At 64.8% G+C, this 44,021-nt stretch carries 36 protein-coding genes; 20 read left to right on the top strand and 16 right to left on the bottom strand.

Annotation, left to right across the window (positions count from 1 at the left end):
• Positions 1-147 precede the first annotated feature (147 nt).
• From SAS01S_RS11530 to SAS01S_RS11520, 3 genes are all read right to left on the bottom strand, one after another.
• Positions 148-879, bottom strand: coding sequence for a TIGR02186 family protein (locus SAS01S_RS11530; protein WP_066808029.1), 732 nt, complete (start codon positions 877-879; stop codon positions 148-150).
• Between the two features lie 146 nt (positions 880-1,025).
• Positions 1,026-1,940 (bottom strand): sulfite exporter TauE/SafE family protein, encoded by a 915-nt coding sequence (locus tag SAS01S_RS11525; RefSeq protein WP_066808024.1) that lies wholly within the window; start codon positions 1,938-1,940, stop codon positions 1,026-1,028.
• A 134-nt stretch (positions 1,941-2,074) separates the two neighbouring features.
• A complete protein-coding gene (locus SAS01S_RS11520) occupies positions 2,075-2,659 on the bottom strand; it encodes a TetR/AcrR family transcriptional regulator (RefSeq protein ID WP_084238873.1) in 585 nt (194 codons plus the stop codon).
• Between the two features lie 223 nt (positions 2,660-2,882).
• On the opposite strand from SAS01S_RS11520, the gene SAS01S_RS11510 reads away from it, so the two are divergent.
• Positions 2,883-3,758: an alpha/beta fold hydrolase gene (locus SAS01S_RS11510; protein WP_218016289.1), complete on the top strand. Its 876-nt coding sequence runs from the start codon at positions 2,883-2,885 to the stop codon at positions 3,756-3,758.
• Between the two features lie 42 nt (positions 3,759-3,800).
• Positions 3,801-4,217, top strand: a complete 417-nt coding sequence (gene arr / locus SAS01S_RS11505) for an NAD(+)--rifampin ADP-ribosyltransferase (protein WP_066808019.1) — start codon at positions 3,801-3,803, stop codon at positions 4,215-4,217.
• Between the two features lie 50 nt (positions 4,218-4,267).
• On the opposite strand, the gene SAS01S_RS11500 is transcribed toward arr, so the two are convergent.
• Both SAS01S_RS11500 and SAS01S_RS11495 read right to left on the bottom strand, forming a co-directional pair.
• A complete protein-coding gene (locus tag SAS01S_RS11500; protein WP_066808018.1) occupies positions 4,268-4,771 on the bottom strand; it encodes an SRPBCC domain-containing protein in 504 nt (167 codons plus the stop codon).
• Positions 4,758-5,114 carry an ArsR/SmtB family transcription factor gene (locus tag SAS01S_RS11495; RefSeq protein ID WP_066808017.1) on the bottom strand — a complete coding sequence of 119 codons (357 nt, stop codon included), beginning with the start codon at positions 5,112-5,114 and terminating at the stop codon, positions 4,758-4,760. Before SAS01S_RS11495 ends, SAS01S_RS11500 begins: the two co-directional genes overlap by 14 nt.
• 188 nt (positions 5,115-5,302) lie before the next feature.
• Between SAS01S_RS11495 and SAS01S_RS11490 the strand changes: the two genes are divergently transcribed.
• The 5 genes from SAS01S_RS11490 to SAS01S_RS11470 all read left to right on the top strand — a co-directional run bounded on the left by SAS01S_RS11490 (position 5,303) and on the right by SAS01S_RS11470 (position 13,964).
• A complete protein-coding gene (locus SAS01S_RS11490; RefSeq protein WP_245656861.1) occupies positions 5,303-7,948 on the top strand; it encodes a TonB-dependent receptor in 2,646 nt (881 codons plus the stop codon).
• Between the two features lie 234 nt (positions 7,949-8,182).
• On the top strand, positions 8,183-11,032 hold the full coding sequence (locus SAS01S_RS11485; protein ID WP_066808010.1) for a TonB-dependent receptor domain-containing protein: 2,850 nt from the start codon (positions 8,183-8,185) through the stop codon (positions 11,030-11,032).
• A 250-nt stretch (positions 11,033-11,282) separates the two neighbouring features.
• Positions 11,283-12,437 carry a patatin-like phospholipase family protein gene (locus SAS01S_RS11480; protein WP_066808009.1) on the top strand — a complete coding sequence of 385 codons (1,155 nt, stop codon included), beginning with the start codon at positions 11,283-11,285 and terminating at the stop codon, positions 12,435-12,437.
• Entirely contained in the window at positions 12,434-13,168 is a 735-nt protein-coding gene (locus SAS01S_RS11475; protein ID WP_066808007.1) for an acetoacetate decarboxylase, read from the top strand. Before SAS01S_RS11480 ends, SAS01S_RS11475 begins: the two co-directional genes overlap by 4 nt.
• Positions 13,169-13,181: 13 nt before the next feature.
• Positions 13,182-13,964, top strand: coding sequence for a 3-hydroxybutyrate dehydrogenase (locus SAS01S_RS11470; protein ID WP_066808005.1), 783 nt, complete (start codon positions 13,182-13,184; stop codon positions 13,962-13,964).
• Here the strand turns inward: SAS01S_RS11470 and SAS01S_RS22810 are convergent.
• Entirely contained in the window at positions 13,925-14,074 is a 150-nt protein-coding gene (locus SAS01S_RS22810; protein ID WP_169804948.1) for a hypothetical protein, read from the bottom strand. The two genes, SAS01S_RS11470 and SAS01S_RS22810, sit on opposite strands and share 40 nt — an antisense overlap.
• 71 nt (positions 14,075-14,145) lie before the next feature.
• On the opposite strand from SAS01S_RS22810, the gene SAS01S_RS11465 reads away from it, so the two are divergent.
• A complete protein-coding gene (locus SAS01S_RS11465; protein ID WP_066808003.1) occupies positions 14,146-14,787 on the top strand; it encodes a DUF2306 domain-containing protein in 642 nt (213 codons plus the stop codon).
• Positions 14,788-14,911: 124 nt separating this feature from the next.
• Positions 14,912-15,133 carry a hypothetical protein gene (locus SAS01S_RS11460; protein WP_066808001.1) on the top strand — a complete coding sequence of 74 codons (222 nt, stop codon included), beginning with the start codon at positions 14,912-14,914 and terminating at the stop codon, positions 15,131-15,133.
• A gap of 202 nt (positions 15,134-15,335) precedes the next feature.
• Here SAS01S_RS11460 and SAS01S_RS11455 read toward each other — a convergent pair whose 3' ends face one another.
• Both SAS01S_RS11455 and SAS01S_RS11450 read right to left on the bottom strand, forming a co-directional pair.
• Positions 15,336-17,699 carry a TonB-dependent receptor gene (locus SAS01S_RS11455; protein WP_066807999.1) on the bottom strand — a complete coding sequence of 788 codons (2,364 nt, stop codon included), beginning with the start codon at positions 17,697-17,699 and terminating at the stop codon, positions 15,336-15,338.
• A gap of 165 nt (positions 17,700-17,864) precedes the next feature.
• Positions 17,865-18,383, bottom strand: coding sequence for a GNAT family N-acetyltransferase (locus SAS01S_RS11450; RefSeq protein ID WP_066807997.1), 519 nt, complete (start codon positions 18,381-18,383; stop codon positions 17,865-17,867).
• Between the two features lie 98 nt (positions 18,384-18,481).
• Here SAS01S_RS11450 and SAS01S_RS11445 point away from each other — a divergent pair, with 98 nt between their 5' ends.
• Complete coding sequence (locus tag SAS01S_RS11445) at positions 18,482-18,889, top strand: hypothetical protein (protein ID WP_157082780.1); 408 nt, start codon at positions 18,482-18,484, stop codon at positions 18,887-18,889.
• A gap of 44 nt (positions 18,890-18,933) precedes the next feature.
• On the opposite strand, the gene SAS01S_RS11440 is transcribed toward SAS01S_RS11445, so the two are convergent.
• Positions 18,934-20,061, bottom strand: a complete 1,128-nt coding sequence (locus SAS01S_RS11440) for an MBL fold metallo-hydrolase (RefSeq protein WP_084238877.1) — start codon at positions 20,059-20,061, stop codon at positions 18,934-18,936.
• A 500-nt stretch (positions 20,062-20,561) separates the two neighbouring features.
• On the bottom strand, positions 20,562-21,134 hold the full coding sequence (locus SAS01S_RS11430) for a Panacea domain-containing protein (RefSeq protein ID WP_066807989.1): 573 nt from the start codon (positions 21,132-21,134) through the stop codon (positions 20,562-20,564).
• A gap of 403 nt (positions 21,135-21,537) precedes the next feature.
• Here SAS01S_RS11430 and SAS01S_RS11425 point away from each other — a divergent pair, with 403 nt between their 5' ends.
• The 5 genes from SAS01S_RS11425 (at position 21,538) to SAS01S_RS11405 (ending at position 33,836) form a co-directional block, all read left to right on the top strand.
• Positions 21,538-22,824, top strand: a complete 1,287-nt coding sequence (locus tag SAS01S_RS11425; protein WP_066807988.1) for an NAD(P)/FAD-dependent oxidoreductase — start codon at positions 21,538-21,540, stop codon at positions 22,822-22,824.
• A 732-nt stretch (positions 22,825-23,556) separates the two neighbouring features.
• On the top strand, positions 23,557-29,361 hold the full coding sequence (locus SAS01S_RS11420; RefSeq protein ID WP_066807987.1) for an alpha-2-macroglobulin family protein: 5,805 nt from the start codon (positions 23,557-23,559) through the stop codon (positions 29,359-29,361).
• A gap of 205 nt (positions 29,362-29,566) precedes the next feature.
• Positions 29,567-31,792, top strand: a complete 2,226-nt coding sequence (gene pbpC / locus SAS01S_RS11415; RefSeq protein WP_084238867.1) for a penicillin-binding protein 1C — start codon at positions 29,567-29,569, stop codon at positions 31,790-31,792.
• Positions 31,793-31,890: 98 nt separating this feature from the next.
• Complete coding sequence (locus SAS01S_RS11410) at positions 31,891-32,346, top strand: hypothetical protein (protein WP_066807985.1); 456 nt, start codon at positions 31,891-31,893, stop codon at positions 32,344-32,346.
• Positions 32,347-32,675: 329 nt separating this feature from the next.
• Positions 32,676-33,836 (top strand): serine hydrolase domain-containing protein, encoded by a 1,161-nt coding sequence (locus SAS01S_RS11405; RefSeq protein WP_169804947.1) that lies wholly within the window; start codon positions 32,676-32,678, stop codon positions 33,834-33,836.
• Here the strand turns inward: SAS01S_RS11405 and SAS01S_RS11400 are convergent.
• Positions 33,752-34,729: a GlxA family transcriptional regulator gene (locus SAS01S_RS11400; RefSeq protein WP_066807981.1), complete on the bottom strand. Its 978-nt coding sequence runs from the start codon at positions 34,727-34,729 to the stop codon at positions 33,752-33,754. The two genes, SAS01S_RS11405 and SAS01S_RS11400, sit on opposite strands and share 85 nt — an antisense overlap.
• Before the next feature lie 108 nt (positions 34,730-34,837).
• Between SAS01S_RS11400 and SAS01S_RS11395 the strand changes: the two genes are divergently transcribed.
• The gene (locus SAS01S_RS11395) at positions 34,838-35,131 is read left to right on the top strand and encodes a hypothetical protein (protein ID WP_066807979.1); all 294 of its coding nucleotides are present in this window, start codon (positions 34,838-34,840) and stop codon (positions 35,129-35,131) included.
• Positions 35,132-35,241: 110 nt separating this feature from the next.
• On the opposite strand, the gene SAS01S_RS11390 is transcribed toward SAS01S_RS11395, so the two are convergent.
• Complete coding sequence (locus SAS01S_RS11390) at positions 35,242-35,703, bottom strand: RcnB family protein (RefSeq protein ID WP_066807978.1); 462 nt, start codon at positions 35,701-35,703, stop codon at positions 35,242-35,244.
• A gap of 264 nt (positions 35,704-35,967) precedes the next feature.
• Positions 35,968-36,459: an outer membrane protein assembly factor BamE gene (locus tag SAS01S_RS11385; protein WP_066807977.1), complete on the bottom strand. Its 492-nt coding sequence runs from the start codon at positions 36,457-36,459 to the stop codon at positions 35,968-35,970.
• A 126-nt stretch (positions 36,460-36,585) separates the two neighbouring features.
• On the opposite strand from SAS01S_RS11385, the gene SAS01S_RS11380 reads away from it, so the two are divergent.
• Together SAS01S_RS11380 and SAS01S_RS11375 are read left to right on the top strand one after the other, a co-directional pair.
• Entirely contained in the window at positions 36,586-37,089 is a 504-nt protein-coding gene (locus SAS01S_RS11380; protein WP_066807975.1) for a ubiquinol-cytochrome C chaperone family protein, read from the top strand.
• The gene (locus SAS01S_RS11375; RefSeq protein ID WP_066807973.1) at positions 37,086-37,607 is read left to right on the top strand and encodes a YceD family protein; all 522 of its coding nucleotides are present in this window, start codon (positions 37,086-37,088) and stop codon (positions 37,605-37,607) included. The genes SAS01S_RS11380 and SAS01S_RS11375 overlap by 4 nt, the downstream gene beginning before the upstream one ends.
• 13 nt (positions 37,608-37,620) lie before the next feature.
• Here the strand turns inward: SAS01S_RS11375 and SAS01S_RS11370 are convergent, their stop codons facing one another.
• The 3 genes from SAS01S_RS11370 to SAS01S_RS11360 all read right to left on the bottom strand — a co-directional run bounded on the left by SAS01S_RS11370 (position 37,621) and on the right by SAS01S_RS11360 (position 41,469).
• On the bottom strand, positions 37,621-37,914 hold the full coding sequence (locus SAS01S_RS11370) for a DUF6968 family protein (protein WP_157082779.1): 294 nt from the start codon (positions 37,912-37,914) through the stop codon (positions 37,621-37,623).
• A 13-nt stretch (positions 37,915-37,927) separates the two neighbouring features.
• Positions 37,928-38,464, bottom strand: a complete 537-nt coding sequence (locus SAS01S_RS11365) for a SixA phosphatase family protein (RefSeq protein WP_066807969.1) — start codon at positions 38,462-38,464, stop codon at positions 37,928-37,930.
• Between the two features lie 284 nt (positions 38,465-38,748).
• Positions 38,749-41,469 (bottom strand): ATP-dependent DNA helicase, encoded by a 2,721-nt coding sequence (locus SAS01S_RS11360; RefSeq protein ID WP_066807967.1) that lies wholly within the window; start codon positions 41,467-41,469, stop codon positions 38,749-38,751.
• A 59-nt stretch (positions 41,470-41,528) separates the two neighbouring features.
• Here SAS01S_RS11360 and SAS01S_RS11355 point away from each other — a divergent pair, with 59 nt between their 5' ends.
• Together SAS01S_RS11355 and nhaA are read left to right on the top strand one after the other, a co-directional pair.
• Positions 41,529-43,109, top strand: a complete 1,581-nt coding sequence (locus tag SAS01S_RS11355; RefSeq protein ID WP_066807965.1) for a lysine--tRNA ligase — start codon at positions 41,529-41,531, stop codon at positions 43,107-43,109.
• A 132-nt stretch (positions 43,110-43,241) separates the two neighbouring features.
• Positions 43,242-44,021, top strand: a 780-nt coding sequence (gene nhaA, locus SAS01S_RS11350; protein ID WP_084238863.1) for a Na+/H+ antiporter NhaA, incomplete at its 3' end; no start/stop codon positions are given.

The raw sequence follows: 44,021 nt of genomic DNA, 5'->3' as shown, positions 1-44,021 counted from the left end.
TCTTCTTTCTTCTTTTGTCGTGCCGTTCGCTTGAAAGAAGAAAGAAGACCCTCACCCAACCCTCTCCCGCTTGCGGGAAAGGGCGAAGAGGTCGCGGGTTTCTCTAGGTTGCGCCCCGGGACAAGCCCGGGGTCACGGCGGAAGATATCAAACCCGCCGCGCGATATACCCAGCGCTCCAGCCGAACAGCACCGACAGCGCCACCGCGACCAGCCCATAGGCGATCGAACTGCGCTGCGCCGATCGCGCCACGAACCGCTCGAACCCCGATTTGCGGATGTCGATATCCTTGGTCGCAACCGCCAATATGTGCCGGTCGCGGATCAGGAAGGTCTCCGCGGTGAAGCGGCCGACCGGCACGCGCGCGGGAATATTGACGCGGGCGCGGTAGAGCACGCCGTCGCTGATCTCGACCGCATTGGGCTGCTCGTAATAGAGGCCGGACCGGCGCTTGAGGTCGACCAGGCCGCGCGCGAAGCGGTCCTGCTCGTCCTGCGGCGCGCTCGACGCCGGCGACAATTGCAGGCTGTCGAGCCCGAGTTCGTAGATTGCGCGCGTGCGGCCATCGACCACCTGGTCGATCGGGCGCGACGACACCATGCCGTAGAAACTCGGTGCCGAGCGATAGCGCAGCCGCGAGGCATTGACCCAGATACCGGCGATCTTCTCCTTTTCACGCACCAGGATCGATTGGGTCGGCCCCTTCACCACCACGACGATGTCGGTCGGCGCATCGTCGTCAGGCAGCCGCCCGCCGGGATAGAGGATCGCCCCGAACAGCAGCAGGTCGGCGCCGGTGAACGAATAAGCGATCTCGATCTGGCGCTGCGAGACATCGGGGACCAGCACTGGCTTCGATACCGGCTTGGACTGCCCCATCAGCAGCGGCGCGATCAGCAGAGCGAGCGCGACTGGTTTTAGTTTTGCCGCACCGGCCCGCTCGCCCACTCGGCCTCCCAACGGAAGTATCATCTGGGAGGCCGGGTGGGGGAGCGGGCTGGCACCGCGATGAATAAGGCGCGGCCTCACGACAGTTCGACCGAATAGATTTCATCTGGCCGCCAGCCCAATCCGATCGCGATGCGCAAGCCGACCAGCAAGACGAGCACGGCCAGCGCCAGGCGGAGATATTCGGGCTTCACCCGCGCCGCGAAGCGCGCGCCGAGTTGCGCGCCGGTCACCGATCCGATCAGCAGCAGCACCGCGAGCACGATATCGACCGCCTTGGTCGTGGTGGCATGGACCATCGTTGCCCAGGCAGTGACGAACAAGGTCTGGAACAGGCTGGTGCCGACCACGACCTGCGTTGCCATGCCGAGCAGATAGATCATCGCCGGGACCAGGATGAAGCCGCCGCCGACGCCGAGCAGGATGGTCAGGATGCCGACCCCGAAACCGAGCAGCAACGGCGCCAGCGGCGAGACGTAGAGCCCCGAGCGATAGAAGCGCATCCTGAGCGGGAGGGCGGCGACCAACGGATGGTGGCGCCGCTTGCGCGCGGGCGGCGGCGCTCCGCCGCGCGCGGCGAGGATGTACTGGATCGATTCCCTGGCCATGGTCGACCCGATCCAGCCGAGCATCACCACATAGATGACCGCGATCACCGTATCGATCTGGCCGGTCCGCTGGAGAAGGCGGAAGATCCACGCGCCGACTCCCGATCCGACGAAGCCGCCCGCGACCATCAGCCCGCCCATCTGGAAATCGACCCCACGCCGCTGCAGATGCGCGAACACGCCGGACACGCTCGCTCCGGTCACCTGGCTCGCCGACGAGGCCGCGGCGACGGTCGGCGGGATGCCATAGATGATCAGCAACGGCGTGGTCAGGAACCCACCGCCGACCCCGAACATCCCCGACAACAGCCCGACGAACAGCCCGAGCGCGACGATCACCAGCGCGTTGACCGACATGTTGGCGATGGGGAGATAGAGATCCACGGGGCTACGTTAGACGCAGGTTGTGGCGGGTGGAAGGCGGTTGCGCCGCGGGGAGAGTGGGATGGCTATTTCGCCGGAAGCGGCCGGGCGGCTTTCTGCCAGGCGGTCGCCGAAGCGGACGTTTGCCGTTGATCCTAACGAATGCCCGAAATGGCCGGCTGCGCTGGGCCAGGATCCTGCGCGCACAGCCCGTCGAGGTAGAAATCGAGATGGCGATGAGCAAGCGACCGCTCCTCGTCCGATGGCAGTCCCACCGCCAACGGCCGCGCGAACCGCGTCAAGCCGAACACGATGTCACGCTCGGACAGATCATTGCGGAGAGAACCCTGCCGCACCGCGCGGTCGACCATCGATTCCATGAGCATAGCTGCCCGGGCGCGGAGGTCGGGCCAGTCCGGTTTCTCCAGCAGCGGATGGAGAATGTTCACCGCGCCAATGCCGTTATCCAGGGCCATGTGCATATATTGGCGGAGTGCGTCGACACCGTCGGGAACGGTTTCGATCAGGGCCTCTCCGGCACTGATGCTCTTTTCCAGCACGTGACGAGTGGCGGCGTGAAGGAGCGACTGCCGATCGGGGAAGTGCCGGTAGAGCGTTCCGATGCCAACACCGGCGCGTTCGGCGACCGCGTCTCGCGCCGGCTCGCCGCCAACTTCCAGAACCAGTTCGACGGCGACGTCGATCAGCCGTTGCCGGTTCTTTCGCGCATCAGCCCGCATTGCGCACCCGCGGCCGGTCTCCCGCCGATCTCCTTGACGGCTCCATAATCGGAGGATATTCCTCCGTTTACTTGAGTGTCAAGTCGAGACCGACGTAAATCACCCTATCGGATCGACGCGAACGGAGAGCGCGATGGATCGCAGGCTGTTTATTCAATCGTCTTTTGTCGCCGCCGGAATCCTTACGTTGCCCGCGGGGGCATCGGGCCGCGGCAGGAAGGGCGTGTCGACCAGATTGGGTGCGGCAGAGTATCACGCGTCGCGACGCTATGTTTCCACACGATTTGGCCGCATCGCCTTTGTCGAACGCGGCCGCGGTCCCGCCGCGCTCTTCATCCACGGCTTCCCGCTCAGCGGCTTTCAGTGGCGCGGCGCTTTGGAACGCCTGGCAAGCCAGCGGCGATGTCTCGCGCCGGACCTGATGGGGCTAGGCTATTCGGAGGTGGCCGAGGGGCAGGATCTTTCCCCTCGTGCCCAAGCCGACATGCTCGTGGCGTTTCTCGACCGGCTCTCCGTCCCGGCCGCCGACCTGATCGCCAACGATAGCGGCGGCACCATTGCGCAGCTTCTCATGGCCCGGCATCCCCGCAGAATTCGCACCGTCATTCTGACCGATTGCGACGTTCACGAGAACAGTCCGCCCCCGCAAATGCGCAATTCGATCCGGCAGGCTCGCGACGGCATGTATGACAAGAAGATCGAGCGGCATCTGAGCGATCGATCCTATGCCAGGTCTCCGCAAGGCATTGGAGGCGGGGCCTATGCCGACGCCGCGACTTTCAGCGACGAAGCGATCGACTACAGCTTCCGCCCGCTCATCGCCTCGCCGCTAAGAAGAGCCCAGCTCAACCGCTATTTGACCGTGTTCGACCCCAATCCGCTTGTCGCGATCAAGCCATTGCTCGAACGCAGTGAGGCGCCGACGAAGATGCTTTGGGGAACCTCCGACCCGCTGTTCCCGATCCAATGGGCGGAGTGGCTCGATCGCACCCTGCCCAAATCCCGCGGCGTGCGTCTTGTCGACGGTGGCCGATTATTCTGGCCGGAGGAGCACCCGGATCTTCTCGCCGCGGAAGCGCGAACCTTGTGGTCGATCTAGCAACTGCGTTCGGTCGAGCCGACGCAGCCTGAGGAGGTATTAATGTACGCCAGGGACGTCCCACCGGGGACCATCTTCTATCATGGCACCAAGGCCGAACTCGATGTCGGAAGCCTCATCAGACCGGGCTTCGGAAGCAATTTCGTCGAGCGCGGGCTGAAACATGTCTATTTCACTGCGACGCTCGAAGCGGCCACCTGGGGTGCCGAGCTCGCCAAGGGCGAAAGCCGCGCCCGCATCTACGTGGTGGAGCCGACCGGCCCGTTCGAGGACGATCCGAATCTGACCGATCAGAGGTTCCCCGGCAATATGACCGCATCCTACCGCTCGGTCGATCCGCTACGGATCACCGGCGAGGTCGAGGATTGGATCGGCCATCCCCCCGAGCAGCTCCAGGAGATGAAGGATAGTCTCGCCCGTATGAAGCAGGAGGGCAGCGACACGATCATTGAAGACTGAGAGCAACATGGCTGGCGGCATGGGGCAGGCGAGGAGCCGGCGGCCGCCATTCATGCTCCTCCCGCGCCGGCGTCCAGATCGGCAAGGATCGCGTCGAGCTGCCGCAACTGCTCGCCCCAGCCGCTGGTGCTGCCGGAAGCGATCGCCTCGTCGAGCGATTGCTTGGAGGGGTAGAGGTCGCGAACCGTGACAAGCGTCTCGCCGTCGCTTTCCTCGAAGGTCACCGTGGTGACCGGCCCGTCCTGATCGCCTTCGTCATTGGTCCAGACGATGCGGGCGTCCGGAACAACGTCGAGATACCGGCCGAAAAAGGTCATCGTCTGATCCGAAGTCGGGTGACCCATCTCCAGACGATAGGTGCCGCCGGTGCGGACATCGGCTTCGTAGGAGATGATGGTCACCCCGAACGATGCCGGCGCCCACCATCGTTTGAACAAATCGGGTCGCGCCCAAGCCTCGAACACGTGCCGCGCCGCGCCCCTGACGGTCCGCGTGACGACCAGTTCGCGGTCGGAGGTTCGCTCCACGGCGGTTTCACCATCAGTCAGGCGCATCCTTTTCCTCCTTCGCTCTCAATTCCCCGACAATCTCATCCAGGACATCGAAGCGCGCCGCCCAGAGTCGGTGGTGCTCTTCCATCCAGGCTATCTCGGCCTCGAATTTGCGGCGGCCCAACTTGCAGGTCCGTACCCGCCCGACTTTTTCCGTCGTGACGAGCCCCGCCTGCTCGAGGACGCTGACGTGTTTCTTCATGCCCGTGAGAGTCATCTCGAAGCTCTCGGCCAAGGCAGAGATCGATGCGTCCGCCCGCGCGAGCCGCGCCAAGATGCCGCGCCGTGTGGCATCGGACAGGGCCGAGAACGACGTATCAAGGCTGGCGGGCTTAAGCTGAACCATATGGTTCAGTGTTTAGATGGAAAGGTCTTGCTTGGCAAGCGTTGGCTTCAGCTCTTCGGCTGCCGCGTCGTCACTCGAAGCTATCCGCTGTCACGCGATCGCAACCGAAACGACGCGAAAATGGCATCATGCGAAGGCACACGCGCCTCGTTCTGCAGTGCAGCAACGTCCACAACAAAGGGGCCGCCGTGATCCGTTCCACTACCAGCTTGTTCGCGCTTGCCGGCGCGCTGTTCTGCGCCGATGCGGCGTCCGCGCAGACTGCCGTGGCGGACGCGACCACGACGCAACCCGGCGATGCCCAGCCCGCCAGCACGCAGCCCGGCGCGCAACCCGACGATGCCCAGCTCGACCCCGCGGCGACGATCGTGATCACCGGCCGGTCGACGCGCTCGTCGACCGAGCTTCCTGGGACCGAGATGCAGAAGATCCTGCCCGGCGTCTCGCCGCTCAAGGCGATCCAGACCTTGCCCGGCGTGCTCTACATCACCGCCGATCCCTGGGGCTATAACGAGCAGAACGCGCAGATCTTCATCCACGGTTTCGCCGCCAACCAGCTCGGCTACACGATGGACGGCGTACCGCTGGGCGACCAGAGCTATGGCAATTACAACGGCCTGTCGCCGCAGCGCGCGGTGATCTCCGAGAATGTCGGTCGCGTCGTGGTGTCGACTGGCGCCGGCGATCTCGCCACCGCGTCGAACAGCAATCTCGGCGGTACGGTCGAAACCTATTCGTCGGCGCCGCTCGACAAATTCGGTATCCAGCTCGGCCAGACCGTCGGCAGCTTCGATACGTCGCGCACGTTCGTGCGTATCGATACGGGTGCGTTTGGTGTCGACGGCAACAGTTCGGCCTATGTCTCGGCGGCGCGCCAGCATGCCCGCGCCTGGGATTTCAACGGCACCCAGGGCGGCTATCAGGCCAACGCCAAGTTCGTCAACGACCGCAAGGCCGGCAAGCTGACGCTCTATTTCGACTATAACGACATGACGCAGCCGAACGAGGACGCGACCACTTTCTTCAGGCCGTCGGCCGGCGGCACCGCGACACCGGTCCAGCTCTATACGCCCTATACCAAGCCGTTCTTCTATCCGGACCTGGCGACCTACCGGACGTCCTATCTGAACGCGTTCGGCAATTCGCCGGCGGCACAGGGCAGCAATTACCGCAATTATTATTCGGACGCGCAGCGCACCGACTATCTGCTCTACATGCGCTACGACGCGCATCTGTCGGACCGCGTCACCTGGTCGACCACCGGCTATTTCCACCACAATGACGGCGCCGGCGTGGTTGCCGGCCCGCTCGGCCAGTCGATCACTACCGCGCAACCCTATCTCGACCCCAATTATGCGGCCGCCGTCGCGGCGAAATGCCAGTTTGGCGCCAACGGCAATGGCGTTCGTCCCGCGGCGTGCGCGACGATGACCGACGCCCAGGCGCAGGCGGTCGGCGCGGCCCTGGTCGCGGCGACCGGCGGTTCGGGGCTGATCACGCGCACCACCGAATATCGCATCGACCGCGGCGGCATAATCTCGGCGCTCAACCTGGAGGTCGGCAACCACAAGATCGAGCTCGGCGGCTGGTTCGAGCGCAACAGCACGACGCAATATCGCCGCTGGTATGCGGTCGATATCAACAATCCCGCCTCGAGCACGCCCTATATCCGCCCGCTCGACGCCAAATCGCCCTTGTTCACCCAATATCAGGGCGAGGCGCGGATCAACGAATTGCAGCTCCACCTCCAGGATAGCTGGCAAGTGACCAGCAAGCTGCTGGTCAACGCCGGCTTCAAGACCAGCGCGCAATGGGCCAATGGCTGGTTCCCGGTTCAGCCCAAGGCCGGATCGCTGTCGGGCCTGGCCGGCGGCCTGCCCCAGGGCAGGATCGATACCAAAAACTGGTTCCTGCCCGCGTTCGGCGCCAATTATAATTTCAACGGCCACGAACAGCTCTATTTCAACGTCCAGAAGAATCTGCGCCAATATCAGGCCTATCTGGCCGGCGGCGGCGGTCCCTGGTTCACCGGCAGCCAGGCGGCGTTCAACGCCTTTGCCGATCAGGGCAAGCCCGAGAGCAGCTGGACCTATGAAGGCGGCCTGCGCACCAGCCGCGGCTTCGGCAACGGCATCGGCTTCGACGCGCAGGTCAATTATTATCATGTCGTGTTCAACAACCGCCTGCTGGCGATCTCGACCAATCCGGGCGGCATCGCCGGCAGCGGGATTACCGGCGGCACCTCGATCCTGGTCAATGTCGGCGACGTCCATACCGACGGCGTCGATGCCGCCTTCACCTTCCGCGTCGGCCGCACCTTCTCGCTCTACAACGCGACCTCCTATAATCTGTCCAAATATCAGAGCGACTACAGATCGGTCGCCACCACGGGTATCGGCGCCGCCACCGATACGTGCCTCGGCGGATATCTGATCGGCGGTCCGAACCTTGCCGCGCATCCCGAAAATGCCGGCATCGTGCCGACCTGCGGCAAACAGCTGCCCGGCACGCCGAAATGGATGAACAAGACCGTCGCGACTGTGTCGGTCGGGCCGTTCGAAGCGCAAGTGATCGGCGATTTCGTCGGCCGCCGCTTCGCCACCTTCACCAACGACGCCAGCGTGCCGTCCTATTTCCTGACCTCGCTGCGGCTCGCCGCAAAGGTGCCGGACGGCGTCCTGCCACTGCGCAAATTGGAAGTGTCGCTCAACGTCACCAACCTGACCGACCGCAAGGGTGTGTCGACCCTGTCGATCGGATCGCCGACCAACAGCTATTCGGCCTATCCGATCGCGCCGCGGCAATGGTTCCTGACGCTGTCGGCGGCGTATTGAGGCGGCGGTAAGAACGGATCGCGGGCAGGGTTTCGTTCCACGAGGCCCCGTCCGACGATCGGCCGTATCGCCGGAAAGCGACCGACAGTCGCCGTTGCTCAACCAACACACCTCCGGAGGGATGTGTAGGGTGAGCAGCGGCCGAATGCGTTTGTTCTTGCGCCTAGTTCCGATTTGGTCCCTTTTGCCGTCACAGGGGAGCGATGCTCGAAGGCCGCAAAGGGAGACGGCTCAATGAATCGCATACACATCACACAACGCACCACGGTGGCTACCTTGGCGCTGATCGCTGGTCTGTCGGCAATGCCGGCATTTGCCCAGGATACGGCTGGCAGCCCCACAGCAGCGTCCGCCGCCGAAGACGAAATCGTCGTCACCGGGTCGCGCATTCGCCGTAGCCCATTGGATAGCGACAAACCCGTGGTCACGGTCGATGAGGCCGCGATGGCCAAGACCGGCCTGAGTTCGGTCGCCGATGTGCTGCAACGTCTGCCCAGCGCGGGCGGCGGCCTGAACACCAAGGTCAACAATGCCGGCAATATCGGCGGCCCGCCCGACGGCACCGGCGTCAGCTCGGGTTCGGCCGAGATCGACCTGCGCTATCTTGGCGCCAAGCGCACGCTGGTGCTGGTCGACGGATTGCGCTTCGTCAACGGCTCCGCCGCGGGCGGGATTCCCGCCTCGGTCGATCTCAACGAGATCCCGACCAACATGATCGAACGGGTCGAAGTGCTCCAATCGGGCGCGTCCCCGCTCTACGGGTCGGACGCGGTCGCCGGGGTGGTCAACATCATCACGCGCCAGGCGCAAAAGGGGCTCAAGGCATCGGCGCAATTCGGCACCTATCGCCAGGGCGATGGCCATACCACCGACCTCCAGCTAAGCTACGGCATCCAGTCGCCGTCGACCGGTACGTCATTGGTGTTCGGCGGAACCTATACCAAGCAGGAAGCCGTCAGCACCGCCAATCGCGCGATCTCGCTATTCCCGACCGCCGGCATCACCTCGTGCGCAGTGCCGACCAGCGGCTGCAGCAGCGCGATCCCCAATGGCCGGTTCGACGTGCTCGGCCAAAGCTTGACGCTGGTCGCGCCGGTGGTCGGGCGCAAGCCGGTCTATCCGACCGATTTCCGGGACTATACGCTTGCCGACCGGTTCAATTTCGCGCCGTATAACTATTTGATCACGCCGAACGAGCGGATCGGCGGGTTCTTCAACTTCAAACAGGAATTGTCGAGCTCGGTCAATTTGCGGGTCAAATTGGTCTACAATCATCGCCATTCGACCACCGAGGCGGCGTTCCTGCCGCTGTTCATCGGCCCCGATGCCGGCAACGGCAATCTGCTTGATACGATTTCGGTCGACGCCACCAACCCGTTCAATCCGTTCGGCGTGACCTTGTCGTCGGGCGCCGACGGCACGCCGGCCAATTACTCGACCATCCGGCGTCGCTTCGTCGAAGGCGGCCAGCGCGTCTTCACGCAAGACGTCAACACCTTCTCCGGGACCGTCACGGTCGACGGCTCGTTCTTCCTCGGCAGCAAGAAATGGTATTGGGATGCCAATGCCGTGGTCGGGCTGAACGACGCCCATCAGATCTTCACCGGCAACCTCAACGCCGCCAAACTCGCCCGGGCGCTGGGTCCCGTCGCGAATTGCACCGGAGACTGCGTGCCGTTCAACGTCTTCGGCGGCCTGGGGTCGATCACTCCGGCGATGCTGAACTACGTGACGTTCGACGAACGCGACAAGAGCACGCAACGGCTGTACGATTACACCGCCAATCTGTCGGGCGAGCTGTTCGACCTGCCCGCCGGCCCGGTCGGAATCGCGATCGGCTACGAACATCGCGTCCAGAAAGCGAGCTACGATCCCGATCCGGTGATCGTGGCGGGGCTCGGCGCCGACGTGCCGACCAGCCCGGCGCGCGGCGGCTTCAATGTCGACGAAGTCTATGGTGAGCTTCGCGTGCCGATCCTGGCCAATACGCCGTTCTTCTATCGGCTCGAACTCGACGGTGCGGTCCGCCATTCGGACTATTCGTCGTTCGGCAGCAGCACGACCTTCACCGCTTCGGGCCTGTGGAAACCGGTCGCCGACCTGCTGTTCCGCGGCGGCTATGCCGAAAGCCTTCGCGCGCCCAGCATCGGCGAACTCTATGCCGGCCTGTCGCGCAGCGACGCGACGATCAACGACCCCTGCACCAGCGGCGCCGGCGGATCGTTCCAGACCAATGCGACGGTCAGGGCGAATTGCATCGCCAATGGCGTGCCGGCCAGCGGCAGCTATGCCGACCCGACCGGCGGACAGCTCGGCGTGTTTTCCAAGGGCAATACCGCGTTGAAGCCGGAGACCGCCAAGACCTGGACCGCGGGCGGCGTGTACAGCCCGTCCTGGGCGAAACCATGGTCGTCGGCGCTGAGCCTGGAAGTCAATTACTATAATATCAGCCTGAAGAACGCGATCGACTCGGTGCCGGCCTCGCTCACCCTAGCGCGGTGCGCGTTCAACGCCGACCCGGTCAGCTGCTCCGCGATCAAGCGCACGCCCAGCGGCACGATCGCGGGCATCAGCGCGGGCTTGCTCAATCTCAACGCGATCAAGACCGACGGGCTCGACGCCACCTTCATCTATCGCTCGCCCAAGGTCCGCGGCGGGACGATCGGGCTGTCGGCCAATGCCGCCTATCTGCTGAAGTACAATGTCGCGCCGCCATCCGCGCCGGTCCAGGTCTGCGCCGGGACCGAACGCTGCCTGGCGACCGATCAGGCGTTTCCGCGCTTCAAGCTGAACAGCACGATCGACTGGTCGTCGCCCGCCTTCGGCGCATCGTTCACCGCGCGCTATATCAGCGCGGTGACCGAAGGGAACGGACACGTCATGTCCGCGACCTTCTATGGCGACGTGCAGCTTTACTATTCGCCGGCCTGGATGGATCATAACATGCGGCTGACGGTCGGCGTGAACAATGTGTTCAACAAGAACCCGCCGGTCTGCGCTACCTGCGACAGCGCGAACTTCGATCCGACCACCTACGATATCCCTGGCCAGTTCGGTTATGCGCGGCTGTCCTACGGTTTCTGATCGTAAATGACGGTGACGGGCGCAACCGCGCCCGTCACCGTAAACTCCTGGAGCCAGTGGCGTTGCAATTCTCGCCTTGACGGCGCGACGCGATGGGGCGGCTCGTAGCGGTTTGGGCGACCGGTTAGGCATGGCCGATGACGGCCCAATCTCTGTTGCAGCGCAGCATCAGCATGGATATGGTGCGGCGCATTGCATCCCCGAAATACCGGCTCCGTCTCGAAATCGACCTCAAGCCAAAACGCCAGCGATGACCGATCAACTGATCGCGATGATCCTGCAGGGCGGCGGCGCGCTTGGGGCCTATCAGGCTGGGGTATTCGAACACATTACGGCGAACGGTTTCGTGCCTGACTGGGTCATCGGGACATCGATCGGCGCCATCAACGGCGCGATCATCGCCGGGAACGAGCCGGATCGCCGGCTCGATAAGCTGGTGTCGTTCTGGCAGGCGGTGGGACCCGCGACGTCCTGGTTCGATTTATGGACTCCCAATGGGTGGGCGGAGATGCTCAATCCCTTCAATCCGGTCCTGACGTCGCTCTCCAAGAACCGGGCGGTCTTGTCGGCGATGACCCAGGGGATTGACGGTTTTTTCAAACCTCGCCTGCCGTTGACTGTCGATCTTTGCACGCCGGTCGCGCTCGACGAAGCTGGGTTCTATGATACCTCGCCGCTCCACCAGACGCTGTTGGACCATGTCGATTTCGACTATCTGAACGACGGTCCGATACGATTGAGCGTGTGCGCCGTTAACGTCGAGAGCGCCGCCTTCACGGTGTTCGATACCGCCAATAAAGCCGATGGTCCGATCGGCCCCAAGCACATCATGGCGAGCGGAGCGCTGCCCCCGGCCTTTCCGCCGGTCTTGATCGGCGGCCATGCTTATTGGGACGGCGGCATCTATTCGAACACGCCGCTCGAAATACTCCTCAACGACGAGCTCGATCGCGACGCGTTGGTGTTCCTGGTCGATCTCTGGGACCCGACCGAGCGGTTGCCCACGACCATGTCGGATGTGATGGATCGGATGAAATCGATCCAATATACCGGTCGTACGACGGCGCAAATTCAGGTTCGCAAGCGCATCGAAGATCTGCAAAAGGCGGTTCGTCTTCTCGCGGAGCAGATCCCTCAGGATCGCCTGGCTGATCCCTCCGTCGCCGCACTTGCCGCCAAGGGGACGGATCGTACCGTCAACGTCATTCGCCTGATCATGAAGGCGCTGGAGGGCGACGATCAGTTCCGCGATATCGATTTTACCGCCGCTACAGTCGATGCGCGTTGGGCAGCCGGCAATGCCGATGCCGCCCGGGCATTGCGTCACAAGGCGTGGCTCAAGCCGGTGCCGCCCCATGCGGGCCTCGTTATCCACGAACTGGACCAGCATGAGGAAATCAGATGACCGAAGACGACGTCCGGAACGGCTTTGCGATGCCGATCTACAATCCGGCCTATCCGCCGGGGCCGTATCGGTTCGTCGATCGCGAATATCTTATCATCACCTACCGCACCGATCCTGCGGTTCTGGAAAAAGTCATTCCAGCACCGCTCAAGATGACCGAGCCGATCGTCAAATATGAGTTCATCAACATGCCCGATTCGACCGGATTCGGGCATTATTGCGAGTCCGGCCAGGTCATCCCGGTGAGTTTCGAGGGAGAGGCGGGGAGCTACGTCCATTCGATGTATCTCGATGACCATCCTCCGATCGCCGGTGGTCGCGAATTATGGGGGTTTCCCAAGAAGCTGGGCAATCCCAAGCTTCAGGTCGACAAGGATGCGCTGGTCGGGACGCTCGATTATGGCAGCGTGCGCGTCGCCACCGGCACGATGGGCTTCAAGCACAAGGCGCTGGACCCCGATCCGATCATCACGTCGCTCGGCGGCCCCAATTACCTGCTGAAGGTCATTCCGCATGTCGACGGGACGCCGCGGATCTGCGAATTGGTGCGTTACAGCATGACGGATATCAGCCTGAAAGGCGCCTGGTCCGGCCCTGGCGCGCTCACGCTGGTCGATCATGCCTTGGCGCCGGTGTTCGACTTGCCAGTCCTGGAGGTTCTGTCGACCGTCCACATCATCGCCGATCTGACATTGCCGCTTGGCCATGTCGCCCACGACTATCTCTCTTGATCTAGGACAGACCATGACATTGCAGGGCAAGGTAGCGCTCATCACCGGTGCCGCGAGCGGGATCGGCAAGGAAATCGCGCTCGAATATGCGAAGCAGGGCGCGAAGATCGTCATCGCCGACCTCAATCTCGACGCCGCGACGGCCGCCGCCGCCGAAATCACCGGCGCCGGGGGCATTGCCATGGCGGTGGCGATGAACGTCACCGATGAAGCCCAGGTCGACAAGGGCGTTGCCGACACCGTCGCGGCTTATGGCGGGATCGATATCCTGATCAGCAATGCGGGCATCCAGATCGTCCACCCGATCGTCGATTTCCCTTATGCCGATTGGCAGAAGCTGATGGCGATCCATGCCGATGGCGCCTTCCTCACGACCCGCGCGGCGATGCGCGCAATGATCGCCGCCAAGCGCGGCGGCGTCATCATCTATATGGGATCGGTCCACAGCCACGAAGCATCGCCGCTGAAGGCGCCCTATGTCACCGCCAAGCATGGCCTGATCGGATTGGCCAAGGTGGTCGCCAAAGAGGGCGCCGAGCACGGCATCCGCGCCAATGTCATCTGCCCGGGCTTCGTCCGCACGCCGTTGGTCGACAAGCAGATCCCCGAACAAGCCAAGGAGCTCGGCATTTCAGAGGCCGATGTGATCAAGAACGTGATGCTCAAGGAAACCGTCGACGGCGAGTTCACTACCGTCCAGGATGTCGCCGAGACCGCCGTTTTCCTGGCGGCCTTCCCGTCGAACGCGCTGACCGGTCAGTCCATCATCGTCAGCCATGGCTGGTGCATGCAATAGGCCATCGGGATCGCCGTCGTATCGGTGGGATCACTTATGTAGCTGTTCCAGCCAATGCCCGGCGCAGCCGGTCGTGCCATCTTCGGATTGGGTAATTGCGTGCGCCGCACGTGACTCCCCTCGCCGCCCGAAATATCGTAACTGATGCGTTACGATCACGGGCTGGAAGGGGGAAGCTTCCATGGCAAGCAGCGCGCGGCAGCCGGCATCGGCGAACGACTGGCTGAAATTTTCCTTCTTCGCGCTGATCGCCTTGTGCTTTCTGGCGGTGTTATGGGTCGACGACCGGTTTTGGTTCGATCCCGGCGATCCCCATGCGCGGCGCGTCCTCGCGTTCCGATCGTTGCTGATGTTCCACGGCCTGATGGGGCTGACGGCGTTGATCGCGGGTACGCTGCAAATGTCGAGCCGTATCCGGACGCTCAAACCCGCGCTCCATCGCACGCTGGGCAAGGTCTATATCATCGCGGTCTGCCTTTCGGCACCGGTCGCGATCTATATCGGCGTCAGCGCGCTGGAACCGGCCAGCATCCATGTCGAGCAAGTGTTTCAGGTCGGACTGTGGCTGATATGCGCGCTGGTCGCGTGGACCTGTGCCCGGCTCAGGCTGATGCAGCAGCACCGCGACTGGATGATCCGCAGCTACGGGTTTACGCTCGTTTTCGTTCTCAGCCGCGTGCCGGATATCTTCGTCAGCCATTATAGCGATCAGTTCCTGTCCGACATGCTGTGGTCGCTGATCGTCTGCGCATTGATCGCGCCGGAGATCATCGCGACCGCGTCAGCGATCAGGCGCGCTTCGGTGCGCAAGCGGCCGGCATAGACGAGCGTCACGCTGCACGGTTTGATCGCGGATAGCGCCGTTCGCGCCGGCGGCGAGCCGCATCGCTCTTGCAACCATCCTGGGGTGAATTACGTTTACAACACACCTCATCAAGGAAGACCGCATGTTCCGCAAAGTCGCTCTCGTTGTTGCATTGGTCGCCGGTACCGTCACGGCCACGCCCGTTCTCGCCAAGGGATGCATCCGCGGCGCCATCGTCGGCGGAGTTGCCGGTCACTATGTCGGCCGTGGTCATGCCCTCGCGGGAGCGGCCGCGGGATGCCTTGTCGCCCGTCACCACTTTGCGCAGCAGGCCAAGGCCAAGAAAGCCGCCGCGCGGCAGTGATGGCGCGCATCTCCCACCCGTCATGCTGAACTTGTTTCAGCATCCACGGCCCACCGGGCGATTGCGGTGCCAGCGGTGCGGTGGATGCTGAAACAAGTTCAGGATGACGGGGACAGGAGTTGGGCCGACGCGATTACCGCGCCGGCCCGCCAAAGCTCAGACCGCGGGCTATCCGCCCGCGGCCTGTCAGCCCAGTCCTAGCTCAGCGGAACGAACCGCTGAGCATCACGCCGACCACGCGCGGGTCGTTGTAGATGCCCGCGCGATAGTTCGACGTGTCGATCGCGCCGATCAGGTTCTTGGTGTTGGTCAGGTTGCGGGCGAACACCGCCAGCTCATATTTGCCCCAGGCATAGCCGACCTTGCCGCCCAGTTCGTAATTGCCGTCCGCGCTATATTCGACCGAGCGATAGAGCACGAAGTTGGTCTTGCCCTGGATGTTGAAATCGCCGGCGACGAACAGCTTGCTCTCCCCGCCCAGCGGCAGATCATACCGCGCGCTCAGGTTGATGTTGTAGTCCGGTGCGTTCGGGAACGGGTTGCCGTTGATGTTGGCGTAATAATTGTTGCCGATCCGCACCGTCGGATTGAGCACCGTCTGCGACATCACGCCGCCCGCCGCGCCGACCTGGGCATAGACGTTGGGCGCGTTGATCTCGGTATGCAGCAGGCTGAGGCCGAGATTGACGCGGAAGTTGTTGGTCGGCCGCGCCTCGAGCTCGGCCTCGACGCCGTATCCCTTGCCCTTGTTGCCGTTGAACAGCACGCCGTTGCCGTTGCTGTCGTTGCCGTTCAGCTGGATGTTGTCGATATTGTAATAGAAGCCGGCGACGTTGAGATGAACGCGATCATTGGCGAACGCGGTCTTGATACCGGCTTCATAGCTGGTGTTCTTTTCCGAATTGGCGGTCGAATAGGCCGAGTTGAACACCGCCGAGCGGCCCTGCACGGTCGGGCCGCGGAAGCCGCGAGCGTAGCGTGCATAGAAGCTCACGTCGTGATCCGGTCGCCACAACAGGCTGACGTCCCAGCTGGGCTGGGTGTCGGACAGCCGGCAGTAGGTCGCCGCCCCGCACGCATAGGACGAGGTCGGCGCGGTGGCCGGCACGGTCAGGTTGGCGAAGTTGGGATGGAGCAGCAGGTTGGTGCTCCGGATGTCATTGGTGACGCGCACGCCGCCGCTCAATGTCAGCTGATCGGTGAGCTCGTAGCTTGCCTGGCCGAACGCCGCCCAGCTGGTGTTGACGTTGCGCAGCAGGACGAAGTTCTTCGGGTTCGGCGCGGTGCCGAGCGAATTGTTGGTCAGGAAGAACGAACGCTGGTCGAACTCGGTGCGGTCGCGCGCATCGAAATAGATGCCGCCGACCTGCCATTTGAATCGGCCGGTATTCGGGCTGGCGAGGCGGAGTTCCTGAGTCCATTGGTCGAGCCCGCGCAACCGGCCTTGCGACTCGCCGCACCCGGCGGCGCAGATGTTCGGCGTAACGCCGCCGAAATTGGCCGCCGCGCCGCCGTCGGTGTCGCCACGGCTAAAGCCCGAGGCATGTTCCCAGGCGGTGATCGAGGTCAAGGTGGCGCCGCCGAAATCGTAATCGGCCTTCACCGACACGCCCTGGTTCTTATAGGCCTGCGGGTTGTTCTGCGCTTCGTCATACGAGACGACCGAGCGGTCGAACGACGCGGGCACCGCGTTGGTGCCGCGGACGATCGACCCGCGATAGAAGATCGAGGCAGTGCCGGTATAATCGCGGACATGGCCCGAGACGCGCAGGCTGAACGCGTCGCTGGGCTTGAACAGCAATTGCAGGCGCACGTCCTTCTCTTCGAAGCCGCCCATCACATTGTGGCCGGGGACGGTGCCGTCGTCCGACGGGCCGGTATAGACGTTGCTGATCCAGTCGTCGCGACGCTGATACAGGCCCGACAGGCGGAAGCTGATCGTGCCGTCCTTGGTCAGCGGGCCGCCGATGCCGGCATCGGCATTGACGCTGTTATAGGTGCCGTAGCTGAGCGAGCCCTGGCCCTGCCAGGTGGCGGTCGGCTGCGCGCTGTCGAACTTGACGATACCGGCGGTCGTGTTGCGGCCGAACAGCGAGCCCTGCGGACCCTTCAGCACTTCGACCTGCGCGATGTCGAACGCTGGGTTCGACTTGAGCACGACATGCTCCTTGACCACGTCGTCCTGGATGATCGACACCGGCTGCGAGGCGCCGAGATAGAAGTCGATATTGCCGAGGCCGCGAATGTAGAAACGCGGGAAGATGCGACCGGTGGTCGATTCCACATACAGCCCGGGCACCTTGCCCGACAGCGACAGCAGGGTATCGGCGCCGGCCGCCTGGAAGTCGTGCAGCGCTTCGGGCGCCATCGTCGACACGGCCACCGGCACGTTCATCGTGCTTTCCGAGCGGCGCTGCGCGGTGACGATGATGTCGCCATTGTCGCTCGCGCTGTCTGCCGCACTATCGGCGGTCGGCGTGGCGGCGGTCTGCGCGGCGGCGAACGGTACGGTCGCGATGGTAGCGGTGCCGACGAGTAGAAGCGCGGCGAAATTCTTATAATTCATGATGATAATCCCTTTGCGCGGCGCTGGTTATTGGTTTTGGCGCCCCTCGGATGTGCGCCGTGGCCGCGAATTGTGACGACAGTGCGTCAGAAGGCGCGATCGTGGCGGCAGGGAACCATGTCGGCCGGCAAGTGCGGCAACAGAGCAACAGTCGGGTGCGGGTGCCTAGGGACGCAATTCCTTGCGGTAGGTGAGGAAAGTGGCGGGCACTCTCAGGGGGTGGGGATAGGGCCGGCTGTCCGCGGTTCGCCGGTATCCCCTCCGTTCGTAATAAGCGATCAGGCGCGACTTGTGCTGGAGCACCTCGATGACCGCATGGCTCGCGGCGAAAGCCTCGACCGCCGACCTTTCGGCGTGGCTGAGAAGCTGGCCGCCCAGGCCTTCGCCCTGGAATGACGGATCGACGCTCACCAGGCGAATTTCGCACTGTCCCGGCGCCACCGCCACGACGAGCGAGGACCCGACGATGTGTCCCGCCACCTCGGCCAGCGACAGGCGCGCATCGGGTGCACCGATCAGCGCCTCCAGATCGCCGCGGCTGACCCGCTCGCCCTCGGGCAATTCCCCTTCATGCGACCAGCTCGCCGAGGCGGAACGCCCGCGATAGGCGCGCTGGATCACCGCCTGAAGCGCGTCCAGGTCGGAAAGCTCGGCCGGCCGGATGATCAGGGGAGGACTGGCCATATGAGGCAGGTTAGCGCCCGTGCGTTAGTGAAGGGTTATTGTCCTTCTTCGTAGATTGTTAGAGCCTTGGCGGCTATCGGATAGGCGTGGATCACAATATGTTAGAGATGTTGCGGCGGTTGCATGACGACATATTGGCCAAGCTCGACGCGCTGGAGGCACTGACCAGCTTGCCGCAGCCGCCGATGGATCGCTTGCCCGCGCTCAGGCAGGCGCTGACCCGCAGCAGCCGGGCGCGGACGATGCTGCTCGAGCGCGCCTATGGCCAGCTGATCGCGGAATGCCCTCCTGCGAAGAAAGCCGCGCTGGAAGTGCTCAAGACGAGCGGCAAGGACAATTTGATCACCTCGACCCAGCACATCGGCTCTTGGACCTTGCGGCAAATCGCCGACCGCTGGCCGGAATATTGCGCCGCCTCGACCAGGATGCGGGCGGATATGCGCCAGCGGATCAGGAGCGAAAAGGACCTGATCTATCCTCTGCTTGCCGAACAGAAGGGTGGGTAAGAGCCTCTGTTCGCGGACCTGAACCAGGGCATGAAGATCACGCGTCAGGCCCGGCGGCCGGGTTCCTCGAACAGGAATTTCGATCCGACATAGGAACGGACCACCTTTTGCGGCATCAGGCGCAGCGCTTCGGCAATGAACACTTCGCCAGTGCAATGCATCGGGATCAGGTACGTCGGATCGATCCGCGCGAATTCCGCCACCGTGCGGCGCGCTTCGTCATCGGTTCTTGGGCGCACGAGGTGAAAGCCGCCGATCACGGCATGGACCTTTTGAATACCGGAGACCGCCTGTGCGCGGCGCACCGTGTTGATCACGCCGCGATGGCTGCACGACGCGATCACGACCAGCCCCAGCCCCTTCACGGCGTAACAGGTCGCCAATTCATGCTCGCCATCGTCGGGCAATTGCGTCGCGGCGCGCTTGGCCGGCGCAAGCCCGGCACGGTCGCAGCCGACGCCCGGACGCATCTGCGTCGGGATGGCGGCGCGTTCGAAGCTTTCGAGCGGAATCACTCCGGTGGTAAAGGCTTGATCGGCGATGATCGCGGGCTCCGGCCGGATGCGGACATCGTAGCCGGCTCTTGCCAGCGCCTTGCGATCGAGCGCGCCCATGATCGGCGGCGGGTCGCCGATCTGCGCGACCCGCTCGCAGAACGTCTCTTCGCCGCCCACCGTCAGCGGAACGCGGCGCGTGCCCTTGGGGGCGGTCTCACCGAACAAGCCGGCAAATCCGCCATAATGATCGAGGTGGCCGTGGCTCAGTACCGCGGCATCAATGCTCCGCGGGTCGATGCCCAGCAGCGAAAGGTTGTTGGCAAGCGTCTCGCGCGAATAGCCGAAGTCCACCAGCACTCGACGCGATTGACCCGAGCGCTGCGATTCCGCGAGGATAGAGAGCCCGAACTCGCCCAGCAACGCCCGGGGCAGCATGCGCGCGACCTGCGGCCCGCCATTGCCGGCTCGGATCACTTTCATGCCCGGCAAGTCGAGATTGGGCAGGAAGGGGCCAAAAGTCGCGGCGTCGTCGATGACCTGCAGGGCGAGTTTGTCCACCTCCGGCACGACCAGCGGAGGCGCCTTCCCGGCTGCCCGAAGCGGCCCGTTCAACAGCCCGATCAGTCCCGCGGCCACGACCAAGCGACGCGACACGACACCTGTTGCATTGGACATCCCGTGCCCTCCCGGCGGACGGACTAGCACATATTTGGCCATCCTCCACGGCCGCCCTGGGTCGGAACCCAAACCGAGGACGCACTACGACGACGGGTGCAGCAACCCCTGATTAGAAATTTGGGGATTTATGCACTTGGCACGGTAATTCCCCTGCAGCGGCTAGGTTTCAGAAAGGGGTTGGGTCATCGTACTCATCCCATGGATCACCGTATGCCATGTCCCCAGGATCCGACATTGCAACGTGCAGTTTGATAACGGCCTGCCGCTCCAGATCGACCGTAAAAAGGAGGCGATAGGCTGGGATTGCTTTGACACCCTTGATGCGAAGCTTGGTCTTGAAGATCCGTATGTCCGACTGCTCCGTAATCCGCGGAGCGGCCAAGGGGTTGCGGTGGAGGAACACGTCCAGCCACGCAATTGCATTATCTACCTCAGCATAGCCTCCACACTGTAGGACCGACTCGTCATAGGAGTCATGTTCCTCAATGTTCCAGCCGCTAGACCCGTAGCCCCCATCCGTGTTTGTCATTGAGGCTCCGGGCGTCGGCAATATCGGAAGGTGTTGCGCGTTCGTTCGACAAAAACGCGACCTCGTAGGGAATGTACTGGCGATCTGCGAGTATATGCCAAGCGACTTGGTGGCTTTCCTCGCTAATGTCTGTGGCAGTGCGCCCCGACAACTCAGCAATGACCATATCTACGATCGCCAACTCACCCTTCGTGAAAAGGGAAACGTCAGCCCCCCTTAGCGGCACGGTACGATGCCGGGTGTAGTTGCCTGCAGGAACCTCTACGATCTCTATAGCAGACTCCTCAACGAGGTCCCTACGTACCTTACGAAGCTGAACAGGCGCCGGGCCACGATCCAGCCGGAAATATGCCGCGCCGGTCAAGGGCATGCCCAGCCGCTCGTAAGCGCGCATGTCTGCATAGAACATGATTTTATTGAGCATTGTGGCCCCAAACTGGGGATCGTTTGCACACTTCTCTGACACATAGATAAGCAACTCACGGAACCGCTCCGGCCCATGAGGAACGTCAATCGTATAATTTACGTCCTTGTCGCTCATCGACACCTCGGAAAAACATTTATCACAAACGCTTGACAAAGCCTAACTGTTTCGTCCGCGGTTGGGCGACTCGCTCCGCCGAATCCTCAGACTCGCAAGATCGGTTTGTAACTGAGGGTGCTTTCCCCAACACCTGCCTATGCAATGTCTGCCGGGGGCGGCCCTAACACCGGATTACGGTGACGGGCGCAACAACACCCAATTAGAAGTGAGAGTTAGGGATACATGCACGCGTTCCTGGACAGCCTCGCTAACATGTCGTGCGCGCCATCACTCCAATCCGAACTGGTCACGAAGCAGGCGTGGCTTCTGGCGCCGCCGGTAATGGGCTGCTCGCTCCCGCCATCCTATATAGATGCAGCCATGGTCCGTGATCGGACATCGAGGTAAGCGGAGGCAACCGATGACTGTTCGTACGAATAAGGTGAGGCGGCACCGCGTCGTCATCGTCGGGGCGGGCTTTGGCGGTCTATGGGCAGTAAAATGCCTGAAAGGCGCGCCGGTCGACATCATTCTCGTCGATCAGCGCAACCACCATCTGTTCCAGCCTTTGCTCTACCAGGCCGCCACGGCGGCGCTGGCGCCGTCCGAGATAGCGTGGCCGATCCGATCGATGCTGCACGATCGCCGCGATGTCACGACCATCCTCGCGACCGTGACCTGCGTGGATATGGCGGGTCGTGCCGTGCAGCTCGCGGACGGTAGCCAGATTGCTTATGACACGCTGATCCTCGCGACCGGCGCACGGCATGGCTATTTCGGCCATGACGAGTGGGAAGAGTTCGCCCCCGGCCTCAAGACGATCGAGGACGCCACGGCCATCCGCGGCCGTATCCTCGCAGCCTTCGAGGAGGCGGAGCGCGAAACCGATCCCGTTCGACAGCAGGCCTTGCTGACCTTCGCTATCGTCGGCGCCGGTCCCACCGGCGTCGAGCTCGCCGGGACGATCGCCGATCTTGCCCATGATACGCTGCCGCGCGACTTCCGCGCGGTCGATACGCATCGTACCAAGGTGCTGCTGGTCGAGGCCGGGCCCAAGGTGCTCAACGGCTATCCCGACGAGCTTTCCAACTATGCGAAGAACGCGCTGGAAAAGCTCGGCGTCGACGTCTGCCTAGGCGCGCCGGTGACGCAGATCGAACGGGGCGCGATCACGTTCGGCGATCGGCGGGTCGAGGCGCGGACGATCGTCTGGGCCGCGGGCGTGCGCGCCTCGCCTGCCGCGGAATGGCTGGGGGCGGCGGCCGACCGCAACGGCCGGATCATCGTCGAACCAGACCTCAGCGTGCCCGGCCATCCGGAGATTTTCGCCATTGGCGATACGGTCTCGGTCAAGGCGCCCGACGGCTCGCCAGTGCCGGGGATCGCGCCGGCCGCCAAGCAGGAAGGCGCATTCGTCGGCGAGACGATCCGGCGGCGGCTTACCGGCAAAGCCGAGACCGGGCCGTTTCGCTACCATCACCAGGGCAGCCTAGCACAGATCGGCAAGGGCAAGGCGGTGATCGATTTCGGGCGGATCAGGCTACGCGGCGCGATCGCCTGGTGGCTGTGGGGAATCGCCCATATCTATTTTCTGGTCGGCGTCCGCGCGCGGCTCAGCGTGGCGCTCAACTGGCTATGGATTTACACGCGGAATCAGCGTGCTGCCCGGCTCATCACGCGGCCGAATGGCGAAGCCGCGATCGATTGATGCCGCTTTCATCCTAGACTTCCCCCGACCTGAATTACCGTCTCCGTGCTCACGAAAAGCCACGACATAAGGGGTGTATGAAGCTCGCGGCCCGTTTCGCGGTTCTGGCGCTGGCACCTTCACCGGGATTACCGTGATAGCTTACTAAATGACCGAAGCTTCACGATAGCGCGCTGCCATAAACGCTCGGCCAAGTCAGATCCGGTGTGTTTAGTAAACTGTCATCGAAATGCTCCCCCGAGCGCCTTGTGGAGCCGATGGATCCGGTTGCGACGGGGGCGCTTGCCGAAGTTGGGCGCATCGCGGTTGCGAGTTTGTCGGCGGGTTAGTTCGGGCCACCATCGCGGATGATGGCAACCCATAGTCGTGTGGCAATTCCGCAGGTTACAAACCTGCCGTATTTTTGGGGCCGCGAAACGCGCGATATAGACCAAGCACGCAACCGGCGAGAGCGACGGTCCAAGCATATTTGTGGCCCCACCACCGGGCCGGATCATTGCGATCGGGGTAGGTCAGGGTAACCAGTATCAGCATACAGAATGCTGAAAGCAGGCCGTTCCAGTCCCGGACCTTCATTCCGACTTATCCGCAGGCTTATTCTTCACAATCTTGCCCAACCTCTCATCACCTAACATTGATCGTCTGTCCTAACGCCGCTTTCATACTAGACTTCCCCCTAACCTTCGATACCCTCCGCCCGGCTCACATGAAGCCACGACAGAAGGGGGATGTATGAAGCTCGCGGCCCGTCTCGCGGTCCTTGCGCTGGCGCTTTCACCGGCGCTCGCCTTCGGCGACAATTCCCCGCACATCACCGTCGCCACGCCCGGCGTCGGCAACGGATCGATCGAGCGCTTCACCGCGCGCTTCAGCCAGCCGATGGTGGCGTTGGGCGATCCGCGCGCGCCTGCCCCCTTCGACGTCACCTGCACGGTCAATGGTCAGGGGCGCTGGGCCGATCAGCAGACGTTCGTCTGGGAATTCGCCAACCCACTGCCCGGCGGCACCAAATGCGAGTTCAAGGTCAAGGCCGGGACCAAGAGCGTGTCGGGCTATGCGCTCAACGACAGCAATACCTACACGGTCGACGCCGGCGGGCCGATGGCCAAGGCGATCTTGCCGGGCGAGAATAGCGACGAGATCGAAGAGGGTCAGGTCTTCCTGATCGCCGCCAACCTGCCGGCGACGCCGCAATCGGTCGGCGCCAATGCCTATTGCTCGGTCGCCGGCCTCGGCGAGAAGATTCCGGTCGACGTGCTGCCGCCCGACACCGCGGGCAAGCTGATCGCCGAGATGGGCACCGACAATAATTACGCGGTGCAGAGCTTCCTGGAGAGCGGCGGCCTGCCCGCGACGGTGCCGGCGAGCGAGGCCGATCGCGCCAAGACCTATCAGGGCGTGACCGCGCTGCGCTGCCGCCGGCCGTTGCCGCCGGGGCACGACATGTCGCTGGTCTGGTCGGGCAAGATCGCCAGCGCGAGCGGCAAGCCCGCGGGGACCGATCAGCGCTTCGACTTCACCGTGCGCAAGCCGTTCGCGGCGCGGTTCGAATGCAGCCGCACCAATGCCCAGGCCGGCTGCAACCCGGTCGAGAAAGCCTATCTGCGCTTCACCGCGCCGATCCCGACGTCGCTCGCCAAACAGGTCAAGATCACCACTGCCGACGGCACGGTGATCGCGCCGGTGTTCGACAAGGACGAGCAGAAATCGGCGACGATCAGCGACATCACTTTCGCCGCGCCAATGCCCTATTCGACCACTGCCAAGGTCTCGATCCCGGCGGGGGTGAAGGATGAAAGCGGGCGGACGCTGACCAATGCCGAGCGCTTCCCGCTCGATATCCGCATCGACCAGGCGCCGCCTTTGGTGAAGTTCGCCGCCGGCTTCGGCATCCTCGAGGCCAAGGAAGGCGGCGTGCTGCCGGTCACGGTGCGCAATGTCGAGCCGGCGCTGCAGGGCCAGAACCTCAATATCGGCGGGCAGACGCTGCGGGTCGAGGGGTCGGACGGCAAGATCGCCGAGTGGCTGCGCACGGTGAACTCCGCCGACGACACCAATATCGAGGATATCAAGAAGGGCGATGAGGTCGTCGGCCATATCCAGAATACCGGCGCAACCCCGATCCTGACCGGCTCTAACGCCGGCGCGTCGATGAAGATCGGCCTGCCCGGCAAGGGCAAGGATTTCGAGGTCGTCGGCATCCCGCTGACCAAGCCCGGATTCTATGTCGTCGAGCTGGCCAGCCCGGTGCTGGGGCAGGCGCTGCTCGGCCGCAAGGCGCCGCGCTATGTCGCGACCGCCGCTTTGGTCACCAACATGGCGGTCCATTTCAAATGGGGGCGCGAGAAGAGCCTGGCCTGGGTGACCAATCTCGACACCGGGCTGCCGGTCGGCAATGCCGCGGTGGCGGTGACCGACAGCTGCACTGGGCAATTGCTCGCCAATGGCACGACCGACAAATCGGGCGCGGTGTTCATCCCCGCGGGCCTGCCGCAGCCGGAGACCTATGGCGGCTGCGACAATGATTATCAGAACCATCCGCTGATGGTGTCGGCGCGCGCCGGCGACGATTTCAGCTTCACCCTGACCGATTGGGGCGAGGGTATTCGGCCGTACGATTTCGACCTGCCTTATGGCTATTCGGCGTCGGGCGACGTGTTCCACACCGTGTTCGACCGCGCTTTGGTCCGCCAGGGCGAGACGATCCACATGAAGCACATCTTGCGCCAGCCCAACGGCGCCGGGTTCGCCCTGGCGCCGGGCTTTACCGGCACGCTGCGGCTGTCGCATCGCGGGTCGGACACCAATTTCGACTTGCCGCTGACGATCGACGCCAATGGCATCGGCGAGACCGAATGGACCGCGCCGCAGGGCGCGCCGATGGGCGATTACGATATCTCGGTGATCGACGGCGACAAGACGATCGCGACCAATCAGTCGTTCAAGGTCGACGAGTACAAATTGCCGACGATGCGCGCGACCGTGACCGGGCCCAAGGAGGCGGCGATCCGGCCCAAGTCGCTGCCGCTCGATCTGTTCGTCGGCTATCTCGCGGGGGGCGGCGCGTCGAACCTGCCGGTCGAGATGCGCGTCGGCTATTTCGGCCGCAGCGCGACTCCCGACGGCTATGACGGCTATACGTTCGGCGGGACCGATGTGAAGGAAGGGACCAAGCCGCTCAACGGCGATGGCGAGGAGGAAGAGACCCCGCTGCCGCCGACCCAGACCTTGCCCGCGACCCTGGGCAGCGACGGCACCACGCGGACCTCGGTCGACGTGCCGCAGGTCGACCAGGCGACCGACATGCTCGTCGAGATGGACTATCAGGACGCCAATGGCGAGGTGCTGACCGCGTCGAAGCGCATCCCGATCTTCCCCTCGGCGGTGCAATTGGGCGCCAAGACCGACGGCTGGCTGATGAAGCAGGACGATCTCAGGCTGAGCTTCGTCGCGCTCGACACCGACAACAAGCCGAAGAAGGGCCAGGCGATCAGCGTCGCGCTCTACAGTCGCCAGGTGCTGACCGCGCGGCGGCGGCTGATCGGCGGCTTCTACGCCTATGACAACCAGATGAAGACGACCAAGCTCGGCGGATCGTGCAGCGCGACCACCGACGAGCTTGGCCTGGCCAAATGCACGATCGACCCGGGCGTGTCGGGCGAAGTCTATATTGTCGCGACCACGCGCGATGCCGACGGCAATGTCTCGCGCGCGGTGCGATCGGTATGGCTGGCGGGCGATCAGGATTGGTGGTTCGGCGGCGACAATGGCGACCGTATGGACGTCGTCCCCGAACAGCAGACCTACAAGGCCGGCGAGACCGCGCGCTTCCAGGTGCGCATGCCGTTCCGCGAGGCCGAGGCGCTGGTCACGGTCGAGCGCGAAGGCGTGTTGTCGAGCTTCGTGACCAAATTGTCGGGCGCCAATCCGGTGGTCGAGGTCAAGATGCCGGGCAGCTATGCGCCCGACGTGTTCGTCTCGGTGATGGCGGTGCGCGGGCGCGCGCAGCCCGGCGTGTGGAGCTGGTTCCAGGGGATCGGCAAGGCCTTGGGCTTCACCAGCGCGCCGAGCGAGGCGCAGGAACCGACCGCGTTGGTCGACCTCGCCAAGCCGAGCTATCGTCTCGGCATCGCCAAGGTGAAGGTCGGCTGGGAAACGCACCAATTGGGCGTCACGGTCAAGGCCAACAAGGAGCGCTATGCCGCGCGCGACACCGCGACGGTCGACGTTTCGGTCAAGGACCCCGACGGCAAGCCGGCGAAGACCGCCGACGTGGCGTTCGCCGCGGTCGATCAGGCATTGTTGCAGCTTGCGCCCAACGACAGCTGGAACGTGCTCGACGCGATGATGGGCGACCGGCCCTTGTCGGTGCTGACCGCGACCGCGCAGACCCAGGTGGTCGGCAAGCGCCATTACGGCAAGAAAGCGGTCGAGGCCGGCGGCGGCGGCGGCGGCGATCTGTCGGGATTGAACCGCGAGAATTTCCAGCCGGTATTGCTGTGGAAGGGGCGCGTGACGCTCGATGGCAGTGGCCATGCCCAGGTGCCGGTCCCGCTCAATGACGCGCTGACGAGCTTCAAGCTGGTGGCGATCGCCACCGACGGCGCGCAATTGTTCGGCACCGGCAGCGCCGATATCCGCACCGCGCAGGATCTGTCGGTCTATGCCGGCCTGCCCAGCCTGGTCCGCACCGGCGACAGCTATGCCGCGGGCTTCACGCTCAGGAACGGCTCGGACAAGCCGATGACGGTGACCGCAGAGGTCGCGCTCGAGCCGCAGATCGCCAAGGGCAATCCGATCACCGTGACGATCCCGGCCGGCGGTGCCGCGCCGATCGCGTGGAACCTGACCGCACCGGCACAAGGCGGGCAGCTCAAATGGACGGTCAGCGCCAAGTCGTCGGACGGCAAGGCGGTCGACAAGATGACCACCGTCCAGGACGTCGTCCCCGCGGTGCCGACCGAGGTGTGGGCAGCGACGCTCGCGCGGGTCGGGCCCAATACGTCGATCGCGATCACCCCGCCCAAGGGCGCGCTGCCCGGCTTCGGCGTGGTCGACATCAAGCTCGACGACAGCCTCGCCCCGCCGCTCGAGGGCGTGCGCCGCTTCATGGCGCTCTATCCCTACGATTGTTTCGAACAACGGCTGAGCCGGATCGTCGCACTGGGCGACACCGCGGGCTGGGGTCAGCTTGTCGGCGAGATCCCGACCTATCAGGCCGACGACGGGCTGTTGCGCTATTGGCCGCAGGCGTCGCTCAAGGGATCGGAGGCGTTGACCTCGTACGTCCTCGAACTGACCAGCGATGCCGGGCTGCCGATCCCCGAAGCCGCCAAGACCAGGATGGTCGAGGGGCTGAAGGCAGTGCTGGACGGGCGCTTGCGGCACGAGGATTATGGGGACGTCCGGCTGCAGCGGCTGAACGCGTTCAACGCGCTGGCGCGGGCGGGGGCGGCGACCCCGGCGATGCTCGGCCAGATCGGCATCACCCCGCAGGAAATGCCGACCTCGATGCTGTCCGACTATATGGTCGCGCTCGACAAGGTGTCGGGGCTGGCCAATGCCAATGCCTTGCGCGGGACTGCCGAGAACGTGCTGCGCACGCGGCTGGTCTACGAAGGAACGCGGCTCGATCTGTCCGATCAGTCGAACGCGCCGTGGTGGCTGATGTCCTCGGGCGACGAAGGTGCGATCAAGGCGGTGATCGCGACGCTGGGCCGGCCGGGCTGGAACGACGATGCGCCCAAGATGATGGTCGGCGTGTCGCTGCGCCAGCAGCGCGGGCGCTGGGATACCACCACCGCGAATGCCTGGGGGACGATCGCGGCGAAGAAGTTCGGCGGGCTCTATCCGGCGAGCGCGATCATGGGGACGACCAGCTTGAGCTTGGGGCAGCAATCGGTCCTGAAATCCTGGCCGCTCGCCGCCGACGCGCGCAAGGCGAGCTTCGCGTTGCCGGCCGTCCAGACGCCGCTGCTGCTGCGGCAATCGGCAGGCGCGGGCCCATGGGCGACGGTCCAGGTCTCGGCCGCGGTGCCACTGACCCAGCCGTTGTTCGCCGGCTATCGCGTGTCGAAGAAGGTCGAGCCGGTCAGCCAGCGGGTGAAGGGCCAATATAGCCGCGGCGACGTGCTCAAGGTGACCTTGCTGGTCGAGGCCACTGCCGAGCGCAATTGGGTAGTGGTCAACGACCCGATCCCGGCGGGCGCGACTCTGGTCAGCGATCTCGGCGGCCAGTCGCAGATGCTGGCCGGACAGGAACAGGCGGGTGGCGGCTCGCGGTTCAGCGTGACCGACAAGGACGGCAAGGTGTGGGATGTCCAGGCCGGCGTTTCGCCCGCTTATGTCGAGCGGCGGCGCGATTCGTGGCGCGGCTATTTCGACTGGGTCCCGCGCGGCAATTTCGCCATCGTCTATCTGATGCGGCTCAACGGCGCCGGCACGTTCAGCATGCCGTCGACGCGAGTCGAGGCGATGTACTCGCCGTCGATCAATGCGCAGCTACCCAATGCGTCGATGACCATCGCGCAGAAGTGATGGGTGCGGGGTGTCGTCACTTCACTCCCCTCCCCTTTAGGGGAGGGGCTGGGGGTGGGGGAGTGCCCCAAGCGAGCCGCATTTGGATAGCCCCCACCCCAACCCCTCCCCTGAAGGGGAGGGGTTTAAGGTCAACGTTCCTCTTCACCCGGTTCCTTTACAGGGCGGGAAGATGTGAAGCACGCTTCCCTCCGGACATCACACGATGAGCCGATGGGGAGAATGGCTGCGCGTCGCCTGGACCCGCGCCCGCGCAATCGAATCCCGCGTCGACGACGGCATTGCTGCCGCCGGGCATTGGCTAATCGACCACCGCCCGCGCACCCGCGCGCACTGGATCGTCGCGATCCTCGGCCTGCTCGTCGTCGCCGGCGGGGTGATCGACTATCTGACCCTTCCCCCGCCGATCCCGACCTATCGCGACGTCCGCGCCGGCTGGAAATCGTCCGAGGCCTGGCTCTACGATCGCCACGGCGTGCTGATCGATTCGTCGCGGGTCGATTATGCCCGGCGCCGGCTGGCCTGGGTCGCGCTCGACAAGATCGCCCCATCAACCCGGGAGACGCTGGTCGCAGCGGAGGACCATCGCTTCTACAGCCATTGGGGAGTCGACTGGCTGGGCAGTCTGGGCGCGCTGCGCGACCGGATCGAGGGGCGCAAGTCGCGCGGCGCCTCGACGCTCAGCATGCAGCTCGCGGGCTTCCTCTCGCCCGACCTCGCACGGCCCGGCGCACGCTCCTGGCTCGACAAGATCCGTCAGATGCGCGCCGGGATGGCGGTCGAGAGCGTCTGGGGCAAGGACGAGATACTCGAAGGCTATCTCAACCTCGCCGGCTTCCGTGGCGAAGCGCAGGGGATCGGCGCCGCGGCGCTCGGGCTGTTCGGCAAGACTCCCGACGCGCTAAGCCGCGACGACGCGCTGATGCTCTCGGCGCTCCTGCCCGATCCGCAGGCAGGCGCGGGATCGGTGGCGCGGCGCGCCTGTTTGCTCAGTCATGAGAAGGATTGCTCGCGCTTCGAGGGCGAGGCCTATTCGATGCTCGGCCCGGCGCGCAGCCTGGCGCTCGATCCCGGCCTCGCGCCGCACCTCGCCAACAAGCTGCTGACCAAAGCGGGGCTGCGCGTCACCACCACGCTCGACGCCGATATCCAGCGCACCGCGATCGCCGCGCTCAAACGCCAGCTCGAGGGATTGGGCGGCAGCCGCGCGCGCGACGGCGCAGTGGTGGTGCTCGACAATGCGACCGGCGACGTGCTGGCTTATGTCGGCGGGATCGGCGGCAATTCGACCGCTCCCTCGGTCGACGCGGCGGGGGCCTACCGCCAGGCGGGATCGACGCTGAAGCCATTCCTGTACGCCGAGGCGATCGAGAAGGGATATCTTACCCCCGCCTCGATCCTCGACGATTCGCCGGTCCAGCTCGACACCGCGTCGGGGCTCTATGTCCCGCAAAATTACGACAAGGGGTTCAAGGGGCCGGTGTCGGCGCGCTCGGCGCTGGCGGGGTCGCTCAACGTACCCGCGGTGCGGACCCTGCTGCTGATCGGGGTCGATTCGTTCCGCGATCGGCTGTGGGACACCGGCTATCGGGGGCTGGTCGAGGACGGCGATTATTACGGCTTCTCGCTCGCTTTGGGATCGGCCGAAGTGACCCTGCTCGAACAGGCCAACGCCTATCGCAGCCTCGCCAATGCCGGACGCTGGGCGCCGGTGCGGATGACGGCGACCGACCCGGTCCCGGCGTCCAAGCCGATCACCACGCCCCAGGCCGCCTGGATCGTCGCCGACATGATGGCGGATCCCAATGCGCGCGCGGTCACCTTCGGGCTCGATTCGTCGCTGCGGCTGCCGTTCTGGGCGGCGGTGAAGACCGGCACGTCGAAGGCGATGCGCGACAATTGGTGCGTCGGTTTCTCTGATCGCTACACCGTCGCGGTGTGGGTCGGGAATATGGAAGGCGACCCGATGCGCGCCGTCTCCGGGACCAGCGGCGCGGCGCCGGTCTGGCGCGATGTGATGCTCGCGCTCCATGCCGATCGCGCGAGCAAGGCACCGCCGATGCCAGGCGGGGTGGAGGCGCGCGCGATCCGCTTCGCCGACAATATCGAACAGCCGCGCCGCGAATATTTCCTCGCCGGGACGGGCATGAACGTGGTGACGGCCGCGCCCGACACCTCGCGCCGCCCGCGCATCACCAACCCGGTGTCGGGCAGCGTCTATGCGATCGACCCCGACATCCCGATCGACCGCCAGCGCCTCGCGGTCGCGGTGTCGGGCGATGCGGTCACGCATCGGCTGGTGCTCGACAAGCAGGATCTGGGCGACGCCAGCACCGCGCCGCTGATCCTGCCCGGGCCGGGGCGGCACCGGCTGGCGTTGCTCGATCTGTCGGGAAAAGTGGTCGATCAGGTGATGTTCACGATGCGGTGAAGGTTGTCTCCGTAGCCGCGGCCGGACCGACCCGGAATGGCGGGAAAGCAGCTTATGACCCGATGGCGGTCATTGACGATCGACGATAGACCAGAACCATGCGGAACCTCCGTCTATCGTTCGTCCTCTTAGTGGCCCGCTACGGTTGCAGCGGGTCGCAATCGGCGATCACCAATTGTGCCGACGCTGCCAAACCCGCGCTGGTGATCGAAAAGTGTTTTGGGGGTAATCTGCAAACCGGTCATTACCTTGGCGATGTCGCCTGTTTCCCGTTTAGCGAGCCGCAGCGATTTACGGGCATCTGGCATGTCGAACTGGAAGGGTCGTTCTTCGAGGCGCCGTCAGCCAACGGGATTCACCCTCGCAACGTGTGGCTGGACGTGGCCAATCCGCCGAAAGTAGCCCAGGCTTCCATGCAAGGCGATGCTCCGCGAGATTTCGCGGTCGACTTGATCGGACGGCGGTCGCTCTGCGCCGGGATGTTCGGTCATATGGGGGTGATCCCCCACGAGATAACGGTGGAGACACTGACCTCCATTCGGCAAGTTCGTTAGAGACTGAGAGCGGCTGAGGGGCTGCTTGCGGTCGAACCGGATATCGTGGTCAGATTGCGATGAAGAAACGGGGCATCCGGGCGGGCATTGAAAACGCCCGGACGCGCCGCCTTCCACTGGGAGCTTACCGGTAGAAGCGGTTTATCACGCGCAGCACGACGCAGGAGAGCATTTGCATGAGGACAATGAGGACGGGAGGCCTGGGCCGCCGAGATATTCTGACCGCGGCGGCGGCGATCCCGTTATTAGCGCTTGATGCCGCGCCGGCTGTGGCCGCGGCTGCGCGCGGCGCGGATTCAAGCCCTGTACTTGCCGACTTCGAGCGCCGCGTGCGCGCAACCATGGCCGCGGAGTCGATCCCCGGCATGACCGCGGGATTCGCGCGAGGCGCTACGCAATGGGTGCGCGGCTACGGTTATGCCGATCTGGAAAACAAGGTGCCGGCGACCGCGATCTCGGCCTATCGCTATGCCTCGGTGCAAAAGCCGATGACGGCGGTTGCGGTGCTGCAACTGGTCGAGCGCGGCAAGATCGATCTCGATGCCGATATTCGCGAGTACCTTCCCTATTTTCCGAACAAGGGCCACCGCATCACGCCGCGCCAATTGCTCGGTCATATCGGCGGCATCCCCGATTATGCGAGCGAGGCCGACGAGCACCTCACCGAGCATAAGACTACGCGCGAGGCGATCGCGCTGTTCGCCGATCGTGCGCTGATCGCGGAACCGGGCACCAGGTTCAAATATACCAGCTATGGCTACAATCTGCTCGGCGCGGCGATCGAAACGGTCTCCGGCAAGGCCTATGGCGACTATATGCGCGAGCATATCTGGGGGCCGGCGGGCATGGCCTCGACACGGATGGAAGATCCGGCTGCCCTCATCCCCAACCGGGTGCGCGGCTATCGCTTTGTCGACGGCCAGGTGCGCAACTCCCAGTTCGTCGACGTCAGCAGCCGATTTGCCGCCGGCGCCTCGCGCGGGACTGTGCCCGACCTGCTGCGGTTCGGCACGGCATTGTCCGAAGGCCGCCTGATCGGCCCGGCCAGCATGACGCTGATGCGCACGCCGATGCGGACCCGCGACGGCAAGATCGCGGGATTCCCGCGCACCGACGGCTATGCGATGGGCTGGAGCGTACTCGGCCAGGGCAAGGATAGCCTGCTGTTCCACGATGGCGGCCAGCCGGAGACGCGCACGATGCTGATCGTCGATCCCCAGGCGCGCCTGACGGTCGCCAGCGCGCAGAATTACGAGCGCGACATCCATCCGCCGTTGGCCTTTGCGCTCTATGCGGCGGCGACGGCAAGGCGTTCCCGATCAAACCGGCCTGAGCCCGGGCGATCTCGGCGACGCCGGCGCATCGGCCGCCGGCGAATCCGTCTCGAACGGCCGCGTCGCTCAGGTCAGCGCAGATCGGCGCGTAGCTCTCGCACCCCGCGCCCCAGTCGTTCGCGCAGCAACGTACGCAGCGTCGCGCCGTCGACATAGCCGACTTCCGCCGCAATGGCGTCGAGCGCGAGGCCGCTGCCATGGAGCAAGGACTGCGCACGTTCGACGCGCAGGTCCTGGAAATACGCGAGCGGCGAGCGGCCGAGCACCGCCTGGCAGCGGCGTTGCAGCGAGCGCGGGCTGGTCGCCAGTGCGTTCGCTGCCTTGTCCAAGGAGAAGCCCTGCCGGAGATGCTCGCGCGCCCAGCGTTCGAACCGAAGGATCAGCGGGTCGGCCTGGGCGAGATGATTGGGGATGATGTACGGCGCCTGCGACGACCGGATATCGGCGAGCAGGTAGCGCGACACGACCGAGGCCAGCTCCGGGCTCGCTTGGCGGATCAGCCACAAGGCCAGGTCGAGATGTCCCATCGCCGCGCCGGCCGTGGCGCCGATATCGGTCGGCAGCAACATGCGCGATTCGTCGAGCAATATCTTGGGGTAACGCTGGCGGAACAACGGCGAGAGGAACCAGCTCGTGGTTGATTCGCGACCATCGAGCAATTTGGTTTCGGCGAGGATGAAGGTGCCGATGCACGACGCGGCAATCCGCGCGCCATCCTGGTTCCACTGCCGCAATTGCTCGACCGCGCGCCTGACATCGGGGCGCGCCAATGCCGGGACCAGAAGCTCTGGGGTCGGCGCCCTGAGCGCGGGCACGACCACCCAGTCCGGCTTTAGGTCCGGCGTCACCGGCGCGACCGGGACGATCAGCCCCCCGCTCGACCGCACTTTCCGGGTCACGCCGACGATCGTGAGGTCGAAGGGCGCCTTGTGGGCAGGGGTCGCCGCATCCTGGCGGCTGGCAAGATTGTTGGCGACGCTGAAAGCATCGAGCACGGCGGAGAGCCCGATGTCGAACGCGCCGTTGAGCGCGAGTACCACGATCCGCATGGCGTAAATGACCTCAAAGTTGTCAGTTACGACAATACCGCGACGGCGCGTGGCTGCCTAGATGTCTCTCCGTCGATCACTTGCGATCGACCCTTCAGGAGATTCCCCATGAAAATCCTCGCCATCGGATCGATCGTGAACCCGCCGACCGAAGAACAGCGCGAGCAAGCGTTGCTCAAGGAAGTGCCGCACACGCTGCAGCTCTATCTCGACGGCGTCATCGACCAGTTCTGGTTCCGCCACGACAGGATCGGTCCCGTCTTCCTGATGAACGTCGAGACGGTCGAGGCGGCCAAAGCAGTGACCGACAAGATGCCGATCATCGTCGAAGGTTTCGCGGCCTACGAATTCATCCCGGTCGGCCCGCTCGCGCCGCTCGGCCGGCTGATCCAGGACAAATGAAGCAAGGCGCCATGCCCGCGCGTCCGTCGCGGCGCCATGGCGCAGACAAAAAAACGGGGCGTCCGGGCGGGCATTGAATTCGCCCGGACGCCCCGCCTTCCACTGGGAGCTTACCAGTAGAAGTGGTTGATCACGCGCAGCACCACGCCGCGACGCGTGTCGATCAGCAGGACGTCGTCATAATGGCGCACCCAGCGCTGGCCGTAGCCGGCGGGCGGCAGGCGATAACGCCAGGGATCGTTGATCCAATAGGCCGAGCCCCAATAGCTCGGCGCGATGCGCACGCCGGGGCGGAACGCGTAATAGCGGAACGGGGCCCGCCAGGCGCCGCGCGAATAGATGCCGCGATTGCGGTTGCGCCAGTCGCGCCAGTCATTGTCGCCCCAGCGGCGGTCACGGTCCTCGCGCCAGTCGCGGCGGTCCTCGCGTAGCTCGCGACGGTCGCGCTGCAGGTCGCGGCGGTCTTCGCGCAGCTCGCGCTGATCGTGGCGGACTTCGCGCCAGGATTGCGCTTGTGCCGCGACCGGCATCACGGTCGCCGCGATCAGCGCGGTGAGGATCAATTTACGCATGATCGTCTCCTTCTTTTCCGAAACGGCATGTCTCCAGCGCCGCCATGCCGAGGAGGATTAAGATGGCAACGCTGAACCCGTCGCGAACGCCTCGGTCAGGTTACAGCAAGGATTTGGTGAGGTGACCACCGCGTGTGCCAGGAACCTACGTCACCCCGGGCTTGTCCCGGGGTCCACCGATCCGCAAGCTGAGGGTTCTCGGCACGGTGGATGCCGGCACAAGGCCGGCATGACGAAATAGATGAAGACCGGAAAGGCGGCCTTTTACGGCTGGCTGTCGTCACCGCCGCCGGTGCCCGCCCCGGCCGCGCCGACCGAGCCGATATTGCCGAACAATTCCTCGAAGAAGCTGCGCTTGCGGCCGAGCGTCGGGGTAGTCTTGCCGTACGGCCGCACCGACGCAACCTGATCCAGGCCCGTGCGCGTAATGTTCGACACAACGCCCTTCTGGTCGAACGCGATCTTGAGCGTCAGCTGGCTCCGCGCCTTGGGGTTCAAATAAGCGAGGTTGCGGCTGTCGCGCGCGACATAATACCATTCGCCCGAATTGAACTGGCTGGCGAAGCTGGGCTTGCCCAAAGTCTGGAGCACCGAGGCGCGATTGTCGACGCCCGGCTGGACCGAATTCACCAGGTCGGCATCGATGATATAGCCCTGGTGCGAGCGCAGCGAGGTGCAGCCGCCGGCGAGCGCCACAACCGCGATTGCCGCGGTCAGGCCGCCAAACCGACCAACCATCCGGACTGCCTTCACCATTCGATACTCTCCGTGCGCCGACGCCAATCACCCGGCGCATTTGCATCGCGCGCCGTTCGCCTCAATATGCGGGGTGGGCGGACGGCACAAGGCCGCCGCCGCATACGGCCCCTAAAGGCGAGATTGATGGGTTTTTTCGACAGGTTCAGGGCGAAACGTGACGAAACCGCGGCGCTGTACGCGGCATTGGTGGCGCGCGCGCGCCAGCCGCATTGGTATCTGGACGGCGCGGTCGCCGATACGGTCGACGGCCGGTTCGACATGATCGCGGCGGTGCTGGCGATGGTCATGCTCCGCCTGGAGGCCGATCCCGCCGGGGTCGCGGCGGCCGCGCACTTGTCGGAGGCGTTCGTCGACGACATGGATCCGCAATTGCGGGAGATCGGCATCGGCGACTTGCTGGTCGGCAAGCATGTCGGGCGGATGATGGGGATGCTCGGCGGCCGCCTGGGCGCCTATCGCGACGGGCTGGCGGCGGGCGACCTCAAGCCGGCATTGATCCGCAATCTCTATCGCGGCGAGGCGCCCGATCCGGCAGCGCTGGCGCATATCGAGCGCGACTTGCTGGCGTTGCGCCAGGGCCTCGATGGCATCGCGCTCGATGCATTGGTCGCAGGTCAGCTCCCGTGAGTGTTGAATTCGAGCGGCCGCAGCGCGTCGATACGATCGGCGACGATGCGCGCACCGTCGAGATCGACGCCGATGCGCAGGAACGCGCGGCACTGGCCAAACGGTTCGATCTGATCGGCATCGAGAAGCTGACGGGCAAGTTCACGATTCGCCGCGACGCCGCCGGGATCGTCGCCGACGGCCGCGTCCAAGCGGCGGTGACCCAGGCGTGCAGCATCACCGGCGATCCGCTGCCAGCGACGGTCGATGAGCAGGTTGCCCTGCGATTCGTCGCCGAAGCGGATGCCGGCCAGGACGAGGTCGAGCTGGGCGACAGCGATATCGACGTCATTCCCTATGAGGGCGGGACGATCGATCTGGGCGAAGTTGCCGCGGAAACCATGGCGCTGGCGCTTGACCCCTTTCCGCGCGGGCCGAACGCCGAAGCGGTACTCAAGGAAGCGGGCGTGTTGAGCGAGGAGCAGGCCAGTCCGTTCGGTGTGCTTGCGGGGTTGAAGGACAAGCTCGCGAAGAAGTGATCGCGCGGCGCGGTTAGTCCACGTCGAGGTCCTTGAGCGAATCCTGAATAGGGAGGCCGAGCCGGTGTCCATCCAGCCAGCGCACATCGCGTCCATCGTCTTTGCGAGCTACCAAAAGATCGACGTGCGCCGTTTGCATAGCGAGTAGCGCTGCCTGGATGGGATCAACGCCATAGATAGTGCGCCGGCGAGGTCCTTCCGGCCAGGCAATCTCGTAGGTGCAGCAATAGTCTCCCCGGTCCGGTTCCGGTTGGAAGAAGCTGCATCCGACCTCGACACCGTCCACTACAAAGGTGCGCGTCAACATGGGGGGTTGGCCGTCAGTCGGCATCCGGGCCCAGCCCTGGGTCAAGATCGCGCGGGCGAATGAAGGCCGTGAGCGTGCAGCCGCCCGCCGCGACATCGGCCCAGCTGTCGGCCTCGCACGTCATCACCGCCAGGCTGGCGGTCGGGAATTTGATCTCGACCTGGTCGCGTCGGGTGTCGCCATCGGGGACCAGCAGCAAGACCAGATCCTCGAGCCCAGGATTGTGCCCCGACAGGAGCAGGCTGTCCGCCACCACCGGCGCCTCGTGGACCAGTTCGAGCAACGTCGCGGCCGAGGCCAGATAGGCGCGGCGGTCCCAATCGGGGTCGATGCGGCGGCCATAGCCTTGCGACGCCTGCTCGAGCGTCTCGATCACCCGCGTGGCGGGAGAGGCAATGGCATAATCCCAGCTCAGGCCGATCGCGCGCATATGGCTGCCCATGGTCCGCGCGGCGCGCTCGCCCTTGGGATTGAGCGCGCGGTCGAAATCGCGGACGCCGTGATCGTCCCAACTCGATTTGGCGTGCCGGAGCAGGATGAGCGTCTTCATGGCGCCTTCTGGTTGATCGGACTGTCTAGGGTGTGCACTCGTAACTGGTAATGGTCGTGATCGCTCCCAGCAGTCCGCTGGTTAGGAGCGCCGCGCAGACGCGTAGCTTTAAGCTACGCGCAAGCAAGCGACGACGTCCAGCGGACTGCTGGGAGCGACCGCTTTGCGGCGGGTCGAATTTGGCGCCAGGACGTCGTCGCGAGTCGGTCACGATGCAATAGAGCATCGCTCCCTCCTTGCTCCTAGCCTGACACCAAATTCGACTCCGTCACGGCCGTTACCAGTTACGAGTGCACACCCTGAACCCCTTGCCCCAGCTGTGCGACAGAAGAAAGACGCGATCTCACGCGCGCGACGGCTTCGTCGAGCGGCACGCGCGCGATCGGCACCCCAGCGGGGAAAGCCGAGAGCAGCCGGCTGGGCATCGCCGCCGACAGCAAAACGAACGCGCCGCGATCGTCGGCGCGGCGGATCAGCCGGCCGAATGCCTGTGCCAGCTTGGCGCGGACGATGCGGTCGTCATAGGCCGAGCCGCCGCCGGCCAGCCGCCGCGCGGCGTGGAGCACGGTCGGCTTGGCCCAAGGCACGCCCTCCAGGATCACCTGGCGCAGCGATTCGCCGGGCACGTCGACGCCATCGCGCAAGGCATCGGTGCCGATCAGCGAGGCGCGGCGATCATCGCGGAACATGTCGACCAGGGTGCCGGGGTCGATCGGATCGACATGCTGGGCGTAAAGCGGCAGGCCGTCGCGGGCGAGGCGATCGGCGATGCGCGCATGGACGCCGCGCAAGCGACGGATCGCGGTGAATAGCCCAAGCGTGCCGCCGCCTGCCGCCTCGATCAGCCGGGCATAGGCATTGGCCAAGGCCGCGAGGTCGCCGCGCTTGACGTCGGTGACGATCAGCACTTCGGCCTGGCTGGCATAATCGAACGGGCTATGCGCCTCGAACAAGCCGGCGCCGCGATCGAGGTGCGGGATTCCGGCGCGCGCCTCGGCGATCGCCCAATCGGGATCGCCCGCCTTGAGCGTCGCCGAGGTGACCAGCACGCCGTGCGCCGGCTTGAGCACGGTCGAGGCGAGCGGACGCGTCGGGTCGAGCCAGCGGCGATGCAGCCCGATATCGATCTCGCGTCCCTCGATCCGTTCGACTGCCAGCCAGTCGACGAAATCGGGATCGGCCGGCCCGCCGATCCGCGCGAGCAGCCCGATCCAGGCGCCGACCGTGTCGGTGCGCCAGCCGAGCGAGGCGATCGCGCCCTCGACTCGAGCGCGGGCCTGGCCATCCATCCAGTCGGGCGCTTCGGCCAGCACCGCTTCGAGCCGCTGGCCCAGAGTCATTAGCGGGCGAAGCAGCGCTTCGAGCCCGTGCGCGGCTTCGGCCGCGGCCTCGATCAGCGCGCCGTCGGGTTCGGCGAGTTCGGTTTCGAGGCCATAGCCGGCATCGCCGTCCTGGGTCGCGCGGGCATATGTGAGTCCGCGCACTGCGGCGAGCAGGCGTTCGACCACCCCGAACGGCTCGCCTTCGGCAACGCGCTGCAGCCAACCATCGCTCGCGAGCGCGCGCGCCGCCTCGACCGCATCGCCGATCGCGCGGCCGCCCGCTTCGTCATAGCTGGCGACGTCGCTCAACCGCGCGGCGAGCCCACGGCGGCGGCCGCGCGAGGTCGATTCGGGCCCGACGATCCAGCGCCTGAGCTCAATCGATTCCTGGCCCGACAGCGCGACGCCGAACATCGAATCGGCGGCGTCGAACAGATGATGGCCCTCGTCGAACACGTAGCGCGTCGGCCGGCTGTTCGCCTCCCGCCCGCGCGCCGCATTGACCATCACCAGCGCGTGATTGGCGATGACGATATCGGCCTCGGCGCTGGCGCGGGCGGCGCGCTCGATGAAGCATTTGCGATAATGCGGACAGCCGGCATAGACGCACTCGCCGCGCCGGTCGGTCAGCGCGGTCGATCCGTTGCGGCGGAACAAAGTCGGCAGCCAGCCGGGCAGGTCGCCGCCGATCATGTCGCCATCGGCAGTATAGGCCGCCCAGCGCGCGACGAGATGCGCGAGCACCGCCGCACGGCCGGCAAACCCGCCCTGCAGCGCATCCTCCAGGTTGAGCAGGCAGAGGTAATTTTCGCGTCCTTTACGCGTCACCACGCGGCGGCGGCGCTCGACCGGGTCGGGGATCAGCCGCGACGTCTCATGGTTGAGCTGGCGTTGCAGCGCCTTGGTGAAGGTCGATATCCATACCGGCCCGCCGGCTGCCTCGGACCAGAGCGAGGCAGGGGCGAGATAGCCCAGGGTCTTGCCGATCCCGGTCCCCGCCTCGGCCAGCACCATATTGGGATTGTCGCGCAGGATACGCGGCGCGAAGGCGGCGGCGCAAGCTTCGGCGAAGGCGCGCTGGCCGGGGCGCTGCTCGGCCCCGGCGCCCGTCAGGTAATCGAGCCGCGCGGCGATATCGGCGTCGTGCAACGTCACCGGTCGCGGGGCGGGGCGCGGCGCGGCCTCATCCCATTCGGGCAATTTGGTGAACAGCCAGCGTTCGTGTTCGCGCGGTTTGGCGATGCGTTCGGCGACGAGCGGCGACCACGGCCAGCGCAGCCGCGCCAGGCTCTGCGCGGCGGTCCAGGCGCCTTCGCGCTCGGGCCAGTCGCCCTCGGCGAGCGCCAGCAAGGCCGCGGCAGCGTCGCGCAGGAACGGAGCGATGCGATCCTCGCTCTCGGGCTCGGTCAGGCCGAGCGCGCGGGCGAAACCGCGCGGCGTTGGCGCGAGGAACGTCGCCGGTTTGAGGAAGGCATAGAGTTCGAGCAGATCGAGCCCCGACAGATCGGCATAGCCCAGCCGTTGCCCGATCAGCGGCGCGTTGAGCACGATCATCGGCGTATCCGCCGCCAACCGGATCGCCTCGCCGCGCCCGACCGCGCGGCAGCCCTCGGCATCGGCGATCCACACTCCGGCATGGCTGGCGTGGAGGGCGGGATAGGGAAGGGTCACGGCCGCGTGCATTCCTCGAGGTTGCAAAACCGACCCGCTTCGCGCACTCGGCAGGCATCATGGTAGCGGAAATGGAACAGACAGGAAACGCCCTGCGCGCAGCGGCGATGGAGTCCAAGGCTTGGCCGTATGAGGAAGCGCGCAAATTGCTCAAGCGCTATCCCGACGGGGCACCGGCCAAGGGGCATGTCCTGTTCGAGACCGGCTATGGGCCGTCAGGCCTGCCGCATATCGGCACGTTCAACGAAGTGCTGCGCACGACGATGGTGCGGCGCGCATTCGAGACTTTGTCGGACATCCCGACCCGGCTGATCGCCTTTTCGGACGATATGGACGGGCTCAGGAAGGTGCCCGACAACGTCCCCAATAAGGAGATGCTGGCGCAATATCTCGGCAAGCCGCTAACCAAGGTCCCCGATCCGTTCGGCACGCATGACAGCTTCGCCGCGCACAACAATGCGATGCTGCGCGATTTCCTCGACCGCTACGGCTTCGAGTACGAGTTCGTGTCGTCGACGGATTACTATCTCGGCGGCAAGTTCGATGACGCGCTGCGTAATGTCCTGCGCCACTATCAGGCAGTGATGGATATCATGCTGCCGACCCTGCGCGCCGAGCGCCAGGCGACCTATTCGCCGGTGCTGCCGATCAGCCAGAAGTCGGGAATCGTGCTCCAGGTGCCGGTCGAAGTGGTCGATGCCGAGGCCGGGATCGTGCGCTTCGAGGATGAGGGCGAGACGGTCGAGCAATCGATCCTGTCGGGCGCCGCCAAGCTGCAGTGGAAGGTCGATTGGGCGATGCGCTGGGTCGCGCTCGGCGTTGATTATGAGATGGCGGGCAAGGATCTGATCGATTCGGTGATCCAGTCAGGCAAAATCACGCGCGCTTTGGGTGGTCGTCCGCCGGAGGGCTTCAACTACGAGATGTTCCTCGACGAAAAGGGCGAGAAGATCTCGAAGTCGAAGGGCAACGGCCTGTCGATCGACGACTGGCTGACTTATGGCCCCGACGAGAGCCTGGCCTTCTACATCTATCGCGAGCCCAAGAAGGCGAAGTCGCTCCATCTCGGGCTGATCCCCCGCGCGGTCGACGATTATTGGCAGTTCCGCGGTAATTACGCGGGCCAGCCGGTCGAGCAACGGCTGGGTAACCCGGTCCACCATATCCATAACGGCCCGCCGCCGGCGGAGACCTTGCCGGTGACGTTCGGGCTGCTGCTCAACCTGGTCGGGGTGATGGGCGGCGATGCGACCAAGGAGCAGGTCTGGGGGTATCTCGGCAATTATGTGGCCGATGCGTCGCCGGAAAAGTATCCGGCGCTCGACCAGTTGATCGGTTATGCGCTGGCCTATGCCCGCGATTTCGTCGCGCCGACGCTCCAGCGCCGCGCTCCGGAAGGGGTCGAGGTCGAGGCGTTGCGGCGGCTCGACGCCGATCTTGCCGCGTTGCCCGCCGGTGCGACGGCCGAGGACATCCAGAGCATCGTCTACGAGATCGGCAAGAGCGGCGGTTTCGCCGAACTGCGCGACTGGTTCAAGGCACTGTACGAGACCTTGCTCGGATCGAGCCAGGGGCCGCGCATGGGCAGCTTCATCGCTCTCTATGGGGTGGAGAATACGCGGAAACTGATCGCCGAGGCGTTGGCGCGGTAGGATTTACCAAGCTAACCAAAAACCTGCGTCACCCCGGGCTTGTCCCGGGGTCCACCGTGCCGCAAACCAACCGAGTGCGGCGCCTGCTGCACAGTGGATGCCGGCACAAGGCCGGCATGACGGAGTAAAGTGATGGTGGCGAAACGCGGTTCCATCCTCCGGGATTTTCTCAAGGACGAAGCGGCCGGGGGGATCGTGCTGATCGTCGCGGCGGTGCTCGCGATGATCGCAGCCAACTCGCCGCTCGCCGCCGACTATTTCCATCTGCTCCATATCGAAACCGGCCCGGTGCTCGCGCCCAAGCTCGGTCCGATGACGGTGCATCTGTGGGTCAACGACGCGCTGATGGCGGGGTTCTTCTTCCTCGTCGGGCTCGAGATCAAGCGCGAGCTGGTCGACGGCGAATTGTCGCGGCCCGCCGATCGTACCTTGCCGGTGATCGCGGCCGCAGCGGGGATGATCGCCCCTGCGATCGTCTATCTTGCGATCGTCGCGGGCGACCCCGCTTTGGCGCGTGGCTGGGCGATCCCGGCGGCAACCGATATCGCTTTCGCCGTCGGCGTGATGGCGCTGCTCGGGTCGCGTGTCCCCGCTCCGCTCAAATTGTTTCTGACCACCGTAGCGATCGTCGACGATATGGGCGCGGTGGCGATCATCGCGGTGGTTTATAGCCACGGGCTCGACCTGGTGTCGCTGGCCGGCGCGGCGGTAGTGCTGGGGATCATGGTCGCGATGAACCGCGGCGGCGTGGTGCGATTGTTGCCCTATGTCATCGCGTCGGCATTGCTGTGGTGGCTAGTGCTGCGCTCGGGCGTGCACGCCACGGTCGCGGGCGTGCTCGCGGCGATGACGATCCCGATCCGCACCTCGCCCGGCGCGCCCGACGATGCCGAATCGCCGCTGCATCGGCTC

This window comes from Sphingomonas asaccharolytica NBRC 15499 (assembly GCF_001598355.1).
Taxonomy (GTDB): domain Bacteria; phylum Pseudomonadota; class Alphaproteobacteria; order Sphingomonadales; family Sphingomonadaceae; genus Sphingomonas; species Sphingomonas asaccharolytica.
Note: the sequence above shows the minus strand (reverse complement) of the source record. Positions and strands in the feature narration are given on the sequence as shown.

Bases quoted from the DNA above. Each gene is read 5' to 3' on its own strand.
- SAS01S_RS11380 (WP_066807975.1), top strand. From the start codon at position 36,586: ATGGGTTTTTTCGACAGGTTCAGGGCGAAACGTGACGAAACCGCGGCG.
- SAS01S_RS11420 (WP_066807987.1), top strand. From the start codon at position 23,557: ATGAAGCTCGCGGCCCGTCTCGCGGTCCTTGCGCTGGCGCTTTCACCG.
- SAS01S_RS11355 (WP_066807965.1), top strand. From the start codon at position 41,529: ATGGAACAGACAGGAAACGCCCTGCGCGCAGCGGCGATGGAGTCCAAG.
- SAS01S_RS11450 (WP_066807997.1), bottom strand. From the start codon at position 18,383: ATGGCCAGTCCTCCCCTGATCATCCGGCCGGCCGAGCTTTCCGACCTG.
- SAS01S_RS11430 (WP_066807989.1), bottom strand. From the start codon at position 21,134: ATGAGCGACAAGGACGTAAATTATACGATTGACGTTCCTCATGGGCCG.
- SAS01S_RS11500 (WP_066808018.1), bottom strand. From the start codon at position 4,771: ATGCGCCTGACTGATGGTGAAACCGCCGTGGAGCGAACCTCCGACCGC.
- SAS01S_RS11445 (WP_157082780.1), top strand. From the start codon at position 18,482: ATGTTAGAGATGTTGCGGCGGTTGCATGACGACATATTGGCCAAGCTC.
- SAS01S_RS11440 (WP_084238877.1), bottom strand. From the start codon at position 20,061: ATGTCCAATGCAACAGGTGTCGTGTCGCGTCGCTTGGTCGTGGCCGCG.
- SAS01S_RS11530 (WP_066808029.1), bottom strand. From the start codon at position 879: ATGGGGCAGTCCAAGCCGGTATCGAAGCCAGTGCTGGTCCCCGATGTC.
- SAS01S_RS11455 (WP_066807999.1), bottom strand. From the start codon at position 17,699: ATGAATTATAAGAATTTCGCCGCGCTTCTACTCGTCGGCACCGCTACC.
- SAS01S_RS11360 (WP_066807967.1), bottom strand. From the start codon at position 41,469: ATGCACGCGGCCGTGACCCTTCCCTATCCCGCCCTCCACGCCAGCCAT.
- SAS01S_RS11425 (WP_066807988.1), top strand. From the start codon at position 21,538: ATGACTGTTCGTACGAATAAGGTGAGGCGGCACCGCGTCGTCATCGTC.
- arr (WP_066808019.1), top strand. From the start codon at position 3,801: ATGTACGCCAGGGACGTCCCACCGGGGACCATCTTCTATCATGGCACC.
- SAS01S_RS11365 (WP_066807969.1), bottom strand. From the start codon at position 38,464: ATGAAGACGCTCATCCTGCTCCGGCACGCCAAATCGAGTTGGGACGAT.
- SAS01S_RS11475 (WP_066808007.1), top strand. From the start codon at position 12,434: ATGACCGAAGACGACGTCCGGAACGGCTTTGCGATGCCGATCTACAAT.
- SAS01S_RS11495 (WP_066808017.1), bottom strand. From the start codon at position 5,114: ATGGTTCAGCTTAAGCCCGCCAGCCTTGATACGTCGTTCTCGGCCCTG.
- SAS01S_RS11400 (WP_066807981.1), bottom strand. From the start codon at position 34,729: ATGCGGATCGTGGTACTCGCGCTCAACGGCGCGTTCGACATCGGGCTC.
- SAS01S_RS11465 (WP_066808003.1), top strand. From the start codon at position 14,146: ATGGCAAGCAGCGCGCGGCAGCCGGCATCGGCGAACGACTGGCTGAAA.
- pbpC (WP_084238867.1), top strand. From the start codon at position 29,567: ATGAGCCGATGGGGAGAATGGCTGCGCGTCGCCTGGACCCGCGCCCGC.
- SAS01S_RS11385 (WP_066807977.1), bottom strand. From the start codon at position 36,459: ATGGTGAAGGCAGTCCGGATGGTTGGTCGGTTTGGCGGCCTGACCGCG.
- SAS01S_RS11460 (WP_066808001.1), top strand. From the start codon at position 14,912: ATGTTCCGCAAAGTCGCTCTCGTTGTTGCATTGGTCGCCGGTACCGTC.
- SAS01S_RS11395 (WP_066807979.1), top strand. From the start codon at position 34,838: ATGAAAATCCTCGCCATCGGATCGATCGTGAACCCGCCGACCGAAGAA.
- SAS01S_RS11520 (WP_084238873.1), bottom strand. From the start codon at position 2,659: ATGCGGGCTGATGCGCGAAAGAACCGGCAACGGCTGATCGACGTCGCC.
- SAS01S_RS11410 (WP_066807985.1), top strand. From the start codon at position 31,891: ATGCGGAACCTCCGTCTATCGTTCGTCCTCTTAGTGGCCCGCTACGGT.
- SAS01S_RS11370 (WP_157082779.1), bottom strand. From the start codon at position 37,914: ATGTTGACGCGCACCTTTGTAGTGGACGGTGTCGAGGTCGGATGCAGC.
- SAS01S_RS11485 (WP_066808010.1), top strand. From the start codon at position 8,183: ATGAATCGCATACACATCACACAACGCACCACGGTGGCTACCTTGGCG.
- SAS01S_RS11390 (WP_066807978.1), bottom strand. From the start codon at position 35,703: ATGCGTAAATTGATCCTCACCGCGCTGATCGCGGCGACCGTGATGCCG.
- SAS01S_RS11480 (WP_066808009.1), top strand. From the start codon at position 11,283: ATGACCGATCAACTGATCGCGATGATCCTGCAGGGCGGCGGCGCGCTT.
- SAS01S_RS11470 (WP_066808005.1), top strand. From the start codon at position 13,182: ATGACATTGCAGGGCAAGGTAGCGCTCATCACCGGTGCCGCGAGCGGG.